The 53,160-nt window shown below is 37.9% G+C and carries 46 protein-coding genes and 1 pseudogene (1 of these 47 cut by a window edge); 3 read left to right on the top strand and 44 right to left on the bottom strand.

Annotation, left to right across the window (positions count from 1 at the left end):
- Window positions 1-162: 162 nt before the first annotated feature.
- The 3 genes and pseudogenes from F1560_RS05990 to F1560_RS05980 form a co-directional block, all read right to left on the bottom strand.
- A pseudogene (locus F1560_RS05990) lies at window positions 163-1,575 on the bottom strand (SpoVR family protein).
- 270 nt (window positions 1,576-1,845) lie between these two features.
- Complete coding sequence (gene yhbH / locus F1560_RS05985) at window positions 1,846-3,018, bottom strand: sporulation protein YhbH (protein ID WP_149473721.1); 1,173 nt, start codon at window positions 3,016-3,018, stop codon at window positions 1,846-1,848.
- 235 nt (window positions 3,019-3,253) lie between these two features.
- Window positions 3,254-5,149, bottom strand: coding sequence for a PrkA family serine protein kinase (locus F1560_RS05980; protein WP_149473720.1), 1,896 nt, complete (start codon window positions 5,147-5,149; stop codon window positions 3,254-3,256).
- 173 nt (window positions 5,150-5,322) lie between these two features.
- On the opposite strand from F1560_RS05980, the gene F1560_RS05975 reads away from it, so the two are divergent.
- Window positions 5,323-6,861, top strand: coding sequence for a Ppx/GppA family phosphatase (locus F1560_RS05975; protein WP_149473719.1), 1,539 nt, complete (start codon window positions 5,323-5,325; stop codon window positions 6,859-6,861).
- A gap of 90 nt (window positions 6,862-6,951) precedes the next feature.
- On the top strand, window positions 6,952-9,048 hold the full coding sequence (locus F1560_RS05970; protein ID WP_245347670.1) for an RNA degradosome polyphosphate kinase: 2,097 nt from the start codon (window positions 6,952-6,954) through the stop codon (window positions 9,046-9,048).
- A gap of 39 nt (window positions 9,049-9,087) precedes the next feature.
- Here F1560_RS05970 and F1560_RS05965 read toward each other — a convergent pair whose 3' ends face one another.
- The 36 genes from F1560_RS05965 to F1560_RS05800 form a co-directional block, all read right to left on the bottom strand.
- Complete coding sequence (locus tag F1560_RS05965; protein ID WP_149473718.1) at window positions 9,088-10,128, bottom strand: hypothetical protein; 1,041 nt, start codon at window positions 10,126-10,128, stop codon at window positions 9,088-9,090.
- Between the two features lie 132 nt (window positions 10,129-10,260).
- The gene (locus F1560_RS05960) at window positions 10,261-10,620 is read right to left on the bottom strand and encodes a DUF779 domain-containing protein (RefSeq protein ID WP_149473717.1); all 360 of its coding nucleotides are present in this window, start codon (window positions 10,618-10,620) and stop codon (window positions 10,261-10,263) included.
- A 36-nt stretch (window positions 10,621-10,656) separates the two neighbouring features.
- Complete coding sequence (adh, locus tag F1560_RS05955; protein WP_149473716.1) at window positions 10,657-12,177, bottom strand: aldehyde dehydrogenase; 1,521 nt, start codon at window positions 12,175-12,177, stop codon at window positions 10,657-10,659.
- A 185-nt stretch (window positions 12,178-12,362) separates the two neighbouring features.
- Complete coding sequence (locus tag F1560_RS05950; protein WP_149473715.1) at window positions 12,363-12,665, bottom strand: iron-sulfur cluster assembly accessory protein; 303 nt, start codon at window positions 12,663-12,665, stop codon at window positions 12,363-12,365.
- A 307-nt stretch (window positions 12,666-12,972) separates the two neighbouring features.
- Window positions 12,973-14,163: an iron-containing alcohol dehydrogenase gene (locus F1560_RS05945; RefSeq protein ID WP_149473714.1), complete on the bottom strand. Its 1,191-nt coding sequence runs from the start codon at window positions 14,161-14,163 to the stop codon at window positions 12,973-12,975.
- Window positions 14,164-14,261: 98 nt separating this feature from the next.
- The gene (locus tag F1560_RS05940) at window positions 14,262-16,175 is read right to left on the bottom strand and encodes a TRAP transporter large permease (protein ID WP_149473713.1); all 1,914 of its coding nucleotides are present in this window, start codon (window positions 16,173-16,175) and stop codon (window positions 14,262-14,264) included.
- 51 nt (window positions 16,176-16,226) lie between these two features.
- Window positions 16,227-17,285 carry a TRAP transporter substrate-binding protein gene (locus F1560_RS05935; RefSeq protein ID WP_149473712.1) on the bottom strand — a complete coding sequence of 353 codons (1,059 nt, stop codon included), beginning with the start codon at window positions 17,283-17,285 and terminating at the stop codon, window positions 16,227-16,229.
- A 44-nt stretch (window positions 17,286-17,329) separates the two neighbouring features.
- The gene (locus tag F1560_RS22405; RefSeq protein WP_245347668.1) at window positions 17,330-17,605 is read right to left on the bottom strand and encodes a UTRA domain-containing protein; all 276 of its coding nucleotides are present in this window, start codon (window positions 17,603-17,605) and stop codon (window positions 17,330-17,332) included.
- Between the two features lie 2 nt (window positions 17,606-17,607).
- The gene (locus F1560_RS22400) at window positions 17,608-18,057 is read right to left on the bottom strand and encodes a GntR family transcriptional regulator (protein ID WP_245347667.1); all 450 of its coding nucleotides are present in this window, start codon (window positions 18,055-18,057) and stop codon (window positions 17,608-17,610) included.
- Between the two features lie 347 nt (window positions 18,058-18,404).
- Complete coding sequence (locus tag F1560_RS05925) at window positions 18,405-18,845, bottom strand: hypothetical protein (protein WP_149473711.1); 441 nt, start codon at window positions 18,843-18,845, stop codon at window positions 18,405-18,407.
- Window positions 18,846-18,975: 130 nt separating this feature from the next.
- Entirely contained in the window at window positions 18,976-19,128 is a 153-nt protein-coding gene (locus tag F1560_RS22055) for a hypothetical protein (protein ID WP_187773643.1), read from the bottom strand.
- A gap of 167 nt (window positions 19,129-19,295) precedes the next feature.
- Window positions 19,296-20,126 carry an aldo/keto reductase gene (locus F1560_RS05920; RefSeq protein WP_149473710.1) on the bottom strand — a complete coding sequence of 277 codons (831 nt, stop codon included), beginning with the start codon at window positions 20,124-20,126 and terminating at the stop codon, window positions 19,296-19,298.
- 131 nt (window positions 20,127-20,257) lie between these two features.
- Window positions 20,258-21,199, bottom strand: a complete 942-nt coding sequence (locus F1560_RS05915; protein WP_338112791.1) for an MBL fold metallo-hydrolase — start codon at window positions 21,197-21,199, stop codon at window positions 20,258-20,260.
- Between the two features lie 57 nt (window positions 21,200-21,256).
- Complete coding sequence (locus F1560_RS05910) at window positions 21,257-22,849, bottom strand: long-chain-fatty-acid--CoA ligase (RefSeq protein WP_149473709.1); 1,593 nt, start codon at window positions 22,847-22,849, stop codon at window positions 21,257-21,259.
- Window positions 22,850-22,876: 27 nt separating this feature from the next.
- Window positions 22,877-24,034 (bottom strand): acyl-CoA dehydrogenase family protein, encoded by a 1,158-nt coding sequence (locus tag F1560_RS05905; RefSeq protein ID WP_149473708.1) that lies wholly within the window; start codon window positions 24,032-24,034, stop codon window positions 22,877-22,879.
- Window positions 24,035-24,063: 29 nt separating this feature from the next.
- The gene (locus F1560_RS05900; protein WP_149473707.1) at window positions 24,064-24,840 is read right to left on the bottom strand and encodes an enoyl-CoA hydratase/isomerase family protein; all 777 of its coding nucleotides are present in this window, start codon (window positions 24,838-24,840) and stop codon (window positions 24,064-24,066) included.
- A 12-nt stretch (window positions 24,841-24,852) separates the two neighbouring features.
- Window positions 24,853-25,830, bottom strand: coding sequence for an NAD(P)H-dependent flavin oxidoreductase (locus tag F1560_RS05895; RefSeq protein WP_149473706.1), 978 nt, complete (start codon window positions 25,828-25,830; stop codon window positions 24,853-24,855).
- Window positions 25,831-25,877: 47 nt separating this feature from the next.
- On the bottom strand, window positions 25,878-27,494 hold the full coding sequence (locus tag F1560_RS05890; protein WP_149473705.1) for a long-chain fatty acid--CoA ligase: 1,617 nt from the start codon (window positions 27,492-27,494) through the stop codon (window positions 25,878-25,880).
- Window positions 27,495-27,534: 40 nt separating this feature from the next.
- The gene (locus tag F1560_RS05885; protein WP_149473704.1) at window positions 27,535-28,668 is read right to left on the bottom strand and encodes a CaiB/BaiF CoA transferase family protein; all 1,134 of its coding nucleotides are present in this window, start codon (window positions 28,666-28,668) and stop codon (window positions 27,535-27,537) included.
- A gap of 21 nt (window positions 28,669-28,689) precedes the next feature.
- A complete protein-coding gene (locus tag F1560_RS05880) occupies window positions 28,690-29,841 on the bottom strand; it encodes a thiolase family protein (RefSeq protein WP_149473703.1) in 1,152 nt (383 codons plus the stop codon).
- Window positions 29,842-29,859: 18 nt separating this feature from the next.
- On the bottom strand, window positions 29,860-30,627 hold the full coding sequence (locus F1560_RS05875) for a 3-hydroxyacyl-CoA dehydrogenase (RefSeq protein WP_149473702.1): 768 nt from the start codon (window positions 30,625-30,627) through the stop codon (window positions 29,860-29,862).
- Between the two features lie 21 nt (window positions 30,628-30,648).
- Window positions 30,649-31,242: a TetR/AcrR family transcriptional regulator gene (locus F1560_RS05870; RefSeq protein ID WP_149473701.1), complete on the bottom strand. Its 594-nt coding sequence runs from the start codon at window positions 31,240-31,242 to the stop codon at window positions 30,649-30,651.
- A gap of 288 nt (window positions 31,243-31,530) precedes the next feature.
- Window positions 31,531-32,973, bottom strand: a complete 1,443-nt coding sequence (locus F1560_RS05865; RefSeq protein ID WP_245347666.1) for an SLC13 family permease — start codon at window positions 32,971-32,973, stop codon at window positions 31,531-31,533.
- 166 nt (window positions 32,974-33,139) lie between these two features.
- Entirely contained in the window at window positions 33,140-33,703 is a 564-nt protein-coding gene (locus F1560_RS05860; protein ID WP_149473700.1) for a Fe-S-containing hydro-lyase, read from the bottom strand.
- A 51-nt stretch (window positions 33,704-33,754) separates the two neighbouring features.
- Window positions 33,755-34,597: a fumarate hydratase gene (locus F1560_RS05855; protein ID WP_149473699.1), complete on the bottom strand. Its 843-nt coding sequence runs from the start codon at window positions 34,595-34,597 to the stop codon at window positions 33,755-33,757.
- A 209-nt stretch (window positions 34,598-34,806) separates the two neighbouring features.
- The gene (locus tag F1560_RS05850) at window positions 34,807-35,931 is read right to left on the bottom strand and encodes a zinc-dependent alcohol dehydrogenase family protein (RefSeq protein WP_149473698.1); all 1,125 of its coding nucleotides are present in this window, start codon (window positions 35,929-35,931) and stop codon (window positions 34,807-34,809) included.
- Between the two features lie 48 nt (window positions 35,932-35,979).
- Window positions 35,980-37,425, bottom strand: coding sequence for an aldehyde dehydrogenase family protein (locus tag F1560_RS05845; RefSeq protein ID WP_149473697.1), 1,446 nt, complete (start codon window positions 37,423-37,425; stop codon window positions 35,980-35,982).
- 101 nt (window positions 37,426-37,526) lie between these two features.
- Window positions 37,527-38,360, bottom strand: coding sequence for an AhlS family quorum-quenching N-acyl homoserine lactonase (ahlS, locus tag F1560_RS05840; RefSeq protein WP_149473696.1), 834 nt, complete (start codon window positions 38,358-38,360; stop codon window positions 37,527-37,529).
- Window positions 38,361-38,470: 110 nt separating this feature from the next.
- Window positions 38,471-38,752 carry a zinc-binding dehydrogenase gene (locus F1560_RS22395; RefSeq protein ID WP_420874425.1) on the bottom strand — a complete coding sequence of 94 codons (282 nt, stop codon included), beginning with the start codon at window positions 38,750-38,752 and terminating at the stop codon, window positions 38,471-38,473.
- A gap of 216 nt (window positions 38,753-38,968) precedes the next feature.
- Window positions 38,969-40,348: an MmgE/PrpD family protein gene (locus F1560_RS05830; protein ID WP_149473695.1), complete on the bottom strand. Its 1,380-nt coding sequence runs from the start codon at window positions 40,346-40,348 to the stop codon at window positions 38,969-38,971.
- A 202-nt stretch (window positions 40,349-40,550) separates the two neighbouring features.
- Entirely contained in the window at window positions 40,551-42,149 is a 1,599-nt protein-coding gene (locus tag F1560_RS05825; RefSeq protein ID WP_210095907.1) for an SLC13 family permease, read from the bottom strand.
- A gap of 255 nt (window positions 42,150-42,404) precedes the next feature.
- On the bottom strand, window positions 42,405-43,604 hold the full coding sequence (locus tag F1560_RS05820) for an acyl-CoA dehydrogenase family protein (protein ID WP_245347665.1): 1,200 nt from the start codon (window positions 43,602-43,604) through the stop codon (window positions 42,405-42,407).
- Window positions 43,605-43,734: 130 nt separating this feature from the next.
- On the bottom strand, window positions 43,735-44,268 hold the full coding sequence (locus F1560_RS05815) for a MaoC family dehydratase (RefSeq protein WP_149473694.1): 534 nt from the start codon (window positions 44,266-44,268) through the stop codon (window positions 43,735-43,737).
- Window positions 44,269-44,289: 21 nt separating this feature from the next.
- Window positions 44,290-45,447: a CaiB/BaiF CoA transferase family protein gene (locus F1560_RS05810; RefSeq protein WP_149473693.1), complete on the bottom strand. Its 1,158-nt coding sequence runs from the start codon at window positions 45,445-45,447 to the stop codon at window positions 44,290-44,292.
- Window positions 45,448-45,495: 48 nt separating this feature from the next.
- A complete protein-coding gene (locus F1560_RS05805) occupies window positions 45,496-46,347 on the bottom strand; it encodes an HpcH/HpaI aldolase/citrate lyase family protein (protein WP_149473692.1) in 852 nt (283 codons plus the stop codon).
- 304 nt (window positions 46,348-46,651) lie between these two features.
- Window positions 46,652-47,305, bottom strand: coding sequence for a GntR family transcriptional regulator (locus tag F1560_RS05800; RefSeq protein ID WP_149473691.1), 654 nt, complete (start codon window positions 47,303-47,305; stop codon window positions 46,652-46,654).
- A gap of 231 nt (window positions 47,306-47,536) precedes the next feature.
- On the opposite strand from F1560_RS05800, the gene F1560_RS05795 reads away from it, so the two are divergent.
- Window positions 47,537-48,478 carry a ketopantoate reductase family protein gene (locus F1560_RS05795; RefSeq protein ID WP_149473690.1) on the top strand — a complete coding sequence of 314 codons (942 nt, stop codon included), beginning with the start codon at window positions 47,537-47,539 and terminating at the stop codon, window positions 48,476-48,478.
- Between the two features lie 43 nt (window positions 48,479-48,521).
- Here the strand turns inward: F1560_RS05795 and panD are convergent, their stop codons facing one another.
- The 5 genes from panD to F1560_RS05770 form a co-directional block, all read right to left on the bottom strand.
- Window positions 48,522-48,911: an aspartate 1-decarboxylase gene (gene panD, locus F1560_RS05790; protein ID WP_149473689.1), complete on the bottom strand. Its 390-nt coding sequence runs from the start codon at window positions 48,909-48,911 to the stop codon at window positions 48,522-48,524.
- A gap of 11 nt (window positions 48,912-48,922) precedes the next feature.
- Window positions 48,923-49,792: a pantoate--beta-alanine ligase gene (panC, locus tag F1560_RS05785; RefSeq protein WP_149473688.1), complete on the bottom strand. Its 870-nt coding sequence runs from the start codon at window positions 49,790-49,792 to the stop codon at window positions 48,923-48,925.
- Between the two features lie 12 nt (window positions 49,793-49,804).
- Window positions 49,805-50,635 (bottom strand): 3-methyl-2-oxobutanoate hydroxymethyltransferase, encoded by an 831-nt coding sequence (panB, locus tag F1560_RS05780; RefSeq protein WP_149473687.1) that lies wholly within the window; start codon window positions 50,633-50,635, stop codon window positions 49,805-49,807.
- 158 nt (window positions 50,636-50,793) lie between these two features.
- Window positions 50,794-52,212, bottom strand: a complete 1,419-nt coding sequence (locus F1560_RS05775; RefSeq protein ID WP_149473686.1) for a hypothetical protein — start codon at window positions 52,210-52,212, stop codon at window positions 50,794-50,796.
- Between the two features lie 194 nt (window positions 52,213-52,406).
- A protein-coding gene (locus tag F1560_RS05770; protein WP_149473685.1) for a putative hydro-lyase crosses the window boundary here: on the bottom strand, window positions 52,407-53,160 show its 3' portion. The gene runs 26 nt beyond the window's last position; 754 of the gene's 780 nt are visible here — the last part of the coding sequence; its start codon lies beyond the right edge, outside the window — the gene reads right to left on this strand; it ends in the stop codon at window positions 52,407-52,409.

Here is a 53,160-nt window from a genome sequence, read left to right as displayed (position 1 = left end):
GGATTAAGTCCAGTCGATTACCGAACTCAATCCACCCAATCAGCTGCATAATAAAAACTCTAACTTATAGGGGTAAGCACCCAACCAGTCAAGTCTCTTTTTCTATTACACAAGCATAACCCTATCTTTTATAATGAATTCTTTTAAGTCAATCTAGCAATTTTATTTCCCTCGTTTGGATATTTCTTTCCCGTCATAGGTAAACACGGTTTCCCTTCCTTCAATAACTGTCTCCATATGAACCGTTCGTCCCCATAGCTGATAAATATATGGCATAACATGCTCTAAATAACGTATATCCAATTCAGTTCCCTCATACCCATGGACAAGATATAATTCACCATTACGCAAATAATCACCATTATCAACGACAATATATGGAAAGCCACCATTTACGCGAATCGATATGAGCTGATCTCTAACTTGTTCATAGTCCTTCTGTGTAATTCGATAATCTCTTCCCTTTTTCTCAAATAAATACATATCTTCTCGTTCAACAAGCTCTTTTGTTAAATAATTGCGGATAAATGAAATATCTGATTCAATCTCCCGAACCTCAAATATTTTCTCCCGTCCCGCATTTGACTTATAACCGTGGAGTAGCATTTCCTCTGTCGGGTTATTATAACGCTCTTCAATATCTTCGAAAATCTTTATTCCGAGATAATATGGATTAATGGAAGTACGTGATGGTTGAACAACTCCAGCGTTTAATTTGGAAAACTCAATCGTCTCATCGGTCGTTAAATCCATTTCCCGTAATATACGCTGATGCCAATACGATGCCCATCCTTCATTCATGATTTTCGTTTCTAGCTGTGGCCAGAAATAGAGCATTTCTTCTCGCATCATTGTCAAGATATCTCGCTGCCAGTCCTCCAGTTCACGACTATGTTCCTCAATAAATAATAATAAGTCTTTCTCAGGCTTCGGCGGTAGCTTTTTGATGCGTTTCCTCGTTTTCGGTTTTGCATCAATTCTATTCTCATCTAAACTCCACAAATCATCATATGGACTTTTTGTTGGCTGCTCTTCTTCCACTTGGTCATCGTCTACTACAGGTAGTTTGGAACGGATAATCGATGGATCGATATGTTCTTGAATCGAAAGGATCGCATCCAAGAAGCTTTCTACCTCATCTTTCCCATACAGCATCTCGTAATCAGCAATCCGCTCAGCTGTTGCTGTCATGCTCTCAACCATATCTCTCCTCGTATTTGAAAAGCGCACATTGTTTTTGAAAAAATCACAATGGGCAAGTACGTGAGCAATAATCAGCTTATTTTGTATTAAGCTGTTTGTATCGAGCAAAAAGGCATAGCATGGATCAGAATTAATTACAAGCTCATATATTTGACTTAGACCAAGATCATATTGTAGCTTCATTTTATGAAACTGTTTCCCAAAGCTCCAATGCGTAAATCGCGTTGGCATCCCATATGCGCCAAATGTATAAATAATATCTGCCGGGCAAATTTCATAACGCATCGGCTAAAAATCAAGCCCAAACCCAGATGCAATTTCTGTTATTTCCTCAATTGCATATGTCAGCTCTTTTGATTGTGTCAACTTCATCCCTCCACAAGTGCTTTATATAGTTTATGATATGACAGTAGAAAAATGTCCAACAAATACAGTCATGAAGATTGAAAACGTTCAATCGCTTTAGATTTATTAGGAAGATATTAAGTGAATACCTAAAACGTACTTCTATTTATATATTTAACAACCCTTTTCACTTATTCCCTATGATCCTAGCTACCCAAAAACAGAGAAAGACTCCCAATAGTAGCGTTTGAGATCTTTCTCTGTTCGTTTTAAATCCAAATAACCATAACTTAAAGCTTAAACCGTGGCTGCTCCTTTTTGAAAAAAGCTCTTCATCGCATGATATACATCGCCTTTTTCCTTTAACACATAATAGCGGAATTTCGGATCATCAATCTGTTTATAGGCATTCATTAAGGTTGAATAACGATTATATCCATTGACCTCTCCATAGCCAAACATATTGGAAACTTCCATAATCTCATTTACAAGCTTGATACACGTTGCATTGTCTGAGCTAATATTTTCCCCATCGGAAAAGTGAAATGGATAGATATTATAGCGGGATGGATTAAATTTATTCTCTATTAGCTCTAATGCTTTCTTATAGGCGGAGGAGCAGATTGTTCCACCGCTTTCACCTTTCGAAAAGAATGCTTCCTCAGACACTACTTTTGCTTCCGTATGATGTGCAATAAATGCAAATTCCACCGTCTCATACTTTGTGCGCAAGAAACGATTCATCCAGAAGAAAAAGCTCCGTGCCATGTATTTTTCAAAGTTCCCCATCGATGCACTCGTATCCATCATCGCAATAACAACGGCTTTGGATTCCCGATTAATCACTTCATTCCACGTCTTAAAACGCAAATCATCATTATAAATTGGCGTAATTTCAGCTTTGCCCTCTCTCGCATTTCGTTTTAATGCCGTTAAAATTGTTCGTTTTTTATCCACATTTCCCATTAACCCTTTTTTGCGGACATCATTAAATTCGATTTTCTCTGTTATTATTTCTGCTGCTTCCTTTTGTTTTAAGTTGGGAAGCTCTAAATCTGGAAAAAGAGCATTTTCAATTTCGGCAATCGAAACCTCTGTTTCATAGTAATCCGTACCTGGATTCTCTCCTGCCTTCTTCCCATTACCTGCTCCTTGTTGTCCGCCTGCATCTGCATTTGGATCACGAGCAATAACATCCCCTATTTCAGAGTCACCATTTCCTTGCCCAACATGCTTCGATTTTTCATAGTTATAGCGGATTTTATATTCATCTAACGATCGAATTGGGATTTTAATGACGTCTTTCCCATTGGACATAATAATATTTTCTTCACTAATCAGGTCTGGTAAATTATTTTTGATTGCATCTTTCACTTTATCAATATGACGCTGCTGATCCTGATAACCTTTTCGATGGAGAGACCAGTTTTCCTGGGAGACAACAAAGTTATGCTCATTTTCTTCAGTCATTTGTATCCTCTCCTATTTGATTTTTCAATCACTTATTATTAAAATATACTTTCTTTTATACTATGCAGAGGGAAACAAGTTATTTCCACTAATTCATGAAATCTAGTATAAAATCATGAATAATGGTGCATTATTCATCCTAAATATTTCTAATTCTGCTATTTACTTCACCTCTAAGTAGTAAAAAAACAGGACTAACATTTCGTCAGCCCTGTACGCATTTTCACTTCACACATTATCGATTTAACAAACTACCAACATAGCGTAATAAGTCGTTAGCAGACACAGAGTTATAGCCATGTTCATCGATGAGACGTGCAATGACTTCATTTACCTTTTTCAATTGGGACTCATCCGGTGTTTTGGATGATGTTGTAATTTTTACAACGTCTTTCAAATCTGCAAATAGCTTCTTTTGGATTGCTTCACGTAAACGCTCGTGAGAATTATAGTCAAATCGCTTCCCTTTTCTTGCATAAGCAGAAAGCCTAATGAGAATTTCCTCTCGAAATGCTTTTTTCGCGTTTTCAGAAATCCCAATTTGTTCCTCAATCGAACGCATCAGCTTTTCATCTGGACTCATCTCTTCTCCAGTAAGTGGGTCACGTAATTTATTTTTGTTACAATACGCTTCAACATTATCCAAATAGTTATCCATCAACGTTTTGGCTGATTCCTCATACGAATAAACAAACGCCTTCTGTACTTCCTTCTTCGCGATTTCATCATATTCTCTTCTCGCTACTGCAATGTAATTCATATATTTATCTAAATCATCCTTCGAGATGGATGGATGCTGATCAAGTCCATCTTTTAACGATCGCAGTACATCCAATGCATTAATCGAAGGCACTTCTTTTCGAATAATCGTTGATGATATCCGGTTAATCACGTAACGGGGATCAATACCTGCCATTCCTTCATCCTGAAATTCCTTCTTTAATTCTTCTGTATCGACCTGATTAAATCCTTCCACATTCTCTCCGTCATAAAGTCGCATCTTCTTCACAAGGTCAATTCCTTGTTTCTTTGATTCTTTTAATCTTGTTAAGATCGAAAATATGGCTGCAGCTCGAAGTGCATGTGGTGCCACATGGACATCAGCGATATCACTTTCATTTATCATTTTTTCGTAGATTCGCTCTTCCTGACTAACTCTTAAATTATATGGAATCGGCATTACAATAATTCGAGAATGCAAGGCTTCATTTTTCTTATTTGATATAAAAGAACGATATTCCGACTCGTTGGTATGCGCAACAATAAGCTCATCAGCGGATATTAAAGCAAACCTGCCAGCCTTGAAATTCCCCTCTTGCGTTAATGATAATAAATGCCAGAGGAATTTCTCATCACTTTTTAAGATCTCTTGGAACTCCATCATCCCTCGATTGGCCTTGTTTAATTCCCCATCAAAACGGTATGCCCGCGGATCTGATTCTGACCCGAATTCAGCAATCGTTGAAAAATCAATACTTCCTGTTAAATCAGCGATATCCTGTGACTTCGGATCGGATGGACTGAATGTCCCAATACCAACACGCTTATCCTCTGAGAAGAATATCCGTTCTACCTTTACCTCTTCAATACGCCCTCCATATTCCTGTTCTAATCGCATCGTATTTAATGGAGATAAGCTGCCTTCGATTCGAATACCATACTCCTTAAAAAAATCATCTCGCAAATGCTGTGGAATTAAATGAAGCGGGTCTTCGTGCATTGGACAGCCCTTAATCGCATAAACAGCACCTTCATCTGTTCGAGAATATTGTTCCAGGCCTCGTTTTAACATGCTAACAATTGTGGATTTCCCTCCACTTACAGGTCCCATCAATAATAATATTCGCTTTCTTACGTCTAACCTCTTTGCAGCTGGATGAAAATACTCTTCAACTAATCGCTCAATGGCTGTCTCTAATCCAAAAATTCCCTCACCAAAGAAGTGGAACATTTTCTTGTCATCTTTTTCTGTAACCCCAGAACTTTTAATCATATGATATACACGGGAATGCGCAGTTTGTGCAACTACTGGTTTCTCTTTTACAATTTCTAAATAATCCGCAAATGTACCTTCCCATTTTAAACGATTCTCTTCTTCCCTATAGTCTCTCACCTTATTTAATATATTCATCAACTACTCCCTCCATCTATGCAGCGATTTATACATCCTATGCACGGACACATCTTTTCATGCTTTGTGTTAAAAAAGGGGGAATTGTAAATTTTTCTTTAAAAACAAGTTAATCAATCAGAATCTAGGGTATGATATAATGCAAATAATCTTATAAAGGCTGGTGCACAAGAATGATAAGAAGTTACTATGCAATCATTGATATCGGCTCCAATACGATGCGTCTCGTTATCTATTCACAAGATAAATCAGGTCGACTACATGAGGTCGAGAACGTAAAATCTGTTGCTCGCCTTCGCAACTACCTTAATGAAGAAAACACGCTGGAGAATGCTGGAGTCAGCAAGTTGCTAACAACATTGCAAAGCTTCAAGAATGTTTTGGAAATCTATGAGCTTAGCAAATTTTCCTGTATCGCAACTGCAACGATTCGCCAGGCCAAAAATAAAGAAGCAATCCAGAAAAAAGTTCAGCAAGAGATCGGATGGGATATACAGATTCTATCCGAAAAAGAAGAAGCCTTTTATGGCTATTTATCCGTCGTAAATTCCACATCGATTACGGAAGGAGTTACGATTGATATTGGTGGAGGAAGTACAGAAGTTACATATTTTAAAGACCGCGTTCTCTTGGAATCACATAGTTTCCCTTTCGGTGCTTTAACACTGAAGGAGTTTTTTGAATCATCCAAAACAAAAGAAAAGGCGATGTTCAACCTCCGTCTGTTTCTTCATGAACAATTGCATACATTGGATTGGTTAAAAGATAAACAAGTTCCATTAATCGGGATTGGCGGAAGTGCCCGTAACATGGCACAAATCGATCAGAATATAAAGGAATATCCGCTAGCTGGTTTACACCAATACCAAATGAATGATAGTGATATCGCACATATTGTCTCTTTTCTTAGTTCTTTCGATCAGCTTCAACTGGAGAAGATAGAAGGTCTCTCAAAGGATCGCGCAGATACCATTTTACCTGCTACGTGCGTTTTCCTGAGTCTTTATGAAGTAATGGATGCAGAAAACTTCATTTTAAGTAGAAAAGGATTACGAGACGGCGTATTTTACGAATACTTATCAGCAAGCACAGAAACGAACTTATATCCAGATGTTCTCGAAGACAGTATTCTTGAACTCATTTACGAATACAACCTGAATATCACTCAAATTTATCACATACAGTCTTTAACAGGAAAACTTTTTCATGCATTGTATGAAAAAGGAATTGGCTCTTTAACGAAGTCAGACTGGACAATCCTTCAGCAAGCTGGCCATGTATTTAATCTCGGACAATATATTGATTCTGAGTCAAGCTCGCAGCACACCTTCTATTTGCTAGCTAATCGGACAATTGATGGTCTCATGCATATTGATCGGTTAAAGCTTGCACTCGTTGCATCATTTAAAAACAGTACCGTCTTTAAGCAATTTATCGACCCGTACAAATATTGGTTTTTAAGACAAGAGCGAAAAAAACTTCGCTTGCTTGGTGCCTTATTAAAATTCACCTATTGTCTTGATGCTACTAAAAGGCAAGTCGTCTCGGATTTTGATCTTACATTCAAAAAGGATCGTATCATCATGAGGATTTATTGTCATAAAGACTATAATCCAGAACAATATCAAACAGAAAAACAGAAAAAGCATCTAGAAAAAGCACTTGATAAACAGATTGATATCGAGTTTATACCTGCATTAACGGATCGCTAACCCTAGTACTTTTCCGCTCCTTTCATTAAGATTAAAATCCGAAAAGCGGTACATCTAGATACAAACATGTTTAATGAGGAGGGTGTTATCATGACAAAACAAGAAGATATTTATAATTTGGATAATCCGGCTTACTATAATAATCGCGAGCTGAGCTGGATTGCGTTTAACAAACGAGTACTCGATGAAGCTTTTGATAGGAAAAATCCTCTATTAGAACGGTTTAAATTTGTGGCGATTTTTTCTTCCAACTTAGACGAATTTTTCATGGTACGCGTAGCAGGCTTAAAAGACCAAGTGAAGGCTGGTTTTAATAAGCCAGAGAACAAAGCCGGCCTCACCCCTAAACAGCAACTGGCACAAATTTCTAATGAGAATCATTCGATTGTAGAGAACCAATACATGATTTATCACAAACTACTAGAAGAGTTAGCAGTTGAAAACATTTCGCTAATTGCAGCTGATCAATTATCTTCAGACCAAGCAACTGCACTGGAAACCTATTTTGACGAGCATATTTTTCCTGTTCTTACACCATTGGCCATTGATGCGTATCATCCATTCCCAATGCTTTCGAATAAATCGATTAACATGGCCATTGTTTTAGAAGATATGTTTGATAATGAATTAAGCACAACAAAAAATGCAATTGTCCAAGTTCCAGCATTACTGGATCGCTTCGTCAACGTGCCAAACACAAATCAGTATATCTTACTTGAAGATATCATCTCACACTTTATACATAAGTTATTTAAAGGATATCACGTCCGTTCCATTACAGAATTTCGGATTACAAGAAATGCTGATTTGACCATTCATGAAGAGGGAGCACGTGATCTTCTAAAAGAAATTGAGAAGAAATTAAAAAAACGGAAATGGGGGACGGCTGTCCGCCTCGAGGTAAGGGCAGAAAAATACGATGATAAATTAGTTGATTTCCTCCTTCAGGAACTAGAGATTCACAAAAATGACCTATATGTTGTAAATGGTCCGCTTGATCTAACGTATTTATTTCGATTCTATAAAGAAGTTCAAGCCAAACTCGAACATCTCGTTTATGAGACCCTGATGCCACAGCCACCACAAAGTATTCGTCTGAACGAAAGTTTATTTGAAGCGGCTGCCAAGCAGGATATTTTTCTACATCACCCATTTGAGTCATTTGAACCTGTTGTCGATTTTATTGAAGAAGCTGCTAGCGATCCTGAGGTTCTTGCAATTAAACAAACGTTGTATCGAGTCAGTGGTAATTCTCCAATTATTAAAGGCCTAAAGCAAGCTGCCGAAAATGGAAAACAGGTCACCGTACTCGTTGAACTGAAAGCCCGATTTGATGAAGAGAAAAATGTCCACTGGGCAAAGGAATTAGAAAAAGCTGGATGTCATGTTATTTATGGCATGAATTTTCTTAAAACACATAGTAAAATTACACTTATTGTTCGAAAACGCAAAGAAAAAATTGAACGATTCGTCCACTTAGGTACAGGAAATTACAATGATTCCACAGCAAATACATATACAGATATGGGTTTTATTACAACGAAGCGCAAATTCGGGATTGATGCTACAAACTTCTTCAATTATTTAAGCGGATTTACAGAAAAACCTACCTTCCATCACATATCTATGGCACCTTTTGATATTCAAAATGACTTCATACGTTATATTGATGAGGAAATAACGTTTCATTCGAAAAAGAATAATGGAAGAATTATTGCAAAAATGAACTCCCTAACTGATAAAGTCTTGATCCGGAAATTCTATCAAGCATCACAAGCAGGAGTAAAAATAGATTTAATCATCCGGGGAATATGCTGTCTAAAGCCTGGAATCGAAGGTGTAAGTGAAAATATTCGTGTCCGAAGTATTGTTGGTCGCTTTTTAGAACACAGTCGTATCTTTTATTTTAACAGTAACGGGGATGAGCGAATTTTCCTCTCATCTGCAGATATGATGACACGAAACATGAAAAAACGGGTAGAGCTATTATTTCCGATTCATGAGCAGGAAATTAAAACACGCATCAAGGACGTGCTTATGATTTACTTGGCCGATAATGTCAAAGCACGCGAGCAAGCTAATGACGGTACGTATCATTATGTTCAAGTAGAACACGGTGAAAAACGAATTGACAGTCAAATGATGTTATTTAATATAGCGCACCGTTTATTGGATGATGAAGAATAAAAACAATCCAGCGCAATTCGTTGCCCTGGATTGTCTTTATTATTTCAAGTTGTTTTGAATATGGCCAAGTGCTTTTTGAATATCCTCATCTGTAAAGGTATAGTTTTGCTCTATTGCTTCAAAAGCTTCCCCTGCCTGCTGTAATTCTTGAATCCCTTTTTTCATATACGATTTGTAATTGCGATTTACCGTATTAATTTTCGTTGCAAACTTTTCATCCGTCCCTGGAGTGACAGCTTCTAGATATAAATCGAGAATCTTTTCACCATCGCGTCCCGGAAAAAATTCATGTGGATCCGTGCTATCAAATATACAAAAGTCAAGCTCACGGACGAGCACCATATCTAAGCTTTTTGGATCAAAGCTGCAATGATACAACTCCACGTCAAATCCATGCTGCTCGCAAGCATTTGCAACTTTTTTCATGAAGGTTGACTTGCCAGTACCAGCCCGCCCTTTAATGTAATACACATTGGATAGCTTTTCGATTAAATGTGGGACCTCATTAACAACCCCATCAGGTGTGTTCGTACCGAATAATCGATGGTATACATGCGCTTGTCTGTTTAAGCTTGTAGTTGAAGCCAATAACTCTTTAATCAAATTGTCGGCCAACTCATTCGCACGTTTGAAGTTCATTTCATTAATATAAATGGCTTCTAATTCATCATGGATTTTTAGTCCTGTTGCAAAGTTTTCATAAGCTTTCGTCGTAAATTGATCGACTTTTTCTTCCATATCACTATTCCTTGCAGTAATTTGATACGAGCCTATTAAGTGCTGTAAATCAAGCGTTACTGCCTGAACGCCTTCCAATGCAATCCGATCTGTAACAATTGCTACGGATTTGTGTCGAATGATTACCCCATCTAAATAGTTCCTGCCTAAAGGACTTTTTAAAACCTCTAGCTTCTCCTCTGGGTTATACATGTGAATGAGATGATTTAAAATATTTGTTTTATACGTCTCTGAGGGATGCTTTAAATAAATGATTGTCTCTATTTGCTCTATGTTTGTTTGTAAGTAATTAACGAACCCCTGAGCAGTATTCCCGCTCACATAATAGTTATGAATGGACAAGTTAACACATCCTTATTAGTCGTTTTTCCTATTTTATGTATTGCCCAACTGGATGTGAATCATCCTCTTAAAATTACTATCTATATGCAGAAATCGCCATCCTGTGGTGCGGATGACGATTTTCTGTTCTGGCTAACTGTTTGCTAACTCACGCTTTTCTTCCTCCGTAAATACACGAGACCTTGTAATAAATCGTTTCCCTTCTGGACCTTCTAATGAAAACATACCACCACGACCATCGATTGCATCAATAATGAGTTGTGTATGCTTCCAGTATTCGTATTGATCTTTTGACATGTAGAAAGGTGTATCGCCAATTTCTCCTAATAGAACATCTGATTCTCCGGTGCGAAATTCTCCATGTGGATAGCACATTGGTGAACTGCCATCACAGCATCCACCTGATTGATGAAACATTAACGGTCCATGGATATCGACTAACGTTTCGATTAGGCGTAATGCTTCCTCTGTAACTGTTACACGTGCAACCATAAATACGCCTCCCTTATAACTAGATCATCCGCTTTTCTAGAATAATCCTGCTGGCCCTTCACTATAGCTAATTAGTAAATTTTTCGTTTGCTGATAGTGTCCAAGCATCATCAAATGATTTTCTCGTCCGATACCTGACTTCTTATAGCCACCAAATGCTGCATGCGCCGGATATTGATGGTAGCAGTTCGTCCATACACGCCCTGCCTGGATAGCGCGACCAAAGCGGTAAGCTGTATTAATATTACGCGTCCAAACTCCTGCACCTAATCCATATAATGTATCGTTAGCGATTTCCATTGCTTCCTCTTTATCTTTAAACGTTGTCACGGAAAGAACAGGTCCAAAGATTTCTTCTTGGAAAATACGCATGTTATTATTCCCTTTAAAGATCGTTGGCTCGACATAATAGCCATTTTCAAGCTCGCCTTCAAGCTTATTTATGTTCCCACCAATCAGTACCTCTGCGCCTTCCTGTTTTCCGATATCCAGATAAGACGAAATTTTTTCCAATTGCTCATGGGAAGCCTGTGCTCCCATCATCGTTTCCGTATCTAGTGGATGACCAATTTTAATCTGCTTTACGCGATCAATAACACGTTCCATAAACTGATCATAAATCGATTCATGAACTAGAGCACGGGACGGACAAGTACAAACCTCACCTTGGTTCAGCGCGAACATAACGAATCCTTCCACTGCCTTATCTAAGAAACCATCATCCGCATCCAATACATCCTCAAAGAAAATATTCGGTGATTTACCACCAAGCTCTAATGTAACAGGGATGATATTTTCAGAAGCATATTGCATAATCAATCTCCCTGTCGTTGTTTCACCTGTAAATGCTACCTTCGAAATACCAGAATTTGTCGCAAGTGGTTTACCTGCTTCGACACCAAAGCCATTTACAATATTAACAACACCTGGTGGTAATAAATCTTGAATAAGCTCCATGAACACATGGATAGAGGCTGGTGTTTGTTCAGCTGGTTTTAATACAACACAGTTTCCGGCAGCAAGTGCTGGTGCTAGCTTCCACGTTGCCATCAGCAATGGGAAATTCCAAGGAATAATTTGTCCGACAACACCTAGTGGCTCATGAAAATGGTACGCTACTGTATCGTCATCAATCTGACTAATGCCACCTTCTTGCGCTCGGATAACACCTGCAAAATAACGAAAATGATCAATCGCTAGCGGTATATCCGCAGCTAATGGTTCCCGAACTGCTTTCCCATTATCCCACGTTTCTGCAACTGCAAGCATTTCGATATTTTCTTCCATTCGATTAGCAATTTTACTTAATATATTTGAACGTTCCGTAACAGAAGTTTTCCCCCAAGCATCTTTTGCAGCATTTGCCGCATCAATGGCTGCCTGAACGTCTTCTTTTGTAGATCTAGCTATTTCACAAAATACCTTACCTGTTACTGGACTTACATTTTCAAAATACTTGCCATTCACAGGTGGGCGGTATTCCCCTCCAATAAAATTATCATACCGCTCCTTAAACGTGACGATTGAACCCTCTGTATTTGGGTTTGCATATCTCATACACCAATTCCTCCTCTTTATATTGTAATCGCATACAAATACACGTTGAAGAATCATGCTGTATTCTCTATTTTCAATTATATCGGCATTATCGGAATCGTTCAAACAAATCAGATTGATCTCCTTTAAAAATTTTAAATTTAAAAAAGCTGTGACCAATCTTCCCGTCACAGCTCTTCCTTATTTTAATGATGATGGTTATGACCCTTTGAAGGGTTTGTAATCACGAAACCTTCGTTGTCTACAAAGAAGTATTGAATCCAAATTCCATCCAAAAACTCCTCACGTGCATCTAATAATATATCGACACCTTTATCCGTTTTCACAATTTCATCATGCTCTGTTGGTGTATCTAAAGAAATACCATAATGTGCATGATCCCCATGCATATGAGAAATATAAACTCGGATCATTTTGCCTTCTGCTTCTTCTTTTGTGAGCATTTCTTTTAACATTTTTGCTGCATTGCGATTTATTTTACATTTCATGTTCTAGTCTCCAATCTGTTTGTAACTATTGTACCTGTATATTATCCCATGAAATTGATGAAAATCCTATTATTTCAGACTGGATGTAAAGAGGTTAGAAAAAATCCCCAGATAAACTGGAGATTTTTTCTAATCGTTTATTTCACGATTCGTGATTTTCTCGGAAAATTTCTATTTGTCTGATAAGGTAATAAATGTTCTTAACCTATCATAATTCCTACACATCACCCATCTATTTTGCTGGGTAGACGGTCCTCTATAAACTGAATTCATCATGACGTCACTACCAGTCGACGTAAATAATGATTTATGCCATCTGGATTTGGGCTACTTGCGTTAATTTCTTCAATAGAGCATTAAATATATGCTCCACATCCTTAGATTCTGGAACTTTAGGGTTTGTCACAATTCCATTACCACTCAAGGCATCATCTACAAGTAACGGAATGCTTTCTTTAAAATCCTGTAAGTCAATATAACGTAAAGCATCCTCCCAAATGGAAAATGTATCATTATAAGATTCAATTAGCTTGTGCGTTCGTTTAGCTAAGTGTTTTTTATTTCCAGTGTCTTCTTCTCCTAAACTCACTGCAATCGCTGCATATCTATCCTCAGCAGCTTCTAATCCAAATTCCACTACAAACGGTAAAAGTAATGCGACACTTAGTCCATGTGGAATATGGAACCTCGCACCTAACGGCCTCCCTGCAGCATGTGCCAGATTAGTAGAGGCGTTGGAGAAAGCAATACCTGCATAACAGCTTGCGAGCAGCATTTCTTCACGAGCATCCACATCTGCTCCGTTTTCATAAACCTTAGGTAATGACTTGCCGATCATACGAATTGCATGTAGCGCATAGTTATCTGTTGTTGCACTGGCAAGCGTTGAAACATATGCCTCCATGGCATGGGCCAGTGCATCAAGACCAGTGTAAGCAGTAAATTGGTTTGGTAGGCTTTTTGTGAGTAGCGGATCCAGAATAGCAACATCTGGTACCAAGTCTTTATGACCTGGATTCATTTTAATCTGTGTCTCCATATTTTTTACTACCATTACTTTCGTCGCCTCAGATCCTGTCCCTGCTGTAGTAGGAACCGCCAAGAGCGGAAGCCTTTTTAACCGCTTTTGAGATACTATCTCCTCCCAAGTTAAGACAGGATTTATCGCAAACACGGAGGCCGCTTTGGCAATGTCTATAGCACTTCCACCCCCAATTGCGACAACACAATCTGCTTTAGATTTGATTAGGCCATCCAATGCAGCATGAAGATGATGGGTTGTAGGTTCTCCCTTGTAATCGGAAAAAATCGTAACGGAGAGTTTCTCCTTTTTGGCTATAGACTTAATTTTCATGTCATAATTTAGTCCCTCAGTAGCTAGAAATGCATCCATAACGACAAATAATTTCGTTGCTCCATTTTCTACCGCTATTTTCCCTAACTGTTCTAAGCTATTAGATCCCAGTTCAATCTGACGTGGTAAATAGGTTGAAGTCATCATGAAACCTCCTTATATATTTTTCTATACGATAATTTTTCTTTTTTTTCAATTAACTCCCTCACTCCCTTCAAATCAATATGCTCCAACAACTAGAATCATTGCCTCATAAATTCAACCAGCCATAAACTAATGTCAGGTATATAGGTAACTAATAATAAGACAACCACCATCGTAACTAATAATGCTCCAATTCCTTTAACAACTTCCTCTATTTTCAATTTGGCTACTCCAGCAGCAACAAAAAGGTTAACACCAACAGGTGGTGTAATGAATCCAATAGCTAGGTTGAAAATCATAATCAACCCGAAGTGAACGGGGTCTACACCAATTGCTAATGCCATTGGAAGCAGAATCGGTGTTAAAATAACAATTGCTGCTAACGCTTCCATAATTAAACCAACAAGTAATAAGAAGGCATTTAGTAACAGAAGAATAATCCATTTATTTTCGCTGATGCCTAATACAAAGTTAGCTACTACTTCTGCAACTCTTTCCAATGTAATTAAACGTCCAAATATACTTGCCATCACAATTAATAAAATGATAATAGATGACGTGATACCTGCTTTTGCTAGATTCCTATATAAACCTTTAAAATCCATATCCTTATAAATAAACATTCCAATAATGATTCCATAACCAGCTGCAACTGCAGCCGCTTCTGTAGGTGTCATAAAACCGCCATAGATTCCACCTAAAATAAATATTGGAACGAGTAAAGCTAGTTTGGCGTCCCAAGCAGCCGCTAGTGTATTTTTCAAACTAAAAGCGGTCTTCTCACCACGCCAACCTTTCTTTTTTGCAATAAAGTAGGTAACTATAATTAGAGCTATTCCCGTTAGAATTCCAGGAATTATTCCAGCAATAAATAATTGTGAAATGGACTGCTGAGAAACAACACCATAAATAACAAGTGGATTACTTGGTGGAATAATAACACCGATTGTTCCTGCTGCAGCCACCACTGCTGTTGCAAATCCGGGTGAGTATCCTTGTTTGATCATTGCTGGTATTAACAAGGTTCCAATTGCTGCAACCGTTGCAGGACCAGATCCACTAATAGCTGAGAAGAACATACTCGTTACAATTGCAACCAATGCAAGACCACCTGGCAAGTAACCTAGTAATTCATCGGAAAGATTTAACAACTTTCTGATGATGTTTCCCCCACCCATAATAATTCCTGCTGCTATAAAAAATGGCACAGCCATTATTGGGAAATTATCAATACTTGTAAATGCTGTTTGTGGAAAAAAATCAATCGGAATTGCGTTCGTTGCTAATACAGTTGCCAATGTGCTTACACCGAGTGCAAAAGCAATTGGCATCCCAAGAACAATAAACAATATAAAATATCCAAAAAGTAATAAGGATATGCTTGCTTCACCTAAGGTCAAGACAGGAAGAATCATTATAAATGCAAGGATTGTTCCAATTAGTCCATCCTTTACTTCCATATCTTTTGTATCGTGCAATAGATTCTGAATTAAGCGGATTGCCATGAGCAGAAAACCGAGTGGTACAGCGCTATATGCAATTGCCATCGGCATCGATAACGCTGGTGTAGTCTGTCCTGTATCAAACTGAAACAAAATTAACGTGTATCCATATTTGACAATCATATAGCTGAAGTAAAGCATAAAGATTGTGTTAGCAATATGAATCGATTTCTGTAATCCTAAAGGAAACCTATCAACTAAAGCAGTAACCTGGATTGAATCTCTCTTTTTAATAGCTAGGCTTGCACCTAGAAATGATACGAAAATAAAAATGTAGCGGGAAACTTCCTCTGTCCATGTAGTAATATTAGCAATCTCAATAAAAGGTAAAATATATCGATTGATAACTTGAAGATTAATTAGAATAATAAACGTCAGAAAACCTAATACAATAAGCATTTCCTCAAATCGCTGATCAATAAATTTTATTGTTTTTAGTAGTCGGCTATCTTTTTTCATTAGTGGTGTATTATTCTGCCTATTTTCCATTGCAGATAAATCTTGCCCCATAATTGCTCAGCTCCTAACCCCAGTAGAGGGATTTTTTAAGACTGGAATAGATTATTTAAAGATGTCCTTCCTTGTCTTTCCAAGCGTTTCAAGAATGATGTCGACATACTCAGGATCCGCTGCTCCCTCTCTCACAAACTGGTCCCAAACAGGCTCTACGGTTTGCTTCCATATTTTCATTTCCTCTGGTGTTGGTTCATAGACCTCAATTCCATAATCAATAAATTGCTGTTTTGCTTCTTCCTCTCTTTCATTTGCTAGAGCACGTTGCCATTCCGTTGCCTCTACTCCAGCTTCCATAATGATGTCCTGATATTCAATAGGGAGTTTATCAAATTTATCTTTATTCATAACAACGATGTCCGAGCTGTAATTATAATTCACCTCTGTAGCATAATTTAAGACCTCTTGATGTTTTGAGTCCCATAGTAAAGAATAACTATTTCCTTCTCCCTCTACTGTACCTTGCTGCAAAGCCGTAAATACTTCTGACCAAGCTACTGGAGTTGGACTTGCACCAAATTCTCTAAAATCAGCTTGTTCAATTCTAGAATTTGTTGTTCTAATTTTAAGCCCCGCCATATCTTTTGGAAGGTTAACTGGTCTTACGTTATTAACAACCTGTCGAAACCCATAATCAGGAAAGAAAATAACCTTGAATCCGGACTTTTCCATTTCTTTTCGAATGATTTCACCAGGCTTTCCATCCACCGCTTTATACACTTCATCTTTGTCCTCAAAGATATAAGGTAGATCCCATGCGGTAAAGTAATTTGTAAAACTAGTCATATTTGGAGTAGAGGAGCTAGCCAATTCTAGACTTCCTCTTTGGGCACTTTCAATTACTTCCCTATCACTGCCAAGTACAGAATCATGAAATGTATCAACAGTTATTTTTCCATTTGACTTCTCTTCCACTAATTCTGCAAATCTATCGATTCCGATGGATACAGGATGACTCCCAGCCTTTGATTGACCAAGTCTTAACGTTACTTCATCTGATTGACCGGCAATAGTATTTTGATTAAGTGCATCATTTCCAATAAGCGCAAAACTAACGAAGGCAAAAATAACCAGGATGATAATAACATTGGGTTTCATTTTTTTCATCTTATAACTCCCTTCTATTGATAACGCTTACATTTATGAAATGTTTATAATAGCTTTCTTTTTGTTTTGATACGGAAAACATACATATCTGGACGATATAGACCTTGATAAGACTCAACAGCTTTTCCAAATTGATCATAGATTACTCTTTCTGCTCGAAGTACAGTTGAAGATTCATGTATTTCTAAATGAGTGGCTTCTTGTTTATTAATTTGATGGGTTGTAATTGATTGCTCTGCTTCACTTAGATTGATATAAAGTTCATTTTCTAACAGATCGTATATCGTGGCCGTATTTAAATCAAAAGTTGAAAGCTTCATTCCTATTTCGAATGGATAAAAGTGCTTTTCAATTCAATTGCTACAGGAATGTTATCTGCAAAACGCAAACGTTCTATTAAATAGAGATCATGGTTCGTTTCAAATATATTTAGACCATTCTTCTGTGATAGTTTTCCGGAATATATTAACCTGCTACTCGGATTCATTCCCATTTTTATTACGGTATCGGTAAAACTATTCAAAGAAGTTAACCATTCCTGTATTGGAGGTTGTTTAGAAATAAATGTACCTTTACCATGAACCTTTTGAAGCTTTCCTTCATTTACTAGTTTGGAAACAGCTTCTCTAACTGTCGTTCTACTCACCGCATACATATCCATCAATTCTCTTTCACTGGGTATCTTTTCTTGATATGCTCCAATTCGTATTTGTTTTTCCAATAGATTACTAATCTGTACGTGTAAAGGAATTGGCAACTCTGCATTAATCATGTACATCCCCCTTTGCATTTAAACTAGTCGTGATGTCACGTTGTACGTACCAGTAATTTCAACTTATAACTCATTTATAGGTTGAAATATTATTTTCTTTATTAAAACAGTTGTCATTTTATAAGTCAATGGATTCTGTTAATTTAGATTATAAAGAATTATTATAAAAGTTATTATTATTTCTAATATATAACATTAATTCCAGTAAAATAGTACGTTGTCTATCGAAATTATAATCCATATGTAATCAAAAACTCATTTAGCTCTTGTACAAATGCCTTAATTGCAAAAAAATGAAGAAGGTGCGCTCCTTCCTCACTTTTTAAGCTTACCTACCTATATCTTTGTTATTTTAATACTGCGCCATTATACGTATCAACATTCATTTTTTGACCCTCTACAATATAATATTGCGTTTCTCCTCTTTTTACGACCCATGTCTGTATGGTATCGTCATCTGTTTGAAGCACAACAAAGCTCCAGTCCTCAGCATAAGTATCATTTAAAGCCTGCACGATCTCTGACTGAAGATTTCGCCCCTGCAGCTCCTTCATATTTAATAAATTTACCCCACCACGATTTCGAACGTCGGCTGCTAGCTCATCCGATAATTCTTCTAATGGGTGCTTTTCTAAATAATCCTCTGAAAAATATGTAGCCACCAATTCATCATTTTCTAACAATGCTGCTTCATACATATCTGATACTACAGATACAGCAGCCGGATTAAGGCATCCACTTAATAACAGTACAGGAATACATAGTATTACAATTACCAACCGTTGCATGACATATCCCCTTTTAATTCAACATCAATTAAATTGTAAGCTATAACGGACAAAAGTTAAACTATGAAAACAAAAAAATGATGCAGAAGATTCAACTCGAACCCTGCACCATTAGTAACGAATACGTTATTTAATAAACTACAGTTTCACTCATAAGCAATCGATCATTCCACAGCTGATTCATTGAATTCTCTGTACCATTTAAAGCAAAAACAATAATTAAAACGGTAATGATGAGAAGTGATAGTACGGTGACGATCCAAATAAGTTTGCGACCGGCCATTCGTACACCTCCTGTTTGAATTGGTCAGATTTGATAGCTTGTGCTCACTTACTGACCTACTACATTATATGTTTTCCTCTTCTATGTTAGAAGGGAACTAAAAAAGCGACATACTTCATTTAATAAGAAGTACATCGCTTTTTATTTCATGTGCTAGCACGATAACGCTACAGATCATAGCTGTCCGGATTTGTTCCCGCTCGATCATTAATATTCATAGCATTGATTTTTTCCATATCTGCTTCTGTTAGTGAGAAGTCAAAAATGTCCGCATTCGCTTTGATTCTTTCTGCAGTAATCGATTTGGGTATTGTAATAACATTACTTTGAACATTCCAGCGCAATATAATTTGTGCTGTCGTTTTCCCGTGCTTTTTCGCAATTTCGCTAAGTGTTAGATCATCAAGCAATTGACCCCGTTTTAATGGTGACCATGCCTCAAGCTGAATACTTTCCTTCGCACAGAACTCCCGCAGCTCTACCTGACTTAAATGCGGATGAAATTCTACCTGATTAAGGACGGGTTGAACACGACTATCCTTTAACAAATCTTCTAAATGATGTATATGAAAATTACTAACACCAATTGCCCGAACCCTGCCATCGTTATACAATTTTTCCATGGCACGCCACGTTTCCTTATACTTTCCTTTCACAGGCCAATGGATAAGATAAAGATCCAAATATTCAAGCCCTAATTTCTTCAAACTTCTTTCATAGGCTTCCAGCGTACTCTCATACCCTTGTTCATCATTCCAAACCTTTGATGTGATAAAAAGCTCTTCTCTAGGTATACCAGACTCCCCTATTGCCTGTCCAACCCCGCCTTCATTATCGTAAAAAGAGGCCGTATCAATACTGCGATAGCCATATTTTAATGCAGCTTTAACAGCATGGACTACTGTTTTCCCGTCTTCAACTTTATAAACACCGAGACCAAACCCTGGCATTTCTACATCGTTATTTAATGTTACTGTATCTTGCAAATGTGAAATCATGTCAAACCTCCCATTCCATTCTCTTTCTATCTTAGCTTTTTTTATGGACATTGTTAATCTATATGTTTGATCAATAAGCATAAACAAATCCCAGATAAACGATTAAATTGTTTATCTGGGATCTACATAACTTAAAGTGTATACCAATACTTCCCACCTCTAATTTCTCGCTGACACTCTTCGTTATACCGTAGATATTCCAAGTGGGCGAGTGTTTCACCAACCGCAAACCTTGTTTCATGAATGCTCAGCTTCCTTTTAAATAACTGCTCTCCAGCCTCATAGATCGTACATCCATTTTTTAATATATCCACAAGTACACCTAATCGTTCATCATGATGGGCTCTAATCTCATCAATCCGTTTACTTGCGCCATGGAATGGTTTACCGTGTGATGGTATAACTAAATCAACATCCAATTCTCGTATTTTAGCTAATGAGTTAAAATACGTTCCTAATGGATTCGGATCACCATGAAACCAATAGGAAATATTCGGTGTGATTCGTGCTAGAATGTGATCTGTTGAAAGCAATATATTTTTCTCTTTATTATAAAAACATACGAGACCGTCTGAATGACCTGGAGTAAAGATTACCTCATATTCAAATTTCCCAATTGGGATAGATGCTCCTTCCTCCAGATATTGATCAACCTTTGGATATGGTGTCACAAGTGGTACAAACTCCCTCGTATTCGCACTCATTTTAGTTGCAATGTCTGTAGGAATTCCTGAAAGCTGATAGTTTTCGTTCAGACCATTTAAGAAGTGCTCCTGCCATGCTTCGAACCCTGCCTCAGCGTCAATTTTGGACATGGTGACGCGTGCAGACGTTCTTTCCTGCAACCCTCCTGCATAACCAAAATGATCTGGATGATAATGTGTAATTAAAATATCCGTTACCGTTTTACCTTCCAGCTCCTGTTCCCATCGTTCTACAGTTGATTTATTATGAAGGCCTGTATCAATTACTTGAAAACCATTTTCCCCCTCTGCCAGAAAACAATTTACATGGTTTAAGCGAAAGGGAAGGTCGATTTTCACTAGTTTGATTCCATATTCATCTAACAACACAATTCACTTCCTTTTCTAAAAAGAACGCTTTAAGCATAGTTGCGGTTGACATCTATATTAGTTAACTTTCCTTGTTCCTTCCCAGAACATTTCACGTAACAGGTACTTTTGTAATTTACCCGTTGCAGTTTTTGGTAACTGTTCTACAAATTTCACAGCCTTTGGTGCTTTAAAATGTGCCATATTATCCCGACAATAGCGAATAACCTCGTCCTCAGTCAACTTCGCATCAGGTTGAAGCACAATAATGGCAAGCGGCACCTCTCCCCATTTTTCATCCGGAATTGCAATCACAGCTACCTCGTGTACATCCGGATGCTTGTACAATCCGCCCTCAACCTCTGTCGAAGATATATTTTCCCCACCAGAGATAATCAAATCCTTGGCACGGTCACGAATTTCAATAAATCCATCTGGATGGGTTACTGCAAGATCTCCGGTATGGAACCAGCCATCTTTAATTGTTGCATTCGTTTTTTCCTCATCTTTATAATAACCCTTCATGACTACATTTCCTCTTGTGATGATTTCTCCTAATTCTTCCCCATTCCAACGTACTTCCTCGCCGTCTTGATGAACAACCTTTGTTTCGCCATTAAAGGCAAGCTCAATTCCTTGCCTCGCTTTTATCGTTGCTTGTTCATCCATTGATTTGCTGTCAAACGCTTTTTTCCACTCACAATAAAGTATAAATGGAGATGTCTCTGTTAAACCATAGACATGAATCATATTTAAACCGAGAATCTCCTGCGCTTTATGGATCAGCGCTGCTGCAGGTGGTGAACCAGCTGTTGCCATCCGTGGTCTAGTCGTTATCTTTACATCCTTTGCCTTTGGCTCGTTCACTAGCATATTGATTACTGTTGGTGCTCCACATAACAATGAAATCCTCCGTTTTTCAAACAGGTCTAAAATAAGTGGTGGATCTACTTTTCGTAAACATACATGGGTAGCACCTGCTGCGGTAATTGCCCAGACTCCACCCCAGCCATTTGCATGAAACATTGGCAATGTATGTAGATAGACATCATCATGCTCCACACGCAAATGATGTAAAAAATTAGCCGCATTCATATAATTGCCCCGGTGCGTTAGCATCACACCTTTTGGATTTGAAGTCGTTCCGCTTGTATAATTAAGCGTTAAAAGCTGATTCTCATCAAAATTCACCGAAGGAAGCTTACGGTCTGATTGCACGCCACTTAGATAATTCTCATAATCGATTCCAGTTAAGGAAGTCTTTTGACCATCAACAGCAACAACAATAATCGTTTCCAACGATAGCTTCTCTTGAATTTCCTCAATTGGTTTAGCAAATTCCTCATCAACGATCAGCATCTTAGCATCACTATGGTTAATAATATACGCTAAATCGTTTGCAGTGAGACGATAATTCAATGGCACCATGACAGCACCTAACTGACAAATTCCATAGAAACATTCAAGCATATAATGCGTATTCGGAAGCATCACTGCAACATGATCTCCTTTTTGAATGCCAGTTTCGATTAAAGCTTGGGAGAGCCTATCCACCCGATTGCCAAATTCTTTATACGTAAATTCCTTTTCTCCATCAATAACAGCAACTTTTTCTGGATAATATTTGATTGCACGTCTTTTCCAATCTAATGGTGTTAGTGGTGATAACATCGTAACAACTCCTTCATCTTTAATAGTCTATGAGAATAGATCTTTACCAATAATCAATTTCATTACTTCTGAGGATCCGCCATAAATCCGTTGTACCCTTGCATCTGCATATGCTCGAGCAATCGGATATTCTGTCATATATCCATACCCTCCAAAAAGCTGTAAACAATGATCAATCACTTCTCCCTGAACCTCGGTACAGCTCAGCTTAGCCATGCTTGCTATTACCGTATCTAATTCTCCCTTAACTAATAGATTTGTACATTCATTAGCAAAGGAGCGTTGAACCCTTGCCTTCGTTGCCACTTCTGCTAAGACAAATTGGGTATTTTGAAAGGAAGCGAGCGTTGTTCCAAAAAGTTCACGCTCCCTCACGTATTGAACCGTTTGCTCAATTATCCCTTCCATTGAAGCTACAGCACTGTTTGCAACAATTAATCGTTCCCTCGGTAACTCGCTCATTAAAATCTTAAAGCCTTGATCTTTTTCTCCCAAGATAGCAATTTCTGTTACGAGAACATCTTCAAAGTATAATTCTGATGTATCACAGGAATGCAGACCAATTTTGTCCAGATTCGTTCCTCGTTCGAAACCAGATACAGGAACATCGACGATGAACAACGTCATTCCTCTAGATGGCTTTACATCCAAATTTGTTTTTGCAACCACGACAACAAAATCACAGTGTTGTCCATTTGTAATAAATGTTTTGGAGCCATTTAATTGATAAGCCGCTTGTTTCCTATCATAATTAGCGGTCGTTTTAATCCCTTGTAAATCACTACCTGCTGCTGGTTCTGTCATTGCAATTGCACCAATCAATTCTCCAGTTGCCATTTTCGGAAGGTAGTATTTCTTTTGTTTTTCTGTACCGTAGTTTAATAGATATTGCGCAATGATTGTATCATGGACCGATAAATTAGCGGCAATGGAGTTATATCCGAATCTACTAAACGTTTCAATAATCGTTGTCGAATATAAAAATGTCGTTCCAAGCCCACCGTATTCTTCAGGTACCTCTGGTAAAAGAAACCCTTGATTACCAAGCTTATTCCATATATCTCTTGGAATATTTCCTTGTTTTTCCCATTTTGTATAGTGTTCTTCAATTTCCTTTTTGCAAAACTCTGCTACGCTTTTTCTAAGTAGGCGAATTTCTTCTATCTCTTCGGATGTTGGATGCATTTTCTCCTCCCCTTTTTGATGAATGATAACTACTTACCTTTGAAGCTAGGTTTCCTTTTTTCAAAAAAAGCACGAATTCCCTCTTCATTATCTTCTGTCTGAAGGAGCAGCGTTTGTACAGCTGTTTCTTGCATATCGTTTGTGTCATAAGTTAGTTCCTGTGAATGATTAACCAATTGTTTTACAAACTGATTGGCAAGTGGTGGACCATCAACAATAAACTGAGCAAACTCTGTTGCACCTTCTAATAAATCTCCTTCAATTACGCGATTAATAACGCCTTTTTCATGAGCAACAATTGCTGAAATCGGACGAGCCGAAGAAATCCACTCCTTTGCAAGATTTGATGGGACCTTTTCTGATAAAGTCTTGATGAGGCCAAGATCTGGAATAATCCCGACATTCGTAAAACTGCAAACGAATTTTGCATCTTTTTGTGCAACAACAAAGTCTGCTGCAACTGCAATACTAAATCCAGCACCAGCAGCAAAACCATGAACCGCACTTACAACATATTTATCTAATTTCCTTATCGTTTGGATGATTGCTAAAGCACGCTTCATGTACTTCATAATTTCTACTGAGTTATTTAGGCTATTTATTGTTTCGAGGTCGCCACCAGCGGAAAACGCCTTCCCTTCTCCGTAAAGAATAATTGCCTTCACATCATCATCTTTATTTGCATCCTCTAAAGCAGCTACTAGCTCATCTGCCATTTCAATCGATAATGCATTTCGTTTATCTGGTCGATTCATTGAAATATAAGCAATCTTGTTTTCTTTTTTTACTCGTACCACTTCCGACATGTTGAGCCCCCCTTATTGTTTAACAATAGAATTATATTCCCGACTCACTTTTTCCTGCGCGGCTTGATATTGCTTGTTCAGTTCCTCGGTAATTTCTGCAATGGACTGTATCTTCTCGATTCCACCAACACCTTGTCCAGCTCCCCAAATATCTTTCCATGCACGTATATTTGGATCTCCTAGCTCGGAAAAGTCCATTTTTTTATTTTCTGGTAGGTTTTTCGGATCCAGACCGGAATTTATAATACTAGGAATTAAATAATTAGCTGGAACACCACTAAATGCAGGGGTATAAACAATATCATCGATTGATGATGCGATTGCCATACTCTGGTAACCCTCACTAGCCCCGCTCTCTTTCGCAGCAATAAAATGAGTTCCAAAATAAGCAAAATCTGCACCCAAAACCTGTGCCGCTAGAATATCCTCGCCCTTAGACATCGCACCAGCAAGTATGAGTGGTCCATCAAAAAAGCTTCGAACTTCATGGACAAAGGCAATTGGATTTAATACCCCAGCATGACCTCCCGCACCACTGGAAACTAGAATGAGACCATCACTTCCCTTTTCCACCGCCTTTTTTGCAAATTTGATGTTAATAACATCGGAGAGTAGGATTCCACCATAATTGTGGACTATGTTTACTACTGGACTCGGATCGCCAAGTGATGTAATGACAATTGGTGGCTGGTGCTTTTCAATTAGTTTAAGATCTTCCAAAAAACGTTTATTAGACTTATGGCTAATAAAATTAATTGCCCATGGGGCAATTTTACGACCTGGATTTTGCTCTTTCCGTTGTTCCAATTCCGACTTTATTTCTCCCATCCACGCATCCAGCTTTTCCGTAGTTCTGGCATTCAAGGCTGGAAAGGAACCAACGATTCCAGCCTCACAAGCATTAATGACCATTTTAGGATTGGATATTAAAAACATTGGAGCCATAATAACTGGTAGCGTCATTTGCTGCTTTAACTCGTTTAATTTCATTTCGTATAATCTCCTTTGCTTTTTTGTTTCCTTAAAATAATAATGTATTACTCTTTGGAAATTGCTAATTGTTTCTTGACTTGATCCCGCAATGCCATTTTCAAGAATTTACCGACAGACGTTTTAGGGATTTCCTCTAAAAATAAAACTTCATCCGGTAACCACCATTTCGCAAATTGCGGCTTTAAAAAGCCAAGAATTTCCTCTTTCGTTACATTCGCGTTTTCTTTAAGTACGACACACGCTACCGGGCGTTCCTGCCATTTTGGATCTGGAATTGCAACAACAGCCGCTTCATAAATTGCTTCATGTGCCATTAATGCATTCTCTAAATCAACAGAAGAAATCCATTCGCCACCACTCTTAATAAGATCCTTTGTACGATCGACGATTTTTACCACACCTTCCTCATCCATGGTGACAACATCTCCTGTGTGTAACCAACCATCACGGAAAGCGTCCTCCGTTCGTTCATCCTTGTAATATTGATCCGCTATCCACGGGCCACGAATCAACATTTCCCCCATTTCCTCTCCATCTGCAGCAACCTCACCATTTTCATTTACAACCTTAAGCTCAAGCCCTGGAACAATCATTCCTTGTCTTGATCGAAATTCCAATCGGTCACCTTCCGATAAATCTGATTGATAACTTTTCAACCTGGAGACCGTTGCAAGTGGTGACGTTTCTGTCATACCATATGCATGGATAAAAGGGATACCATACGTTGATTCAAACGCCTGTATCATTCCTTTTGGCGCTGCCGACCCCCCACATAAAACAGCTCGTAAGCTTTTCATGTTGTAGCTTCCCTGCTCAAGTGCTTTTAATAAACCGAGCCAAATCGTAGGAACTCCGGCCGTTATTGACACTTGGTTTTCTTCGATTAGAGACGCTAATATTTGCGGTGTAGGCGAAGGTCCGGGCAACACTTGATCTGCGCCAAGCCAAGCTGCTGCAAAAGGTATCCCCCAAGCATTCACATGAAACATAGGTACAACTGGCATAGCTATGTCAGCTTCCGACAAGCCAACTGTATTCGCCATTCCAAGTGCCATACTATGCAAGTAGATTCCCCGGTGCGTATACATCACACCCTTTGGCTTTCCAGTTGTGGCAGATGTATAACACAATCCTGCTGGATCATTCTCATCTAAATCTTCCCGAAATTCATATGTTGGATCAGCATCTTGTACGAGCTCTTCATATGAATAGAAAGGTTTTAGCTTGGACTCTGGTAAAGATGCTTCATCCGTCATTACGACAAAAGCCTCTACTGTTTGGAGCCTGTCCTGTATTCTTTCAATTAGTGGCAGTAAATCTGGGTCAATTAAAAGAATCTTATCCTCTGCATGATTAATAATGTAAACGAGATGCTCTTCTGAAAGCCGGATATTAATTGTATGCAAAACCGCTCCCATACTTGGCACAGCAAAATATGCTTCCAGGTGACGATGGTGGTTCCAGGCGAACGTTCCAACTCGATCCCCTTTTTTTACGCCTAGAGCTTCAAGCGCACTAGCAAGTGATCGCATTCTTTTCACAATTTCCTTATACGTGAACGTATGTGTCCCAGATAAGGTTCGTGAAATAACCTTTTTCTTTGTATAATATTTTTCTGTATGTTTGATCATAAAAGGCAGTGTCAATTGCGTGTTCATCATTGGGCATTTCCCCTTTTTTTTATTTAAAAAATATAGATATCTAATTCAATGCTCCTATTTCTCGAAGAATTAATTCCGTATGTTCTCCACGTTTTGGTGCCGGCAAGAAAGTTTTATTAGGGCTTTCCGACAATTTAATCGGGTTGCCAATTTGCTTCATTTTACCTAATTCAGGGTGAGATATTGTTTGTATCATTTCTCTTGCCTGCAGCTGCGGATCGTCCAGTGTTTCTTCCATTGTCTTCACTGGTGTAACACAAGCTTCCTTTTCAGAAAAGATATCCAACCATTCCTCCAACGTTTTCCCGGCAATAATCGTTTGGATTTCTTGTTTCATCTGCTCTTGTTTCTCCATTGGAGCATCTAAACAGTCAATGAAATCCTGTCTTTCAATTCCTTCGCAAAAAATCTTCCAAAACTTTTGCTCAATGCCACCCATCGATAGAAACCGATTATCTTTCGTTTCATATACTTGATAACAAGCAAACCCTCCGTTCAAAAGCTCTTCCCCCCGAGTTACTTCTCGTTCAGCAAAAACACTTGGCAACAGCATGTGCATCCAAGATACAACCCCATCCAGCATGGATACATCGACAAGCTGGCCTTTTCCTGTTTTCTCTCGTTCCAATAATGCTAGTAAAATCCCTACAATTGCCGGATATGCTCCACCACCAATATCAGCAATTTGTGTAGCTGGGATAACAGGTTTCCGATCCTTTTCACCCATCACATGTAATAAGCCCGCATAGCTAAGATAGTTTATATCATGTCCAGGTTTGTCTTTATATGGACCTGTCTGTCCATAGCCAGTAATGGTACAATAAATCAATCTCGGATTTATTTGTTTCAATGTTTCATAATCAAGTCCGAGCCTCTCCATTACGCCTGGACGAAACGATTCAATAGCAACATCCGCAGTTTCTACTAGCTTTAAAAAATGGCTCCGTCCTTTTTCTGTTTTTAAATCGAGACAAATACTTTTTTTATTACGATTTAGAGAATGAAAGACCGCGCTATCCGCATCAAGCTTTGGTTCAAAATCTCTTAAATAATCTCCAGCCACTGGATCCTCTACTTTAATTACTTCTGCGCCGAAATCAGCAAGCATTAATGTGCAGTAAGGACCTGGGAGTAACCGTGTAAGATCGAGCACTCGTATCGATTGTAAAATCACACCTTATCCTCCTTTCAGGGCTTAATCGAGTCGTTCAATAATCGTTGCATTTGCCATGCCATGTCCTTCACACATCGTCTGTAACCCGTAACGGCCACCAGAACGTTCCAGCTCGTGTATCATCGTCGTCATCAATCTTGCCCCACTTGCACCTAACGGATGACCAAGTGCGATAGCACCACCATTTGGATTTAACTTCGTTGCATCTGCTCCCGTTTCCTTTAGCCATGCAATTGGAACAGAAGCAAATGCCTCATTCACTTCAAAAACATCGATATCTTCAATCGTCAGTCCTGCTTTTTTTAATACTTTCTCTGTAGCAGGTATTGGCCCAGTTAACATCAATGTAGGATCAGAACCAACTACCGTTCTTGCTAAAACTCGGAATCTTGGCTTTAGCCCAAGCTCTTCTGCTTTCTCTCGTGACATTAAAAGGATTGCTGCTGCACCATCACTAATTTGGCTCGCATTTCCTGCCGTTATCGTTCCGTCCTCTTTAAAAGCCGGAGCCAGACTTGATAGCTTCTCGATAGATGAGTTCTCACGTGGACCTTCATCTTCCTTTAACATTGTTTTTGTTCCATCCGAATGTGTAACCTCAAGTGGCATGATCTCTTTTTCAAAATGACCTTTCTTTCTAGCTGCCACCGCTTTTTCATGACTGTTTAATGAAAATTCATCCATCTCGACTCTAGAGATTCCCCATTTTTCCGCGATACGTCCTGCTGATAAACCTTGATTAATAATTTCATAGTTGCTCGTTAATGCATTACTCAGTTTAACTCCTTGCATATTCGAACCCATCGGTACACGTGACATATTTTCAATCCCTGCTGCAACAACTACATCCATATCTCCGCTAATAATTGCTTGAGCTGCAAAATGAACTGCCTGCTGACTTGACCCACACTGTCTATCAATGGTCGTACCCGGTACTTCGATTGGATAACCAGCAATTAAAGCTGCTTGCCTTGCAATATCAAAAGCCTGTTCCCCCACCTGTGTAACGCAGCCCATAATGACATCCTCAACTAAGCCCGGTGAAATTCCTGCTCGCTTCACTACTTCTGCCAGTGGTTTTGCGGCTAACTCTTCGGCTCGAATACCACTCAATGAACCGTTCCGCTTTCCTACTGGAGTTCTGACTGCCTCGACGATTACTGCTTCTCTCATATTTAACTTCTCTCCTTTTTATTTCGGCTGCATCCGAATCGCACCATCAAGCCGAATTGTCTCTCCATTTAACATTGGATTTTCGATAATACTCTGCACTAACAGCGCATACTCACTAGGATTACCCAGTCGTGATGGGAATGGCGTCATTTTACCGAGTTCCTCTCTTGCTTTTTCAGGTAATGTTTCAAACATTGGTGTTAGAAAAAGCCCTGGAGCGATTGACATCACTCGAATTCCATGTTGTGCAAGGTCTCGTGCAATTGGTAATGTCATGCCTGCAACACCAGCTTTAGAGGCGCTATATGCAGCCTGTCCAATCTGCCCTTCAAACGCAGCAACTGAAGCTGTATTGATGATTACGCCACGTTCATTATGCTCATTCGGTTCATTGGAAGCCATTCGCTCTGCAGCTAAGCGAATAACATTAAACGTTCCAATCAAATTGATCTGAATAACTTTAGTAAATGCCGCTAAATCATGTACGCCTCTTCCTCCATAGGTTTTTTCAGCAATTGCTATCCCAGCACAATTGACAGCAACATTCACTTTTCTAAATCGATTCACCGCTTCATCTAATGCTCGCTCTACACTTTTTTCATCTGTAACATCCGTCTGAACAAAAAAACTACTTGTGCCTAGCTCTTCTGCAAGACCCTTTCCCCTCTCTTCGTTTAAATCAAGAATGATTGCTTTTCCACCATTTTTAATTATGTTTCTTGTTGTTGCCTCACCTAATCCCGATGCTCCTCCTGTAATCACAGCTACAGTACCTACTAGTTTCATAGATTCCACCCACCCTTACTTTTATTTATTTTTTAGTAGCATGAGCATTAAGTAATCTGCAATAACTGCGGCAATTTCTTTTTTATCTTTTTTTCCATCAGCTGTATACCACTGTGTCACCCAATTCATCGCTCCAAAAAGGATATTTCGAGCAATCTTCTTGTCTAAATTGCGAAATACTTGCATCTGGATTCCTTCTTGAATTATTTCGTCAAAACAATGACTATACTTTGCCTGAAGCTCGCGTAACTTTTCCTGCTGTTCTTCTGAAAAGAATTGTTCCGGCTTCAACATGAGTTCAAATCCAGATTGCTCATTAACAACATGCTCAACATGAACAACCATGGAATGTTTCAACTTCTCTTCTATAGATATGTCTTGTTGTTGGATATATTTCACATTTTCAATACTGCGTTCCAGCAGCATTTGGTGACTTTGATAGAGTAGGTCCTGCTTATCTCTAAAATAATAATAAACAGCACCTTTCGTCATGAGGAGGTTTGCGGCGATATCTTCCATTGTCGTTCCTTGGTAGCCTTTTTCTGCTAAAATACGAACCGCAGAACGTAAAATATCTTCTTTTTTCTTTGCTATCTTTCTTTCACGTAAAGACATTCTATACACATCCTTACCAACTAATTGAAATCGCTTTCATTTTTATTCTAGTTAGTTAGTTTTTGAATGTCAAGTATGTAGTCAGAAAATTTATATTAAAATTATAAATTATGATTATTCTTATCAAATAAAAAACCAGGATAATCCCTATATCCTGGTTTTCATTGTTTTTTTATTCCATACCTCAATATTATCCAATCATACTGTGCCCGCCATTTACGCTTATTACTCCGTTCCTTGCAGAACTAGAAATGATTAAGCTCCTGTCACGATGAAAAAGTTCACTTATTACGGCCAAAACCCCAGCCACTTCCACCACGTAAATACAACAATCAAGGTTACAATCGTACTCGCAATTGTAGACAAAATACCAGGAAGGTAAAAATCCTTTTGACTGACCAGTCCTGTTCCATGAACAACAACGTTTGGCATTGTTTCCACAATTAATATGTAGCCAAACAACATCGTTATTGCAGAAGCGAAGCTTATCACTACAGGATCCAATCCAGTCTTTAGAGACAGACTAATCAATACAGGCAGTAAAGTTACTACTGCAGTTGATACATTGGTAACACCCAGATGATAAATTTGCGATACTAAAATAACAACGAATATAGAAATCCACGGATTCGTAAACACATTTAATATGTATTCTGAGGTAATAAGAACTTCAAGTAACTCAATTGCTCCAGACTCAATTAAAGCAAATCCTAAAGAGAGAGTTGCCCCGATTAATAAAACTAAATCAAAATTTATATTTACTAACTTTTTCCATTCTACAAAGCCAAGTCCAGGCATCGCCATTAAAAATACTGCCATTAAAGCCGGAACTGTTGGATGATAGCCATGGAAGGATTCAGTCATCCACAGAAGTACTGTAATGAATAAAATTACAATACATTTTATTTCGGAGCTGGTAAGTCTACCCAATTCCTGGTTTTGCTCTCTCATATTTGATTGTAATATATCAAAGGAATAATCTTCAGGTGGAAAGCATTTCCATACAATATAAGGAATAACAATAATTAAAATTAACCAAATAGGAAATGTATACAGGAACCAATCCAAATATGATATTGTTCTGCCAACATACAATTGTAAAATCTCTATTGTTAATATATTACCTATAGCAGCTGTTAAAATTGCCGTGCCACTGATATTACCTGCATAAGCAGTGCCTACAAGCATAAGTTTGCTGAAATTACTTCCCTTTTGCGCACCAACCGATTTGAGTATAGAAACAACAACAGGAACCATTAATGAAGCCCGTACTGCAGTCGCCGGTATAAAAAAGGCTTGAATTTGCATAAGTAAAAATATCCCGATAAAAATACCCTTTGCAGATGATCCCCATTTTTGAAGCATCCAATAGGTGATTCTGTTCATTAAAGGTGTTTCATTAACCCCTTTAGCAATCATCATTCCAGCAATAATTAAAAACACAGCGGGGGATGCAAAACCACTTAATACTACATCTACGGAAGCAGTCTGCAAAAATAGTAATAGTACAAGCACGAAAACAGATGTCATCCCGAGGGGGAGTGATTCAAAAGCCCATAATAACAAACCGTAAACCATAATAGATATGGTTCCTTTTGCTGACCATGCTATATCTTCCGGCAATAAAAACAATAACCCTAAAAAAATGATAGTAGATAATAAAAACGAAACTGTTCTTCCTGATATTTTTATTCTATTGAATGGATGCTTGCCTTTCATTTTGAAAAACATAGATTATACCCTTCTCTCTGATTCCTTTAATCTATACTAAAGAGCAAAGGAAAAAATGAAAGGATAACGAATGATCCCGTACCATTAGAAATTGGTACGGGGCACGTTTTCCATTACGTTTTCAATGCTCATTCTACCCAGATGTGTTATATAAACATTATTATTCTTACTCTTTACATTTTCTAAATGCAGCTTGAGATTCTTTATACCAATCTCTTCCCTCAGGAGCGTTAATAACCGTGCACGGAAAATCTTCTATTTCCAGCTTCCGGATTGCTTCCGTACCCAGGTCTTCATAAGCAACTAATTCAACTGATTTAATACGTTTTGCTAATAAAGCACCCGATCCACCAATAGCTGCAAAATACACTGCATCATTCTTTACAATAGCATCGATAACCACTTGACTACGATAACCTTTTCCAATCATTCCTTTTAAACCTTTTTCAAGTAAACAAGGTGTATATTTATCCATTCTACTACTTGTTGTTGGTCCAGCAGATCCAATAACATCTCCGGGTCTTGCAGGCGTTGGACCCACATAATAAATAACTTGATTTGTTAAATCGACAGGAAGTTTCTCCCCTTTTTCCAGTTGCTCCACCATTCTTCTATGTGCTGCATCTCTCGCTGTAAAAATTGTTCCACTTAATAGTACTTGATCTCCTGCTTGAAGTGACTTTATTGTTCCTTCATCATTGAATGGTACACTGATTTTTTTTTGAACCATGCCTATCCTCCAAAATTCATATTGTTACGTAAAAGCTATTAAAATAGTAAATTATAATACTGCATGCTTATGTCTACTCGCATGACAGTTTAAATTCACTGCAACAGGAAGCGCCGCTATATGACAGGGAGCTACTTCAATCTTTACATCTAAAGTTGTTGTACTCCCACCTAATCCTTGTGGTCCTATTCCGAGTGCATTAATCGATTGAATTAATTCCTCTTCTAGTTTAGCAATCTCTGGATTTGAATGTCGCTCACCAACAGGTTTAAAGAGGGATTTTTTTGCCAAATAAGCACAGGATTCAAAATTTCCACCAATGCCGATTCCTACTACTAATGGGGGACATGCATTAGGTCCCGCCTGTTTCACTGTATTCAGAATGAACTTTTTTACTCCTTCCACTCCGTCACTGGGAGTTAGCATCTTAAGAGCACTCATATTTTCTGCACCCCCACCTTTAGCAGTCATTTGAATTTCCAGTTGATCTCCTCCAACTATTTCTACATGAATAACAGATGGTGTATTATCTCCGGTATTTTTTCTGGTCAACGGGTTATCCACAATAGAATAACGTAAATAACCCTCTTCATAACCTTTTCTGACACCTTCATTTATTGCTTCATATAAACTACCACCAGTAATATGGCATTCCTGTCCAAGCTTAACAATAAATACAGAAACTCCAGTATCTTGGCACATTGGAACACGATTTTCACTTGCGATAGCTGCATTATCTATTAACTGATTAAGTACCTCTCTCCCAATGTCTGATGATTCTGTTCGAGCTGCTTGCTCAAAGGCCATCATAACGTCTTGCCCTAAATCATAGTTTGCTTCTTGGCAGAGTAATTTTACTTTACTGACTATATCCTTATAATAAACCTCTCTCATTCAAAAAGCTCTCCTTTCCGTTTAGCGAGCATACTGTACCTACATTCCCAGATTACAGTAAGTTCATATATTTTTTGAATGTTTATCCTTATCACACTTTAAGTATGTTTAAATAAAAAAGCAGGCTAACATCTCATATCTTGCTCACTTAATTATTTAGTACTAAAACAAAAAAGTCACTCATTAATCGAGCAACTCTTGTATATCATTTACATCCTAACAATAACCCTCGACGAATCTCCCTTTGCCAGCTTATCAAACCCTTCATTTATCTCATCTATCGAAATAAAATCTGTCATCAGTTTATCAACCGGTAGTCGACCTTGTTTAAATAGATTGATATAATTAGGAATATCTCGATCTGGAACACAGCTACCAACGTAAGATCCTTTGATACTTTTTTCTTCGGCAGTTAAGCTGACATATGGGAAAGAGAAATGGTGTTCCGGATGTGGTAGTCCTGTTGTAACAGTGGTTCCCCCTCGTTTTGTAATACCATATGCAACTTCCATCGCTGGAACTACTCCGGCTGTTTCAAATGCATAATCCACCCCACCAACTGTTGCTTCACGTATAAGCTTAATCACATCAGGATCTTTTGAATTAAATGTATCAGTTGCCCCTAGTTCTTTGGCCTGTTTTAATTTTGCTTCATTGATATCGACTGCAACAACTCTGCTTGCTCCTGCTGAATCAGCGCCAAGCAATGCACTTAAACCGATGCCGCCAAGACCAACAATCGCGACTGTACTCCCCAATTTAATATTTGCAGTATTAACAACAGCTCCAACGCCAGTAATAACCGCACAACCAAATAGGGCTAGTTTTTCAAATGGAATATCCTTTTCTACTTTGACTAATGAATTCCTAGATACCACTGCATATTCCGAAAAGGCGGATACACCAACATGATGATTAACGTTTTCCTCATCATCGTGGAGTCTAATTCCTCCATTAATTAATGTCCCTGCTGTATTAGATTCTGCTCCTGGTTCACATAATGCGGGACGACCTTCCTTACATGGCACACAGTGTCCACAACTTGGGACAAATACACATACAATATGATCACCCGACTCCAAATCTGTAACACCTTCACCAACCTCTACAACAACACCTGAAGCTTCATGCCCAAGCGCCATAGGCAATGGTCTCGGTCTACTTCCATTAATGACAGATAAATCTGAGTGGCAGAGACTAGCTGCTTTTATTTGAATTAATACTTCTCCATGCTCTGGAGAATCTAATTCTAGCGTTTCAATCTTGATTGGCTTACTTTCTGCATATGGAGAAGCTGCTCCTGAAGTTCGTAATACAGCCGTTTTTACTTTCATACTTACCCACTCCTCATATAAATTTGGATATCTATTTCCTGCAAAATCTTAATAGAGTTTGATTCCAATAAATTTTGTGTCCATCATATCTTCCATTGCATATTTAACCCCTTCTTTTCCGACACCACTATTCTTCACGCCCCCGTAAGGAATATGATCATAACGTCGAACAGACACTTCATTAATCCAAACACCACCAGTTTCGATAGCATCTGCTACACGCATCGCCCGATTAATATCCGACGTAAAAACACCTGCATGTAATCCATAATCAGTATCATTAGCATGTGCAATTACTTCCGCTTCTGATGAAAATGACATTACACTGACAATCGGTGCAAATACTTCTGCGCAAACAACCTTCATTTCAGGTAACACATTTCCTATTACTGTTGGCTCTAATATTGCTCCGTCTCTTTTGCCTCCAGTCAATAATTCTGCACCTTGATCAGCAGCCTCTTTAACCCAAGACTGAGCCCGTTTAGCTGCTTCCTCTGTAATCATTGGACCCATTTCAGTTGATTCTTCAAGTGGGTCTCCTATTTTTAAAGATTCTACCTCAGCAACAAGTTTCTCAGTAAATGAATCATATATGCTTTCATGGACATAAATTCGTTGGGCGGAAACACATGCCTGGCCTGCATATGTATAACCTCCCATTACAATTGAGCGAACAGCACCATCCAAATCTCCATCTTCAAAAATAATGTTTGGTGCATTTGACCCTAATTCAAGTGTTACTTTTTTCCGCATTGCCATTTCATTTATTTTCCACCCTACCGCACCGCTTCCAGTAAAAGTAACTTTTTTAACGAGTGGATGCGTCACCAGTGGCTCTACAAGCTCCTGACCTGATCCCATAACTATATTTAATACTCCATCTGGAAGTCCCGCTTCTTCAAATATTTTATAAAGCAGTACAGAAGATAATGGTGTTTTTTCTGCAGGCTTCAAAACGATTGTATTTCCAACTGCTATTGCTGGAGCAACTTTATGAAGCACAAGATTTAATGGAAAATTAAATGGTGTAATAGCCGTTACTACACCCAAAGGAACCCGCTTGGATATACCAACTTGATTTTCACCACCGACTGCACTGTCCATAGGAATTTGTTCGCCATAAATCGACTTTGCTCCTTCTGATGCAAACCTTAAAACTTGAACAGCACGAGCGACTTCAACCCTGCTTTCACGAATTGGTTTACCAGCCTCCAATGTTAACACTCGGGAAAAAGATTCTGATTGTTCTTCTAATCGATCAGCAGTTTTCCGCAAAATATTTGAGCGCTTATGTGCAGGCATTGTCTTCATCGTATTCTGGAAAACATATTGAGCAGTATCAACTGCATCATAAACGTCCTCTAAATTTGCACATGCTATTTTTCCAATAATTTCATTGTTATATGGATTAATTACCTCTAAACGTTTTCTTTCTCCCTTTCTTTCCACTCCATTAATTATGGAACCAAAGTAATGAGCATTGACATCAATCATGTCGATCCAACCTCCGTTTTTTGTCATTCTAAACTTTAGAAAACAAGTCTCATGACAATTCTATTCTAGATGTCACGAGACTAATCTGTTAATCTTTCGCGTTACTCATAAAAACCTTCTGTTGATTTAATAAACCTTCTGAATTGCTCCGAGTCATGTCCAAACCAGACTTGTGAATTGGTTCTTTCTGCATATTTCTTAATCTTTTCCACTGCGTTTAAATATCCAAGAGAATCATAGATAATTCCTGGCATTTTCACTGGTGGACCATAGCTTTCTGATGTGTATACAGCATCAGATGCTAAAATAATCCCTCCCTCACCTGGCAATTCAATGTGCAATCCTAGTAAACCCCAAGCATGACCAGGACCAAAATTAAGGATTTTCACCCCTTTTGCAAGCTCTAATTCATCCTCATGCGGCATAACTGTTTTCCATGTTAAATCATTTGTAATCCATGCATTGACATCTGCCCAAATATAGGCCCCCATATCTTTAGTCATCGCATACTGCTTCATCGTGTTAGTGAGCTCTGTATCGTGAACGATAATAGTCGCATTCGTGAATAATTCTAAACATCCAGCATGATCTAAGTGTAGGTGAGAAGCAACTACATACTTAATATCTTCCGGTCTTGTGTTTAATTGTTCTAACCGATTAATCAAGTAACAGGACTCATCCTGAAACGAAGGAAACATCTTTTGAATCCCTTCTGGCCAGCGACCTTCTTCACCCATTCCTTCTGGGTTACAGCCAGTATCAAAAAGAATTTTGCCTTCAGGATGATCAATTAACACAGCATATACTGGGAACTCAACAAACTCTGCAGGGGGATTGGGATTGTCCACACTCGCTGGATTATGCATCGCTATCATATAGTTTTTGTCCATTTTCATCGTTCCTGTGTCCAATACATATAACTTCGGTTTGTTCATTTTTTCCCTCCATTTATTATATTTTGACTAAACACCTAAATTTCACCAACTGTTGGAGTTAGAATTACAAAATTAAATCCTATTAATCGTCACACCTCCCTCCATAACAATTATCCCCTTGTTACTTCTCTTGCCAAAGATCTGTCTAATGCTGGTTTTATGTTATCCAATGTAAATTCCGCATCAACTCCATCCGTTAAATCATAGATAGCTTTTGTACGGTCTTCCAACGTTTCATAGTCATTAAGATTAATAGTATAATTCGCCTCAAATTTCTTTGCTTGTTGCAGTCGATCTTCTACTCCGTCTATAACAATAACTGTTGTGCCTCCTTCTTTTGCTAGAGCTGTAGCATTTAAACCAAGTCCTCCTGCTCTTGAATAACAATAGATTGATTAAAAGTAATACATGACTTATCTAATTCAAAATAAACTTGTGATAATAACTCCTCATCTAAATTGTGTGTTAATATTCATCATCCCCTAAATTATAGCGCTTACATTAAATGGAATACAGTAAACAATTCATCAGTTTACTGTTCATTCATATTATGTGGCATTATTTTTATCAACAAGTATTAAAAAGTCGATTTTTTTCAATCTCTTCCACTAACTTAAATAATTACTTTTTTCTAGTAATGGCATTTCCTGAAAAAACTTCATAATATCATCGACAGATTCACGCGTTTCCAATGTCATTACCAGATTAACGATTGATTCACTTTCCACTGTTGGCAACCCCTTAGACAGCTCTAAAAATTTAGCAATTAGATTTTCTCTTGTTACAGGGTTTTCCGGATCACCTTTCGGGAAATCTGTTTCCATTGTAATCTTTTCACCAGTTTTTAAAATGACTTCGATTATTGCTCCCCATTTTTCAGGATAATTCTTGTCAATCGTTGGATCAACTTGTACCTCTACTTTCTCCATTACACTTCGAACATTCTGATCCCATAACGTCTTTTCATTAAAAGCATTAAGTCCACCTTCTCCTTTAACGAGTGCTAGAGCTGTACAAAATTGTATACTAAATTTAGCCGCATATTCAGTTATTGGGTTATTATTATCTGTTATATTAAGAGCAACCTGATAGGTTTTAACGACTACCTTTTGGATGGATTCAACTTCTATCGCTTTTTTCTTTTTCAAATTTATCATTAAATCCATCGCATGATGTGTGTGACGGCAGGATGCATGAATTTTAAATCCATTTTCCATAATTTTAAATTGTTCTCCAAGTCCTTTTGTTATCAATGATTCGTCATAGTTTTCACTCATCGCATTAAAAAAGCCACGATTACCTTCGAGAATTTTCCGTGCCCCTGTAAAGCCTTTTTCTGCTAGAAGTGAACTAATTACTCCGTTCATTGCTGCTTTTCCTGGGTGTAATTGCTTAGACATTGCTCCATCTTCAATAAATTCCCATAGTCCCGCAGCCTGTGTACCAGCACTACCTAAAGCATGTATTATTTGTTCTTCATTTAAATCCAGTAATTTCGCTACAGCCGCTGCTGCGCCAAAATTTCCACAGGTTGCGGTATTATGCCAATAGTAATAATGCGATGGTGTAACAGCTTCACCAATTCGATAGCATACTTCATAGCCAATTGCGATAGCAGTTATTAATGCCTTCCCTGATAGATGTTTCCATTCAGCTATTGCAAAAGCTGCTGGAATCACAACAGTAGCCGCATGAATAATGGATGCTTTATGAATGTCATCTAACTCTACAATATGACTTGAAGCTCCATTTACAAAGGCTGCTTGAGTAACAGATGTTTTACCACCAGTTATTAATGTAGCTTGCTGTGATCCTCCCATTTCAGATACGTAGGCATCAATGATCCGTATCGGTTCTTCCTCTGAACCAGCAATAGCCGAGCCAAAGTAATCTAAAATACATTGTTTTGTAAAATCCACAACCTCCTCTGGTAATCTGTCATAACTAGTGACCTTTACATAATTTGCAATTATTTTACTTAGTTCCACAAGCTTACCTCCAATTTAGGTTTCGTAACACTTCACTTAGACACTGATTTAGATTTGAAATAAACACATAAATAGTGCGCCTTCAATTGTAGTTCAAAAATTTATTTTTGGATATTGTAAAATTGGATACAATATATTGTAGCTTGTATTCTTTATTTTGTAAATAATTTTACTTTTAAATATATTTTGAGGCTTCAACCCTTTAAGGAATAATTGTCAAATCGATATTCCAAACAACCGGAAGCCAGTATAAGGTTGCAATTATTATAATGACTGCAGTAAAGATATTCATAGCAAACCCGACTTTTACCATATCCAAAATGGTAATTTTACCAGTTGAAAATATAATGGCATTAGGAGGTGTTGCAACTGGAAGCATGAAAGCCGCATTGGCTGCAAAAACACAGGAAATCATCAAAGCAAATGGGTGAAAATCTAATGCGATTGAAGCAGATGCCATGATTGGTAAAAGTATAGTGGCAGTAGCAGTATTCGACGTTATTTCCGTTAATAATAAAACAAAGAAAATGGAAATCGTAATCATCACCCACAACGGCATGTCATCCATCATTAAAAAGCTAGAACCAATCCACTCCGATAATCCGGATTCTTGGAATCCGGACGCAATTGCCAGTCCCCCACCAAATAACAATAAAACGCCCCAGGAAATGCTTTTGGAATCATCCCATTCCAAAATTCGTCTCCCTTTTTCTTTAGAAGCTGGAATAAGAAAAAGAAGCACGGTTGCAAGAATAGCAATCATACCATCCGTTAAAAATGGAAAGTAATTATTCCAGATAAAGCCTCTTGTAATCCACATAAATGCGGTGAATAAAAAGATAGCGATTACAATTTTCTCTTCTCTTCCACTTTTTCCAAGCTGTTGTTTCTCCTGTATAATTAAATCTTTACCACCGGGAATGGATTTAATTTGGAGAGGAAATGCAAAGCGGCTTAAATACAACCACGAAAAAAACATTATTAGAATCACGATTGGCATTGCAAATATCATCCAAACCCCAAAGTTTATATCGATATTGAAAAATTGTTGCATTTGAGCCACAAGTACCATGTTCGGTGGGTTCCCAACAATCGTTGCCATTCCACCAACTGTAGCTGCATAGCAAATACTGAATAATAATGATTTTTCAAATTTGCGAATATCTGACTTCTCGTGATCTACTGAATTAACGTTTTTTAATTGTGCTACCAAAGCTAATCCCATTGGCATCATCATCATCGCTGTCGCTGTTGCTGAAATCCACATGGACAAGAAGGCTGTGGCAAACATAAATCCAAATAATAAATTATTTGTTTTTGTACCCATCACCGTTAATATCAGAAGAGCTAACCGCTTATGAAGATTCCATTTTTCTAAAGCAGCAGCAAGAAAAAATCCTCCTAAAAATAAAAATATAATGTCATTCCCATAGGAGGAAGTGACTTGATTTGAGGTTACAGTACCAGTCATCGGCAACAACAGTATGGGCAGAAGTGATGTGACAGGAATCGGGATTGCTTCCGATATCCACCATGTAGCAACCCATAACGTTACAGCAATGACAGATTTTCCTTCATAGGATAAACCAGGTGGTGAGAAGAACAACATAATCAATATAAATAGTGCTGGACCTAATAAAAGACCAACTATTTTACTTGCAGGATATGTTTTTTTCGGTGCTGGAGATTGATTCGTTGTAGGCTTTTGTATTTTTTGCTCTTTCATTATGATGTTAGGAGCTGCAGATGATGAACGTTCTACACTTACGCTTTTCATTAAGTTTCCAATAAAACGAATCATTTTTCCCTTCCTTTCAACATTTAGGATTAGATTAACACCAATAGAAAGCGCTTACTTTATTTGCCACTTAACAACAATTAGATATGTTAATTTCAATTGTTGAAGGTTTAATCATTATAAATTTATCGTTATGAGTTAGGTGAATTTGACTACATATCCGCTGTCAAAACGGCTTTGTATTTAAACCTGTGAATAATTAAAATTATTCACAGGTTTATTTCATTGTTGTCCGTTATACATATGAAATTATCTATTTTAATAAGACCGCGGCATCCCAAGCACATGCTGACCAATATAAGCCAAAATCATATTGTTGTTCACTGGTGCAACCTGGTACATTCGTGTTTCCCTAAATTTCCGCTCCACATCATATTCATCTACAAATCCATTTCCACCAAATGTGTTAAGACAAATATTTGCTGCCTCCCAGCTCGCCTCACTCGATAAAAGCTTTGCCATATTCGCCTCTTCTCCGCAAGAATCGCCTGCATCAAACTTTGCAGCCGCTTCATATCGTAATAGATCAGCAGCCTTTATCGATGCATATGCTCGCGCAATTGGAAATTGGACTCCTTGATTTTGGCCAATTTTACGATTAAAAACTTCTCGTTCACTAGCATATTTAACAGCTTTATCAATAAAAAAGTAACCGTCTCCAATTGTTTCAGCAGCAAGCAGTATTCTCTCTGCATTCATACCATCTAGCACGTATTTAAAACCTTTTCCTTCTTCTCCGATGATACTATTGTGAGGGATTACCATATCCTTATACCACACTTTATTCGTTGCATAATTGAACATTGTCCGAACAGGTTCAACAACAAGTGCTTCTGGTTGGCTCTTTCTTATTTCACGCAAGTCAACTAAGAAGAGACTAATGCCTTTTGACTTTTTCTCCACTTGCTCTAATGGTGTTGTTCTAGCTAGTAATAGTAATAAATCAGACTGTAAAATTCGACTCGTCCAGTTTTTATGTCCATTAATGATATAACCATCTTTTGTTTTTTCTGCGAATGTTTGAATTCCGGTTGTGTTAGATCCTGCTTCCGGTTCTGTTATAGAAAAAGCTTGTAAACGGATTTCTCCTTTAGCAATACCTGGTAAATATTTCTCCTTTTGTTCTGTGCTACCATGTCGTAAGAGGGCTCCCATCGTATACATCTGTGCATGACAAGCAGCTGCATGCCCCCCTGCCCGGTGGATTTCTTCTAAAATAATTGTCGCTTCTGCTATACCATAACCTTTTCCGCCATATTCTTGAGGAATTAATACAGATAAGTAACCAGCTTTTGTTAGTGCTTCAACAAATTCATAAGGATATTCGCGCGGTACGTCTAATTTCCTCCAATACTCATTACCAAAGGATTGACATAGTTCTCGAACTTCCACCCTAAGCTTCTTTCTTTCTTCTTCATTCAATCGAATTGGCGCGTCTGTTTCTTTCATGTTAACCATATTGTTCAACCCCTTTTATTTTTATAAAATAACGGAAGTATGCTACCATTGTTCACTACATCCTGCCCAAATGCAGTGTACTTTTAATATCCCATGCCATCTCCCGCAGCCTTCATATTTTTTTAAAAACTTACTTGTTTGTTACACCTTTTTCCTGTTCCAGCACTTTTTCTAATAATTTATTATCCTTCATTGGTGCGTGTTCTTTCTTGTAAATCATAAACGTACGTTTATAAGTAATCACAATTTCCGCTCTTTGATTATAGCCACTCGTTTTTACTTTGACGATGCCAACATTTGGTCTAGATTTCGATTCCCTTTTCTCAAGTACCTCTGAATAAGAATAGATGACATCTCCCTCGAATACAGGATTTGGAAGACGAATTTCATCCCAACCTAGATTTGCCATCGCATTCTGCGAAAGATCAGTAACCGACTGTCCGGTTACTAGAGCTAATGTAAATGTAGAATCTACCAAAGGCTTACCGAATTCCGTTTGCTCTGAGTAATAGTCATCGAAATGAATTGGGTTTGTGTTCTGTGTTAGTAGGGTCATATAAATGTTATCTGTTTTCGTTACGGTTCTGCCCAATGGGTGCTGATAAATATCACCAATCTCAAAATCCTCATAAAATCGCCCATTCCAACCTTCTTTTAATCCCATTTTTTTCTCCTCCATATCCTTTTAATTTCGAAGCTCTTCTTGTGCTAACCCGATTTCCTCTAAAATTTTGTTTGTATGCTCACCAAGTGCTGGCACTGGATTCATCATCGTATCTATTCCTGAGATCGTAGCAGGTGGCTTAAGTGCGCTAATCTCTCCGTTTGGTGTTTCTACGTGCTCCCAACGCTTTCGTGCTGCTAGCTGGGGATGATTAAAGAAATCCTTCATAGTATTTAAACGTGCATTTGCGATTTTAGCTTTTTCCAACCTTTCGATTACTTGCTCGGAGGTAAGCTCTTCAAATGCAGTCTCAATAATCGCTTTCAGCTCCTTTTTATTTGCAGACCTTTTTGAATTCGTTACAAATCTTGGATCTTCTGTAAGAGCGTTATTTTTAAGAACAAGCTCACAAAAATGCTTCCACTCTCTTTCATTTTGAAGCCCAATAAACACTGTTTTACTATCGCCACAATGAAATGGTCCGTACGGATAAATCGTAGCGTGACTAGCACCAGAACGCTTTGGCTCATTTCCTCCGTATGCAGCATAATAGGCAGGATAGCCCATCCATTCCCCTAGTGCTTCGAGCATTGATACTTCGATAACCGTTCCTTCTCCAGTCTTTGTACGATTTAATAAAGCTGTCAAAACCCCTGTATACGCATACATTCCAGCAGCAATATCTGCAATCGAAATACCAGCTTTTGATGGTGTTTCTTCACTTCCGGTAATCGACACGAGACCAGCTTCACACTGAACTAATAAATCATAGGCTTTCTTTTGTTCATAGGGACCATTTTTTCCATACCCTGACACACTACAAACAATCAGCTTTGGGTATTTTTCTAACAATTCTTCAGGCTCAAACCCCATTCGTTCTAACGCACCTGGTGCAAGATTCTGTATGAGTACGTCTGCTTTTTCAAGCAAACGGCTTAGTGCTTCTTTCCCTTCATCAGACTTCAAATCGAGTTCAATCGACTCCTTTGAACGGTTGCACCATACAAAATGACTGGACATCCCATTAACAGTAGAATCATAACTTCTGGCAAAATCTCCAACTGCTGGCCTTTCTACTTTAATCACCCTCGCTCCTAAATCTGCTAATTGGCGGGTGGCAAATGGAGCCGCAATTGCTTGTTCCAATGCAATAACAGTAATCCCTTCTAAAGGTAACATTGTGTTCCTCCTCCAATTTATTACATGTCAATCAGTAATACTACGATGTTAGAATTCCACGTAGGAAAGTATTTTTCTCGCTCGTTCAGCAACAGGAACATCGATCATTTTTCCACCAAACTGAATAGCGCCTTCCCCTCTTTCTAAAGACCGGTTATACAATGCTACAATTTTTTGGGCTTCTTCAATTTGTGCTGTAGTTGGGTAAAAAACCTCATTCACAACCTCAATTTGATTCGGATGAATAACAAGTTTACCCTGAAACCCCGACTGTTTTGCAACTTGGGCTTCCTCTTCTAATCCTTTAACATCTTGAAAATTTGTGTAAACAGAATCAATTGGTGCTTCCTTTCCAGCTAGTCTGGAAGCAATCACCAATTTAGAACGAGCATACGTTAATTCAGGTTGCTGTCCATTTTGTTCAATATTTAAATCGAGCATGAAATCTTCTGCTCCAAAACAAAGACACAAAATTCGTTCACTTGCCTGAGCAATTTCATGGACATTATAAACCCCAAGGGCTGTTTCGATAAGTGGAATAATAGAAAAGGTGCCTTTTGCTAGGTTGTGTTTTCTTTCCAGTTGTCCAAGCAAGTAATCTGCAATCACAATGTCATCCGTCTGGTTGACCTTAGGTAATACGATTCCTGAAAGATTCTCTCCTATAATTCCATTTAAATCATCTATAAAATATGGTGTCGCAGGAGCATTTACCCTTACAAAACTCACTTGCCCTCTAGTTTCATTTATTGCCTTATTAACTTTTATTCTAGAAGACTTTTTACGCTCAATCGGCACAGCGTCTTCCAAATCATAGATGATCACATCTGCCGACAATTCTTTTGCTTTATATAAATATTTTTCCTGGTTACCAGGTACAAACAACCATGATCTATACATCGAAGCTCCCCTCCGTTCTTAACTCTTTTCTTATAAGAAGTACAATTCATAGTAAATCCTCAATAGGTGCGATCACTTCTTTTTCTAACCTCCATCGTAAACGCTTTCTATTATAATTTTGAATATTGGATATTGGATACAATTTTAATAATAGTATAACATTCTGAATTTGTAAACACATTTTTTAGAATTTTTACTTTAGTATGTGATGGTTTGTTAAAGGTATATTGTAACCTACGTCATAAAACTAATTATTCGTATACTAAATAACCCCCCAACTAGATAATGGGGGGCATACCTTACTTTATTTTTCTAAAGTAGTAAGCAATTCTTCACCTGTTCGTTGGATATGCTGTGTAAGAAATTCTGCAGCCTTGTCAGCATCACCTTCTACAATTGCCTCTAAAATAGCAGCATGCTCTTTATTTGATTTCTGAATTTGACCTGGTATTATTTGCGGAGTATCCAGTGCAAACCCATGGGAAACCGTTTCAATAAAACTTAATAAACGAGAGCTCTTACAACGACTTACTAACACATCATGGAATTTCGCATTATATTCTACATACGCTTCATTTGATACAGTTTGTAGCATGGATTGATGATATGCTGATAAAGCATCCACATCCTCTTTTGAAAAATGCTTCATACTTTTTTTTAATGCTAACGCTTCTAACATGGAGCGAAGTTCATATATTTCCTGAATATCTTCTTTTTTTATCTCGCGAACGACTGCCCCTTTATGCGGCTCCATTAAAATAAGTCCCTCTAATTCTAGTGTTCGCAATGCTTCTCTTATTGGCATGCGACTTACTCCAATTTGATCAGCCAGCTCTGTTTGAACTAGCCTTTCGCCAGGTTTAAAATCTCCTTTCAAAATTGCTTGTCTTAATACGCTACACACACGATTATGCAACATTTCTCTATCGCCAATTCTTAAATTTATCTTGTCAGTCATAAGGTTTTTCCCCAATCTAAAAGTCCGGATATTGTACACAATATTATAGCGGAGAAAGCGTTTAAATTAAAGTTTTTTCTTTTCAACTAAAATTGCGCCGGCTCAAATTAGCAAACTGACCCGTACAATTTATGAGAAGAAATGGTGAGCCACTATCTAAATCCACTTCAAATCATGATAAAATAAAGCTAAAATGGGACGAACCTTGTCCTATAAAGGAGCTAATTCAAAATGAGAATATTAATTGTTGGCTCAGGTGCCATGGGGAGTTTATTTGCGGGAAAACTCAAACAAAACGGGGTAGATGTAACAATATTCAATCGACTTAATGATCATGTAAAAGCAATACAGAAAGATGGATTAACGATAGTTGATATAGATGGAAATTCTTCTAACATCAAGTTTCCTATTATTACTAACCCTAATGAATTAACGAGAGAATATGATCTCATACTCGTTTTAATTAAAACTTTTGCAACTGAAATTGTACTGAAAAATTTACTACCATCTATTCATAGTAATGCACCAATTCTTACGTTGCAAAATGGGATTGGAAATAAGGAAACGATCCATAAACTCACATCTGAAAATGAAGTCTTTGTAGGGGGAACATGGGCGGGTGCAAGTATAGATAAAGCTGGTGTCATCTTGCATCGTGCTTGGGGAACAACGTTCATTGGTTCCGATCAACTCGATAAACACAATGATTTACTTTATAAGATTGCAACGATTTTTTCTAAGAGTGGCTTAAAAACAGAAGTATCAGCAAATGTTGAGGCAATTATTTGGAGTAAATTACTGGTAAATATAGCTTATAACGGATTGACAGCAGTTACTAGACTAAGAAATGGTGATACGATCCTCACCGATGAAGGAAAAATCCTCTTAGAAAAACTAGTTGATGAAGCAGTTCAAATTGCAAAGGTAAAGAGAATCCCCCTACTATATTCGGATCCCGTTACAGAATGTATTCGAATTGGAGAAACAGAAATTAGTATGAATATATCTTCGATGTTATCGGATATCCTTAATCAAAGGAAAACAGAAATAGAGGCAATTAATGGAGCGATTGCAAAAGAAGGACAGCGCTATGGTATACCAACTCCCTATAATGATATGATCCTGAATCTCGTAAAAGTCATTGAAAATAGTTATTCGAAAATTGTTCGTTAAGCAATAAAAAACAGTCTAATTCTAAGATTTAGACTGTTTTTTATTAGATTTCTAACTTCGTCAATGGCGGTTCCTCTTCCAAAAGCTCTATTACTTCATTATTTTCATTCATAATAGCAACGATTGGTTGATGGGAATCTAGCTCATCTTCGGAAACAAGTGCATAAGAAACAATAATAACGATGTCGTCTTTTTGAACAAGCCTAGCTGCAGCTCCATTAAGACAAATAACACCTGATCCTCGATCACCAGGAATTACATAAGTTTCAAGACGTGCTCCATTATTGTTATTGACTATCTGTACTTTTTCATGAGGCAGAATATTTACTTGATCTAATATATCTTGATCAATGGTAACACTACCTATATAATTCAAATCGGCTTCGGTCACCCGTGCACGGTGAATTTTACTTTTCATCATCGTACGAAACATACTCTTTCCTCCTAGTTAATATAACGATCAATCCGTTCTCCATTTTCGTTAAGGAGCAGATTATCGATTAGTCTCGCCTGTTCATAATAAACTGCAGTTGCAAGAATCACGGGTTGGTTAATGGTTGAAACTTTTTCCAATGAAGGGTAGCTTAACAATTCCACATAATCAATTTTTCCAGAGACATTACTTTCCAGTGTCTTTATAACTTCATCGATTACTTTTTTCGGATCTTTTTCCCCGTTTTGAATTAATTGATATCCTTTTTGTAAGGATTTGTAAATCCAAAGGGCTTCTTTTCTTTCACTTTCCTTTAAGTTAACATTACGGCTGCTTTTCGCTAGTCCATCCGCTTCTCTGACTGTTGGCATACCAACTAACTCAGTTGGAAAATTTAAATCTGCTATGAGCGCATCAACTACTGCTACTTGTTGTGCATCTTTCAAGCCAAAATATACTTTATCGGGAGAAATAATATGGAATAATTTTGTTAGTACTGTAAGAACCCCGTTAAAATGTCCCGGACGAGAGCGACCACATAGCACATCCGTCCGTTTTTCTATTCCCATTTGTATCATCATTGGGTTAGGATACATTTCAGTAGGTGTCGGGATAAACAAAATATCGACTCCTGCTTGTTCAGCAAGAAGTGTATCTCTGTCTTCGTCTCTAGGATAAGTTTCATAATCGTCATTAGGTCCAAATTGCAATGGATTAACAAAGATACTAGAAACTACGATATCATTTTCTTGTTTTGCTTCTCTCATTAAACTAAGATGTCCATCATGGAGAAATCCCATTGTTGCAACAAAACCTAGCTGCTTCTCTTTATATTTTTTACATAATTGTTTCATCTCTTGTATGGTACGAATTACTTCCATTGACTTCTCACCTTATTCTTTCTCAGGTAGTATACGCTCATCTTTTATAAAAAAAGAATGTTCATCTGCAGGGAATCTTTCCTGTTTTACATCCGAAATATAGGCCGATACTGCTTCTCTTCCAATTGTATTAAAATCACTATAAGGGTTAACAAATTTAGGTAATCGGTCGACACCATATTTCATAATATCATGATAAACAAGAACTTGACCGTCACAATTCACTCCCGCTCCAATCCCAACAGTTGGGATTTCAATGGAATCTGTAATTATTTCAGCTAATTCTTTAGGAATACACTCCAAGACAAGGGCAACTGCTCCGTGCTCCGTCACTTTTTTCGCATCAGCTAATAGTTGTTTTGCTTGAGCTTTGTCCTTCCCTTGAACTTTGAATCCACCAAGTACATTGACAGACTGTGGAGTCAAACCTAAATGAGCTACAACTGGTATTCCAGCTTCCGATAATCGTTGGATTAAAATCAGGATCTCATCCGATGCCCCTTCTACTTTTATTGCTTGAGCATTTGTTTCTTGAAAAATTCTAGCTGCATTGCGTAAGGAGTCTTCCAAAGAAAGATGATAGGACATAAAAGGCATATCAACTACAGTGAATGTGTTTGGTGAACCACGCCTCACAGCTTTCCCATGATGGATCATATCATCTACTTTAACCTGAACCGTTGAATCATAACCAAGTACAACCATCCCTAAAGAGTCACCAACAAGAATCATATCTATACCAGATTGTTCTGCATGTTTAGCAGAAGGATAATCATAAGCTGTAACCATTGTAATCTTGTCCTTATTCGCTTTCATCTTTCTAAGATCTATAACATTTAGCACAATAAAAGCCCCCCGTTGCAATAAAAGTAATGGTATTTGTCGAATTGTAAATCATTATACAATAAAGTAATGGAAGATAGTAGAGAAATTATTTAAATTGAACCTCATTCAACGTCCATGTTTTACTGCGGTCATGTGTGTAGGTCCAACTTAACAAACTAAAAACTCTCCAAATAAACCCTTACCTGTACATATCCCATCACCAACACATACATCACAACAGCAAACTTCCAATTATATTGAATCCCATTCTTAAAGCCACTTAATCCATTTTGCCCACTTAGCATAATAATCGGCATAATCACTGGCGAGAGCAAAATTGAAATAGAGCTGCCTAACGTAATTGCCAATACGATTAACTCTGGAGGATACGGGAGGTGAATGCTTTGTAATATACCAGCTACCAAAACCATCACGGTTAGTGGGCCTAGTGCGACAAACCCTAATAGGATTACCATAATCGGCAGGAAATACAATACATTTAAAAATGGTATTATTTCCTGTAAGGAATAAATCCCGTTCACGACGTAGCTTGCAAATACAGTTTGATTAAGCGCGAAAATTAATATTCCAGCTCCAAGCATGACACAAAGTTGATAGGATTGCTTAGCCATATCGGTTTTCACATAGCTTTTCGCTAAATCAAACAATTTGTTCATTCGACCTTTAATCATGTAATAAACCATAATCCAAATCATAACGACCAATGGAATTAATACAAGTAATTCCATTGTGACGAGAAAATTCAATATGAAAATAGAACCGAATAATGAAATAAACAGGACAATAAATTCTTTCACATTGCGGTGCATAACCTTTTTATTTGAAGTATGGCTTAGAAGTTCTGCAATTTCCGTTTTCAATCCAGCAGTCAAATTTACCCCATACTTCTTTTCTTCCGATTTTGAAAATAGAAGTGCAACAAAAATTCCACCTATCGAAATAATCAACCCTTGAACAATAGATAGTCCTAATGAAGCATTCATCGTCTCTACAACATAAGCAAAGCTAGGAATGCTAATAACCCAAAGCACAGACAGCGAAAATCCACGTAAAAGAGCAGTTCCTTTAAAATGCTCCCACGCTTCTCCTTTTTCATCTTTTAAAATCATATTTACAAACTGGTACATCATCGTAATCGATCCGAACAGCAAAAAATAAGCAATTATTTGTGTAAATGAAATCATACCAAAGTAAAATTTGCGACTCGTATTCAAGAAGCGATGACCAAATCCCATAATTGCTTCCAGAAACGGCTCTTCACGAAGCACCCAGCTAATCATCGGCACAATGACAAGGAGCCCAATGATATTTCGCATTTGCAGAAACCCATTCCAAAACCCTTCTATTAAAGATGTGTCAGAGAATAATAAAATGATAAAGCCAATAACAAACAATGAAGAAGGCATTTTTATCTTTGGTGGTGTGTATCTGACCACCGTGAATGTAAAAATTCCCATTCCACTAATGGAAAGTATTCTTAACAGCCATTCATTTTCATAAAAATATGTAACGAAATGCAAAACTGTAAACGTAATAATAGAAAGCGTTAAACACCAGTTAATCATATTTTTCATCGTAAAATCTCCTACACAATATATTAACCCTTATTCTTCCATAGTTTTTTCAATTCGTCCATAGCTTAACAGTGTGGATATGCATTCTATTTTGAGGGTAAACCCAATTTAGGTATAATAAAACAGCTTATCTGGAATAGTAAATTATCCGAGATAAGCTGTTTGAAAATGCCCTTTAAAATTATATTCGCAAACTAAATCACTGCATGTTCTTCATCTTTCACATCTGTTATAAACATATGTCCAGGTGCATGTGTAATTACCAATTCAGGTTTGCTTGCCATAACAGCCGCCTGTGGAGTAACACCGCATCCCCAAAATACAGGAACCTCATCTTCATGAATCGTTACAGCATCCCCAAAATCCGGGTTATCAATGTCATCAATTCCGATTAAATTCGGATCACCAATATGAATTGGTGCACCATGAACGGAAGGAAACCTTGATGTAATTTGTGTTGCCCGGATTGCTTCTGCAGGCTTCATCGGTCGCATGCTAACGACCACCGGACCGTGAAATACACCAGCTGCTTCACAGGCTATATTCGTTTTATACATGGAAACATTACGACCTTCTTCGATATATCGAATTGGAATTCCGTTTTCGAGCAGCGGCTTTTCAAATGTAAAACTGCAGCCGATAAGGAATGAAACAAAGTCATCCTGCCAATAAGATGTTATATCTGTAACTTCCTCTACAAATTCTCCGTCACGATAGATACGATATTTTGGAAGATCGGTTTTAATATCTCCATTTGGTGCAGTCTTTTGTGGTATAGACGAACCTACATCCGTAACTTCAATTAGCGGACAGGTTTTCGGGTTTCGAATACAGAACAATAAAAAGTCGTAAGCATATTTTTGCGGTAGAATCACAAGATTTGCCTGTGTATACCCTGGAGCAAGTCCTGTAGTTGGTTTCGCCCATTCTCCTGTTCGAATCATCTTT

Origin of the sequence: Oceanobacillus polygoni, assembly GCF_008304605.1 — a bacterium.
Taxonomy (GTDB): Bacteria; Bacillota; Bacilli; order Bacillales; family Amphibacillaceae; genus Oceanobacillus; species Oceanobacillus polygoni.
This window is presented reverse-complemented; position numbering and strand designations above follow the sequence as displayed.

Bases quoted from the DNA above. Each gene is read 5' to 3' on its own strand.
- yhbH (WP_149473721.1), bottom strand. From the start codon at position 3,018: ATGACTGAAGAAAATGAGCATAACTTTGTTGTCTCCCAGGAAAACTGG.
- F1560_RS05980 (WP_149473720.1), bottom strand. From the start codon at position 5,149: ATGAATATATTAAATAAGGTGAGAGACTATAGGGAAGAAGAGAATCGT.
- F1560_RS05975 (WP_149473719.1), top strand. From the start codon at position 5,323: ATGATAAGAAGTTACTATGCAATCATTGATATCGGCTCCAATACGATG.
- F1560_RS05970 (WP_245347670.1), top strand. From the start codon at position 6,952: ATGACAAAACAAGAAGATATTTATAATTTGGATAATCCGGCTTACTAT.
- F1560_RS05960 (WP_149473717.1), bottom strand. From the start codon at position 10,620: ATGGTTGCACGTGTAACAGTTACAGAGGAAGCATTACGCCTAATCGAA.
- adh (WP_149473716.1), bottom strand. From the start codon at position 12,177: ATGAGATATGCAAACCCAAATACAGAGGGTTCAATCGTCACGTTTAAG.
- F1560_RS05950 (WP_149473715.1), bottom strand. From the start codon at position 12,665: ATGAAATGTAAAATAAATCGCAATGCAGCAAAAATGTTAAAAGAAATG.
- F1560_RS05945 (WP_149473714.1), bottom strand. From the start codon at position 14,163: ATGACTTCAACCTATTTACCACGTCAGATTGAACTGGGATCTAATAGC.
- F1560_RS05940 (WP_149473713.1), bottom strand. From the start codon at position 16,175: ATGGGGCAAGATTTATCTGCAATGGAAAATAGGCAGAATAATACACCA.
- F1560_RS05935 (WP_149473712.1), bottom strand. From the start codon at position 17,285: ATGAAAAAAATGAAACCCAATGTTATTATCATCCTGGTTATTTTTGCC.
- F1560_RS22405 (WP_245347668.1), bottom strand. From the start codon at position 17,605: ATGAAGCTTTCAACTTTTGATTTAAATACGGCCACGATATACGATCTG.
- F1560_RS22400 (WP_245347667.1), bottom strand. From the start codon at position 18,057: ATGATTAATGCAGAGTTGCCAATTCCTTTACACGTACAGATTAGTAAT.
- F1560_RS05925 (WP_149473711.1), bottom strand. From the start codon at position 18,845: ATGCAACGGTTGGTAATTGTAATACTATGTATTCCTGTACTGTTATTA.
- F1560_RS22055 (WP_187773643.1), bottom strand. From the start codon at position 19,128: ATGGCCGGTCGCAAACTTATTTGGATCGTCACCGTACTATCACTTCTC.
- F1560_RS05920 (WP_149473710.1), bottom strand. From the start codon at position 20,126: ATGATTTCACATTTGCAAGATACAGTAACATTAAATAACGATGTAGAA.
- F1560_RS05910 (WP_149473709.1), bottom strand. From the start codon at position 22,849: ATGTTATCACCACTAACACCATTAGATTGGAAAAGACGTGCAATCAAA.
- F1560_RS05905 (WP_149473708.1), bottom strand. From the start codon at position 24,034: ATGCATCCAACATCCGAAGAGATAGAAGAAATTCGCCTACTTAGAAAA.
- F1560_RS05900 (WP_149473707.1), bottom strand. From the start codon at position 24,840: ATGTCGGAAGTGGTACGAGTAAAAAAAGAAAACAAGATTGCTTATATT.
- F1560_RS05895 (WP_149473706.1), bottom strand. From the start codon at position 25,830: ATGAAATTAAACGAGTTAAAGCAGCAAATGACGCTACCAGTTATTATG.
- F1560_RS05890 (WP_149473705.1), bottom strand. From the start codon at position 27,494: ATGATGAACACGCAATTGACACTGCCTTTTATGATCAAACATACAGAA.
- F1560_RS05880 (WP_149473703.1), bottom strand. From the start codon at position 29,841: ATGAGAGAAGCAGTAATCGTCGAGGCAGTCAGAACTCCAGTAGGAAAG.
- F1560_RS05875 (WP_149473702.1), bottom strand. From the start codon at position 30,627: ATGAAACTAGTAGGTACTGTAGCTGTGATTACAGGAGGAGCATCGGGA.
- F1560_RS05870 (WP_149473701.1), bottom strand. From the start codon at position 31,242: ATGTCTTTACGTGAAAGAAAGATAGCAAAGAAAAAAGAAGATATTTTA.
- F1560_RS05865 (WP_245347666.1), bottom strand. From the start codon at position 32,973: ATGTTTTTCAAAATGAAAGGCAAGCATCCATTCAATAGAATAAAAATA.
- F1560_RS05860 (WP_149473700.1), bottom strand. From the start codon at position 33,703: ATGGTTCAAAAAAAAATCAGTGTACCATTCAATGATGAAGGAACAATA.
- F1560_RS05855 (WP_149473699.1), bottom strand. From the start codon at position 34,597: ATGAGAGAGGTTTATTATAAGGATATAGTCAGTAAAGTAAAATTACTC.
- F1560_RS05850 (WP_149473698.1), bottom strand. From the start codon at position 35,931: ATGAAAGTAAAAACGGCTGTATTACGAACTTCAGGAGCAGCTTCTCCA.
- F1560_RS05845 (WP_149473697.1), bottom strand. From the start codon at position 37,425: ATGATTGATGTCAATGCTCATTACTTTGGTTCCATAATTAATGGAGTG.
- ahlS (WP_149473696.1), bottom strand. From the start codon at position 38,360: ATGAACAAACCGAAGTTATATGTATTGGACACAGGAACGATGAAAATG.
- F1560_RS05825 (WP_210095907.1), bottom strand. From the start codon at position 42,149: ATGATTCGTTTTATTGGAAACTTAATGAAAAGCGTAAGTGTAGAACGT.
- F1560_RS05820 (WP_245347665.1), bottom strand. From the start codon at position 43,604: ATGGTTAACATGAAAGAAACAGACGCGCCAATTCGATTGAATGAAGAA.
- F1560_RS05815 (WP_149473694.1), bottom strand. From the start codon at position 44,268: ATGGGATTAAAAGAAGGTTGGAATGGGCGATTTTATGAGGATTTTGAG.
- F1560_RS05810 (WP_149473693.1), bottom strand. From the start codon at position 45,447: ATGTTACCTTTAGAAGGGATTACTGTTATTGCATTGGAACAAGCAATT.
- F1560_RS05805 (WP_149473692.1), bottom strand. From the start codon at position 46,347: ATGTATAGATCATGGTTGTTTGTACCTGGTAACCAGGAAAAATATTTA.
- F1560_RS05800 (WP_149473691.1), bottom strand. From the start codon at position 47,305: ATGACTGACAAGATAAATTTAAGAATTGGCGATAGAGAAATGTTGCAT.
- F1560_RS05795 (WP_149473690.1), top strand. From the start codon at position 47,537: ATGAGAATATTAATTGTTGGCTCAGGTGCCATGGGGAGTTTATTTGCG.
- panD (WP_149473689.1), bottom strand. From the start codon at position 48,911: ATGTTTCGTACGATGATGAAAAGTAAAATTCACCGTGCACGGGTGACC.
- panC (WP_149473688.1), bottom strand. From the start codon at position 49,792: ATGGAAGTAATTCGTACCATACAAGAGATGAAACAATTATGTAAAAAA.
- F1560_RS05775 (WP_149473686.1), bottom strand. From the start codon at position 52,212: ATGAAAAATATGATTAACTGGTGTTTAACGCTTTCTATTATTACGTTT.